This is a genomic window from Streptomyces sp. NPDC090045 (assembly GCF_044747975.1).
Classification (GTDB): Bacteria; Actinomycetota; Actinomycetes; order Streptomycetales; family Streptomycetaceae; genus Streptomyces.
Genome location: NZ_JBIVFA010000004.1, coordinates 56,065 through 110,707, shown reverse-complemented (window position 1 = coordinate 110,707; position 54,643 = coordinate 56,065). Strand labels below are relative to the sequence as shown.

The 54,643-nt window shown below is 74.1% G+C and carries 55 protein-coding genes (2 of these 55 running past the window's edge); 28 read left to right on the top strand and 27 right to left on the bottom strand.

Features of this window, described 5'->3' with window-relative positions:
• From ACIPYQ_RS12750 to ACIPYQ_RS12730, 5 genes are all read right to left on the bottom strand, one after another.
• On the bottom strand, positions 1-150 hold the 5' end (the start) of the coding sequence (locus tag ACIPYQ_RS12750) for a zinc-binding dehydrogenase (RefSeq protein ID WP_401249623.1). It extends 921 nt beyond the left edge of the window; 150 of the gene's 1,071 nt are visible here — the first part of the coding sequence; its start codon is at positions 148-150; the stop codon falls past the left edge of the window.
• Entirely contained in the window at positions 147-1,322 is a 1,176-nt protein-coding gene (locus tag ACIPYQ_RS12745; protein ID WP_401249621.1) for an LLM class flavin-dependent oxidoreductase, read from the bottom strand. The genes ACIPYQ_RS12750 and ACIPYQ_RS12745 overlap by 4 nt, the downstream gene beginning before the upstream one ends.
• A 123-nt stretch (positions 1,323-1,445) precedes the next feature.
• Complete coding sequence (locus tag ACIPYQ_RS12740; protein WP_401249618.1) at positions 1,446-1,973, bottom strand: hypothetical protein; 528 nt, start codon at positions 1,971-1,973, stop codon at positions 1,446-1,448.
• A 29-nt stretch (positions 1,974-2,002) separates the two neighbouring features.
• Positions 2,003-2,839: a ketose-bisphosphate aldolase gene (locus ACIPYQ_RS12735; RefSeq protein ID WP_401249615.1), complete on the bottom strand. Its 837-nt coding sequence runs from the start codon at positions 2,837-2,839 to the stop codon at positions 2,003-2,005.
• Entirely contained in the window at positions 2,836-3,738 is a 903-nt protein-coding gene (locus tag ACIPYQ_RS12730; protein ID WP_401249612.1) for an SIS domain-containing protein, read from the bottom strand. Before ACIPYQ_RS12730 ends, ACIPYQ_RS12735 begins: the two co-directional genes overlap by 4 nt.
• A gap of 190 nt (positions 3,739-3,928) precedes the next feature.
• On the opposite strand from ACIPYQ_RS12730, the gene ACIPYQ_RS12725 reads away from it, so the two are divergent.
• Positions 3,929-4,708, top strand: coding sequence for a DeoR/GlpR family DNA-binding transcription regulator (locus tag ACIPYQ_RS12725; RefSeq protein WP_401249609.1), 780 nt, complete (start codon positions 3,929-3,931; stop codon positions 4,706-4,708).
• Between the two features lie 89 nt (positions 4,709-4,797).
• The gene (locus ACIPYQ_RS12720; protein ID WP_401249606.1) at positions 4,798-5,574 is read left to right on the top strand and encodes an MBL fold metallo-hydrolase; all 777 of its coding nucleotides are present in this window, start codon (positions 4,798-4,800) and stop codon (positions 5,572-5,574) included.
• A 49-nt stretch (positions 5,575-5,623) separates the two neighbouring features.
• On the opposite strand, the gene ACIPYQ_RS12715 is transcribed toward ACIPYQ_RS12720, so the two are convergent.
• The 3 genes from ACIPYQ_RS12715 to tdh form a co-directional block, all read right to left on the bottom strand.
• Positions 5,624-6,538 carry a LysR substrate-binding domain-containing protein gene (locus tag ACIPYQ_RS12715; protein WP_401249603.1) on the bottom strand — a complete coding sequence of 305 codons (915 nt, stop codon included), beginning with the start codon at positions 6,536-6,538 and terminating at the stop codon, positions 5,624-5,626.
• 134 nt (positions 6,539-6,672) lie between these two features.
• Positions 6,673-7,881: a glycine C-acetyltransferase gene (locus tag ACIPYQ_RS12710; RefSeq protein WP_361762112.1), complete on the bottom strand. Its 1,209-nt coding sequence runs from the start codon at positions 7,879-7,881 to the stop codon at positions 6,673-6,675.
• A 132-nt stretch (positions 7,882-8,013) separates the two neighbouring features.
• Positions 8,014-9,042: an L-threonine 3-dehydrogenase gene (tdh, locus tag ACIPYQ_RS12705; protein ID WP_401249599.1), complete on the bottom strand. Its 1,029-nt coding sequence runs from the start codon at positions 9,040-9,042 to the stop codon at positions 8,014-8,016.
• 211 nt (positions 9,043-9,253) lie between these two features.
• Between tdh and ACIPYQ_RS12700 the strand changes: the two genes are divergently transcribed.
• The gene (locus ACIPYQ_RS12700) at positions 9,254-10,162 is read left to right on the top strand and encodes an alpha/beta hydrolase (RefSeq protein ID WP_362232190.1); all 909 of its coding nucleotides are present in this window, start codon (positions 9,254-9,256) and stop codon (positions 10,160-10,162) included.
• Positions 10,163-10,188: 26 nt separating this feature from the next.
• Here the strand turns inward: ACIPYQ_RS12700 and ACIPYQ_RS12695 are convergent, their stop codons facing one another.
• Together ACIPYQ_RS12695 and ACIPYQ_RS12690 are read right to left on the bottom strand one after the other, a co-directional pair.
• Entirely contained in the window at positions 10,189-10,926 is a 738-nt protein-coding gene (locus ACIPYQ_RS12695; RefSeq protein ID WP_361762121.1) for a class I SAM-dependent methyltransferase, read from the bottom strand.
• A gap of 113 nt (positions 10,927-11,039) precedes the next feature.
• Positions 11,040-11,969, bottom strand: coding sequence for a LysR family transcriptional regulator (locus ACIPYQ_RS12690; protein WP_401249595.1), 930 nt, complete (start codon positions 11,967-11,969; stop codon positions 11,040-11,042).
• A gap of 163 nt (positions 11,970-12,132) precedes the next feature.
• On the opposite strand from ACIPYQ_RS12690, the gene ACIPYQ_RS12685 reads away from it, so the two are divergent.
• Together ACIPYQ_RS12685 and ACIPYQ_RS12680 are read left to right on the top strand one after the other, a co-directional pair.
• Positions 12,133-13,599: an MFS transporter gene (locus ACIPYQ_RS12685; RefSeq protein WP_401249592.1), complete on the top strand. Its 1,467-nt coding sequence runs from the start codon at positions 12,133-12,135 to the stop codon at positions 13,597-13,599.
• A complete protein-coding gene (locus tag ACIPYQ_RS12680) occupies positions 13,568-15,751 on the top strand; it encodes a SpoIIE family protein phosphatase (protein ID WP_401249589.1) in 2,184 nt (727 codons plus the stop codon). Before ACIPYQ_RS12685 ends, ACIPYQ_RS12680 begins: the two co-directional genes overlap by 32 nt.
• A gap of 6 nt (positions 15,752-15,757) precedes the next feature.
• Here ACIPYQ_RS12680 and ACIPYQ_RS12675 read toward each other — a convergent pair whose 3' ends face one another.
• Complete coding sequence (locus tag ACIPYQ_RS12675; protein ID WP_401249586.1) at positions 15,758-17,572, bottom strand: glycoside hydrolase family 15 protein; 1,815 nt, start codon at positions 17,570-17,572, stop codon at positions 15,758-15,760.
• Positions 17,573-17,660: 88 nt separating this feature from the next.
• Positions 17,661-18,224 carry a DoxX family protein gene (locus ACIPYQ_RS12670; RefSeq protein WP_401249583.1) on the bottom strand — a complete coding sequence of 188 codons (564 nt, stop codon included), beginning with the start codon at positions 18,222-18,224 and terminating at the stop codon, positions 17,661-17,663.
• A 119-nt stretch (positions 18,225-18,343) separates the two neighbouring features.
• Here ACIPYQ_RS12670 and ACIPYQ_RS12665 point away from each other — a divergent pair, with 119 nt between their 5' ends.
• Entirely contained in the window at positions 18,344-18,808 is a 465-nt protein-coding gene (locus tag ACIPYQ_RS12665) for a MarR family transcriptional regulator (protein ID WP_361762135.1), read from the top strand.
• A 55-nt stretch (positions 18,809-18,863) separates the two neighbouring features.
• Entirely contained in the window at positions 18,864-19,160 is a 297-nt protein-coding gene (locus ACIPYQ_RS12660; RefSeq protein ID WP_361762138.1) for a YkvA family protein, read from the top strand.
• Between the two features lie 33 nt (positions 19,161-19,193).
• Here ACIPYQ_RS12660 and ACIPYQ_RS12655 read toward each other — a convergent pair whose 3' ends face one another.
• The 4 genes from ACIPYQ_RS12655 to ACIPYQ_RS12640 form a co-directional block, all read right to left on the bottom strand.
• Complete coding sequence (locus ACIPYQ_RS12655) at positions 19,194-19,565, bottom strand: VOC family protein (RefSeq protein WP_362232200.1); 372 nt, start codon at positions 19,563-19,565, stop codon at positions 19,194-19,196.
• Positions 19,566-19,629: 64 nt separating this feature from the next.
• On the bottom strand, positions 19,630-20,265 hold the full coding sequence (locus tag ACIPYQ_RS12650; RefSeq protein ID WP_361762144.1) for an alpha-ketoglutarate-dependent dioxygenase AlkB: 636 nt from the start codon (positions 20,263-20,265) through the stop codon (positions 19,630-19,632).
• Between the two features lie 75 nt (positions 20,266-20,340).
• The gene (locus ACIPYQ_RS12645; protein WP_362232203.1) at positions 20,341-20,706 is read right to left on the bottom strand and encodes a VOC family protein; all 366 of its coding nucleotides are present in this window, start codon (positions 20,704-20,706) and stop codon (positions 20,341-20,343) included.
• Positions 20,707-20,859: 153 nt separating this feature from the next.
• Positions 20,860-22,032, bottom strand: coding sequence for an MFS transporter (locus tag ACIPYQ_RS12640; protein WP_401249577.1), 1,173 nt, complete (start codon positions 22,030-22,032; stop codon positions 20,860-20,862).
• Positions 22,033-22,470: 438 nt separating this feature from the next.
• Between ACIPYQ_RS12640 and ACIPYQ_RS12635 the strand changes: the two genes are divergently transcribed.
• The 7 genes from ACIPYQ_RS12635 to ACIPYQ_RS12605 all read left to right on the top strand — a co-directional run bounded on the left by ACIPYQ_RS12635 (position 22,471) and on the right by ACIPYQ_RS12605 (position 29,682).
• Entirely contained in the window at positions 22,471-22,698 is a 228-nt protein-coding gene (locus ACIPYQ_RS12635) for a CbtB-domain containing protein (protein WP_030384356.1), read from the top strand.
• Between the two features lie 12 nt (positions 22,699-22,710).
• Positions 22,711-23,544, top strand: coding sequence for a CbtA family protein (locus tag ACIPYQ_RS12630; RefSeq protein ID WP_401249574.1), 834 nt, complete (start codon positions 22,711-22,713; stop codon positions 23,542-23,544).
• Between the two features lie 115 nt (positions 23,545-23,659).
• Positions 23,660-24,010 (top strand): metalloregulator ArsR/SmtB family transcription factor, encoded by a 351-nt coding sequence (locus ACIPYQ_RS12625; RefSeq protein WP_361762156.1) that lies wholly within the window; start codon positions 23,660-23,662, stop codon positions 24,008-24,010.
• A 114-nt stretch (positions 24,011-24,124) separates the two neighbouring features.
• Positions 24,125-25,462: an MFS transporter gene (locus ACIPYQ_RS12620; RefSeq protein WP_401250825.1), complete on the top strand. Its 1,338-nt coding sequence runs from the start codon at positions 24,125-24,127 to the stop codon at positions 25,460-25,462.
• Positions 25,463-25,581: 119 nt separating this feature from the next.
• Complete coding sequence (locus tag ACIPYQ_RS12615; RefSeq protein ID WP_401249571.1) at positions 25,582-27,006, top strand: hypothetical protein; 1,425 nt, start codon at positions 25,582-25,584, stop codon at positions 27,004-27,006.
• A gap of 76 nt (positions 27,007-27,082) precedes the next feature.
• The gene (locus ACIPYQ_RS12610; RefSeq protein WP_401249568.1) at positions 27,083-28,387 is read left to right on the top strand and encodes an AAA family ATPase; all 1,305 of its coding nucleotides are present in this window, start codon (positions 27,083-27,085) and stop codon (positions 28,385-28,387) included.
• The gene (locus ACIPYQ_RS12605) at positions 28,384-29,682 is read left to right on the top strand and encodes a VWA-like domain-containing protein (RefSeq protein ID WP_401249566.1); all 1,299 of its coding nucleotides are present in this window, start codon (positions 28,384-28,386) and stop codon (positions 29,680-29,682) included. The genes ACIPYQ_RS12610 and ACIPYQ_RS12605 overlap by 4 nt, the downstream gene beginning before the upstream one ends.
• Here ACIPYQ_RS12605 and ACIPYQ_RS12600 read toward each other — a convergent pair.
• Positions 29,628-30,533, bottom strand: a complete 906-nt coding sequence (locus ACIPYQ_RS12600; RefSeq protein ID WP_401249563.1) for an alpha/beta fold hydrolase — start codon at positions 30,531-30,533, stop codon at positions 29,628-29,630. The two genes, ACIPYQ_RS12605 and ACIPYQ_RS12600, sit on opposite strands and share 55 nt — an antisense overlap.
• 77 nt (positions 30,534-30,610) lie before the next feature.
• Here ACIPYQ_RS12600 and ACIPYQ_RS12595 point away from each other — a divergent pair, with 77 nt between their 5' ends.
• Positions 30,611-31,264, top strand: coding sequence for a sigma-70 family RNA polymerase sigma factor (locus ACIPYQ_RS12595; protein ID WP_401249560.1), 654 nt, complete (start codon positions 30,611-30,613; stop codon positions 31,262-31,264).
• On the opposite strand, the gene ACIPYQ_RS12590 is transcribed toward ACIPYQ_RS12595, so the two are convergent.
• A complete protein-coding gene (locus ACIPYQ_RS12590) occupies positions 31,261-31,806 on the bottom strand; it encodes a DM13 domain-containing protein (RefSeq protein WP_361762174.1) in 546 nt (181 codons plus the stop codon). The two genes, ACIPYQ_RS12595 and ACIPYQ_RS12590, sit on opposite strands and share 4 nt — an antisense overlap.
• Before the next feature lie 117 nt (positions 31,807-31,923).
• Positions 31,924-32,517, bottom strand: coding sequence for a GNAT family N-acetyltransferase (locus ACIPYQ_RS12585; protein ID WP_401249556.1), 594 nt, complete (start codon positions 32,515-32,517; stop codon positions 31,924-31,926).
• A gap of 191 nt (positions 32,518-32,708) precedes the next feature.
• On the opposite strand from ACIPYQ_RS12585, the gene ACIPYQ_RS12580 reads away from it, so the two are divergent.
• From ACIPYQ_RS12580 to ACIPYQ_RS12560, 5 genes are all read left to right on the top strand, one after another.
• Positions 32,709-33,341, top strand: coding sequence for a molybdopterin-dependent oxidoreductase (locus tag ACIPYQ_RS12580; RefSeq protein WP_401249553.1), 633 nt, complete (start codon positions 32,709-32,711; stop codon positions 33,339-33,341).
• Positions 33,328-34,584 (top strand): Dyp-type peroxidase, encoded by a 1,257-nt coding sequence (locus ACIPYQ_RS12575; protein ID WP_401249551.1) that lies wholly within the window; start codon positions 33,328-33,330, stop codon positions 34,582-34,584. The genes ACIPYQ_RS12580 and ACIPYQ_RS12575 overlap by 14 nt, the downstream gene beginning before the upstream one ends.
• A 75-nt stretch (positions 34,585-34,659) precedes the next feature.
• Positions 34,660-35,400 (top strand): ArsR/SmtB family transcription factor, encoded by a 741-nt coding sequence (locus tag ACIPYQ_RS12570; protein ID WP_401249548.1) that lies wholly within the window; start codon positions 34,660-34,662, stop codon positions 35,398-35,400.
• An 86-nt stretch (positions 35,401-35,486) separates the two neighbouring features.
• Positions 35,487-36,461 (top strand): DMT family transporter, encoded by a 975-nt coding sequence (locus tag ACIPYQ_RS12565; protein ID WP_401249545.1) that lies wholly within the window; start codon positions 35,487-35,489, stop codon positions 36,459-36,461.
• 114 nt (positions 36,462-36,575) lie between these two features.
• Positions 36,576-37,802: a cytochrome P450 gene (locus ACIPYQ_RS12560; RefSeq protein ID WP_401249542.1), complete on the top strand. Its 1,227-nt coding sequence runs from the start codon at positions 36,576-36,578 to the stop codon at positions 37,800-37,802.
• Between the two features lie 33 nt (positions 37,803-37,835).
• Here the strand turns inward: ACIPYQ_RS12560 and ACIPYQ_RS12555 are convergent, their stop codons facing one another.
• Positions 37,836-38,756 (bottom strand): SigB/SigF/SigG family RNA polymerase sigma factor, encoded by a 921-nt coding sequence (locus ACIPYQ_RS12555; RefSeq protein ID WP_401249539.1) that lies wholly within the window; start codon positions 38,754-38,756, stop codon positions 37,836-37,838.
• A 173-nt stretch (positions 38,757-38,929) separates the two neighbouring features.
• Between ACIPYQ_RS12555 and ACIPYQ_RS12550 the strand changes: the two genes are divergently transcribed.
• Positions 38,930-39,283, top strand: coding sequence for a helix-turn-helix domain-containing protein (locus ACIPYQ_RS12550; RefSeq protein WP_361762198.1), 354 nt, complete (start codon positions 38,930-38,932; stop codon positions 39,281-39,283).
• Between the two features lie 55 nt (positions 39,284-39,338).
• A complete protein-coding gene (locus ACIPYQ_RS12545) occupies positions 39,339-39,605 on the top strand; it encodes a DUF6296 family protein (RefSeq protein WP_401249536.1) in 267 nt (88 codons plus the stop codon).
• Positions 39,606-39,630: 25 nt separating this feature from the next.
• Here the strand turns inward: ACIPYQ_RS12545 and ACIPYQ_RS12540 are convergent, their stop codons facing one another.
• The 3 genes from ACIPYQ_RS12540 to ACIPYQ_RS12530 all read right to left on the bottom strand — a co-directional run bounded on the left by ACIPYQ_RS12540 (position 39,631) and on the right by ACIPYQ_RS12530 (position 46,573).
• Positions 39,631-42,084, bottom strand: coding sequence for a SpoIIE family protein phosphatase (locus ACIPYQ_RS12540; RefSeq protein ID WP_401249533.1), 2,454 nt, complete (start codon positions 42,082-42,084; stop codon positions 39,631-39,633).
• The gene (locus ACIPYQ_RS12535) at positions 42,081-46,100 is read right to left on the bottom strand and encodes a HAMP domain-containing protein (protein ID WP_401249530.1); all 4,020 of its coding nucleotides are present in this window, start codon (positions 46,098-46,100) and stop codon (positions 42,081-42,083) included. Before ACIPYQ_RS12535 ends, ACIPYQ_RS12540 begins: the two co-directional genes overlap by 4 nt.
• A 128-nt stretch (positions 46,101-46,228) precedes the next feature.
• Positions 46,229-46,573, bottom strand: a complete 345-nt coding sequence (locus ACIPYQ_RS12530; RefSeq protein ID WP_401249527.1) for an STAS domain-containing protein — start codon at positions 46,571-46,573, stop codon at positions 46,229-46,231.
• Positions 46,574-46,786: 213 nt separating this feature from the next.
• On the opposite strand from ACIPYQ_RS12530, the gene ACIPYQ_RS12525 reads away from it, so the two are divergent.
• The 6 genes from ACIPYQ_RS12525 to ACIPYQ_RS12500 all read left to right on the top strand — a co-directional run bounded on the left by ACIPYQ_RS12525 (position 46,787) and on the right by ACIPYQ_RS12500 (position 50,592).
• On the top strand, positions 46,787-47,713 hold the full coding sequence (locus ACIPYQ_RS12525) for a SigB/SigF/SigG family RNA polymerase sigma factor (protein WP_401249524.1): 927 nt from the start codon (positions 46,787-46,789) through the stop codon (positions 47,711-47,713).
• A 9-nt stretch (positions 47,714-47,722) separates the two neighbouring features.
• Positions 47,723-48,070 (top strand): STAS domain-containing protein, encoded by a 348-nt coding sequence (locus tag ACIPYQ_RS12520; RefSeq protein ID WP_401249521.1) that lies wholly within the window; start codon positions 47,723-47,725, stop codon positions 48,068-48,070.
• On the top strand, positions 48,067-49,023 hold the full coding sequence (locus tag ACIPYQ_RS12515; protein ID WP_401249518.1) for an anti-sigma factor RsbA family regulatory protein: 957 nt from the start codon (positions 48,067-48,069) through the stop codon (positions 49,021-49,023). The genes ACIPYQ_RS12520 and ACIPYQ_RS12515 overlap by 4 nt, the downstream gene beginning before the upstream one ends.
• 109 nt (positions 49,024-49,132) lie before the next feature.
• The gene (locus ACIPYQ_RS12510; RefSeq protein WP_362237217.1) at positions 49,133-49,564 is read left to right on the top strand and encodes an ATP-binding protein; all 432 of its coding nucleotides are present in this window, start codon (positions 49,133-49,135) and stop codon (positions 49,562-49,564) included.
• A gap of 88 nt (positions 49,565-49,652) precedes the next feature.
• Positions 49,653-49,775, top strand: coding sequence for a hypothetical protein (locus ACIPYQ_RS12505; protein WP_361762225.1), 123 nt, complete (start codon positions 49,653-49,655; stop codon positions 49,773-49,775).
• Between the two features lie 208 nt (positions 49,776-49,983).
• Entirely contained in the window at positions 49,984-50,592 is a 609-nt protein-coding gene (locus ACIPYQ_RS12500; protein ID WP_361762228.1) for a response regulator transcription factor, read from the top strand.
• Positions 50,593-50,647: 55 nt separating this feature from the next.
• Here the strand turns inward: ACIPYQ_RS12500 and ACIPYQ_RS12495 are convergent, their stop codons facing one another.
• From ACIPYQ_RS12495 to lanKC, 4 genes are all read right to left on the bottom strand, one after another.
• Positions 50,648-52,438, bottom strand: coding sequence for an ATP-binding cassette domain-containing protein (locus ACIPYQ_RS12495; protein WP_401249513.1), 1,791 nt, complete (start codon positions 52,436-52,438; stop codon positions 50,648-50,650).
• Entirely contained in the window at positions 52,435-54,243 is a 1,809-nt protein-coding gene (locus tag ACIPYQ_RS12490; RefSeq protein ID WP_401249510.1) for an ATP-binding cassette domain-containing protein, read from the bottom strand. The genes ACIPYQ_RS12495 and ACIPYQ_RS12490 overlap by 4 nt, the downstream gene beginning before the upstream one ends.
• Before the next feature lie 68 nt (positions 54,244-54,311).
• Positions 54,312-54,449 (bottom strand): SapB/AmfS family lanthipeptide, encoded by a 138-nt coding sequence (locus ACIPYQ_RS12485; RefSeq protein WP_401249506.1) that lies wholly within the window; start codon positions 54,447-54,449, stop codon positions 54,312-54,314.
• Positions 54,446-54,643, bottom strand: the final stretch of a protein-coding gene (gene lanKC, locus ACIPYQ_RS12480) for a class III lanthionine synthetase LanKC (protein WP_401249503.1). It continues 2,439 nt past the right edge of the window; the window shows 198 of its 2,637 coding nt (coding positions 2,440-2,637); its start codon lies beyond the right edge, outside the window; it ends in the stop codon at positions 54,446-54,448. Before lanKC ends, ACIPYQ_RS12485 begins: the two co-directional genes overlap by 4 nt.

Sequence of the window (54,643 nt, the reverse complement as noted above, 5' to 3'; positions counted from 1 at the left end):
GAGGAAGTCCTCGGTGTGGGCGACCGCGCTGAGGTCGGATCCGCAGATCCCGCAGGCCGCCGTCTCCACGAGCGCCTGGCCGGGCCCGGGCACGGGATCCGGGTGCTCGCGCACGAGGAACCGGCCGCCCTCCAGTACCGCCGCCCTCAACGGACCTCTCCCTTGCGGGCGATGGCCTCCAGGGTGGAGCGGCGTACGGCGGAGACGAAGCGCTCGCTGTTGCGGCCGGCCCATTCGAGACTGGCGCGGCGGGCGTCGGTGGCACCGGTGAGGCGGGGGACGACCCGCTCGGCGAAGAGCTCCAGGCTGCGCAGGCCGGCCGCGGGCTCGGCGATGTCCAGCTGGAGGATCAGGAAGGTGCCGAAACCGCCGCTCCGTTCGGCCAGTTGGGCGATGCGCTCGACGGCGTCCTCGGGACTTCCGATGACGGCGCGGCCGAAGGTGGGCAGCCCTTCCGTGGTCCACCGTTCGACGGCTCCGGCGGCCGTGCCGCACCCGTCCAGCCGGGTCCCGCCGAGCGTCTCGATGTACGCCACCAGATCAGCAGCGCCGAACTCGGCTTCTTTCAGGGCCTGTTCGCGGGTCTCGGCGAGGTGCACCGGGGTAACCAGCCGCCACCCGGACCGGTCCGCGGGCCGGCCCGCCTCGGCGCAGGACCGTTCGTACGCCGCCCAGTTGGTGTCGAGGGCGGCGAAGCCGGCCGGGTCGGCGGCGGCCAGCGACAGCATCCCCACCCCGTGCCGGCCGGCCAGCACGGCCCCGGTGGGCGAGACCGCCGAGGCCACGGCCACCTCCAACTCCCTACCCCGGTACGGTCCCAGTTGGAGCCGGGCCTCCTCCAGGGCGAACCAGTCGGTGGCGGCCGTCACGGTCTCCCCGCGCAGCAGCCGCAGGATCGCGTCCAGCGAGTCGGACATCATCTCGCGCGAACGCAGCGGATCGACACCCATCATGAAGGCGTCCGAGGGCAGTTGCCCCGGTCCGGCCCCGAGCATGGCCCGGCCGCGGGACTGCTGGTCGAGCTGGCAGATCCGGTCGGCGAGGATCAGCGGCTGGTGGTACGGGAGGGAGTTGACCCCGGTGCCGAGCCTGATCCGGCCGGTCCGCTCGGCGGCCGCCGCGAGGAACACCTCGGGCGAGGCGATGATCTCGTACCCGGCGGAGTGGTGCTCCCCCACCCACACCTCCTCGTACCCGAGCCGGTCGAGCGCGGCGACGAGGTCGAGGTCCCGGCGCAGCTGCAGCGCCGGGTCGCGGTCGGGCCGGTGGTAGGGGGCGAGGAACGCCCCGAACCGGGTGGGGAGATACGGCTGCACAGGCATCGGCGAAGGGCCCTTCCGTCGTACGGCACGGCACGTCTGCCGTACGACGAAACACGGTGCGCGGCGCACCTTCAACAGCGCCGCCGGCGTCCTCCCGCTGAGTGGGACGTCCGCCCCCGGACGTCAGGTGTAGAGGTAGAGGAGGTCGAAGTGGACGAGGTCCCGGGCCTCGTCGAGGTGGTACGCGCCCGAGGGGTGGCCGTCCGACTGCGGGCGGTTCACGTACGCGTCGAACTGCGGGCTGTGCTGCCAGGCGGCGTCGGCGGGCGAGTACTTCTCCAGCGGGGCCGGCAGCGCGGACGCGGGGACGGCGGGCGTGAAGGCGTACTCGGCGTTGCGCACGATCGCGGCCGCGCCGCCGGCCGCGAGGCGGGCGACACCGACCAGGCGGATCCGGGAGTCCGGGCTGGGGATGGTCCGGTCCCCAGGGCTCTCGTCGATGTCGTAGCCCACCCAGTGCGCCTCGGTCAGCTCGCCCACGTACGTCCCGAAGCGGGACTCCAACGGCTTGAGGTCGGTGCGGACCCGGACCTTGGACCGGTCCGGCTCCGGCCACGCGGCGTACGCCGTGAGGCCGCCCGCGGCCAGCAGCGGGAGGCCGGCGATCAGCAGGAACCTGCGCCGACTCGTACGTCCCGGCTGCGCTTCCACGACCGCCCCGCCCCCCGCCCCGATGCCCGTCAGTTCAAGGCGCTGATCATAGCCGCCGCGGTCGCCGTCATCGCCGTACGGGCGGCCGTCAGGTACGGCCGGGGGTCCGCCGGGGTCAGGTGGGTGCGGATGGCCTCGGTCATGGCCAGGTTCAGCGCGGTGCCGATGTTGACCTTGCGGATGCCGCCGGCGACGGCCGCCGCGAGCTCGGCGTCCGGCAGCCCGGAGGAGCCGTGGAGGACGAGCGGCACGTCCACCGTCTTGGCCAGCCGGGCCAGCAGCACGTGGTCCAGGGCCGCGGTCCGGCTGGTCATCGCGTGGCTGCTGCCGATGGCGACGGCCAGCGCGTCCACGCCCGAGTCGGCGACGAACCGGCGTGCCTCGTCGGGGTCGGTACGGGCGCCGGGCGCGTGCGGATCCAGCGGGGCGGCGCCGTTCTTGCCGCCGACCTCGCCCAGCTCGGCCTCGATCCACAGACCGTTGGCGTGCGCCCACTCGGCGGCGGAGCCCGTCGCCTCCACGTTCTCCGCGTAGGGGAGGTGCGCGGCGTCGTACATCACCGAGCTGTACCCGGCGTCGCAGGCCTGCCGGAGCAGATCCGCGCTCTTGACGTGGTCCAGGTGCAGGCCGACGGGGACCCCGGCGGCCTCCGCGCAGGCGGCGGCCGCGCGGGAGATGGGCAGCAGCCGCCCGCCGCGGAACTTCACGGCGTTCTCGCTCAGTTGCAGGATGACGGGCAGCCCGGTGGCCTCGGCCCCGGCCACGACGGCTTCGGCGTGCTCCAGGGTGATGATGTTGAAGGCGGCGACGGCGCGGCCCGCGCGGGCCGCTTCCAGGACGAGGGGGCCCGCGGGTACGAGGCTCATCGGACCGCCTCCTCGCCGGTGGTGAGGATCACCGAGCGGGTGAGGTGGCGCGGCGCGTCCGGATCCAGCTGCTGGTGGGCGGCGACGGCGAGGGCGAGGCGGTGCACGCGGACCAGTTCGGCGAGCGGGTCGAGCCGTCCGGCCACCCACTGGGCGCCGGTGGCCCGTACCTGCGCGGCGAGCCCCTCGGGGGCCTCGTCGAGCGACCAGGTGGCGGTGCCGGGTCCGGAGACGCTGATCGGCCCGTGCCGGTACTCCATCGCCGGGTAGGACTCCGCCCAGGACAGCGAGGCCTCCCGCATCTTCAGCGCGGCCTCGTTGGCCAGCCCGACGCTCCACCCGCGGCCGAGGAAGGTGAACTGCCCCCGGCTCGCCAGCTCGGTGGGCAGCGGCTCGGTGAGGGCGGTACGGGCGTCCGCGACCACGGCAGAGATGTGTAGCCCGACGTGGGCGCGCAGCAGGGTGAGGGCGGTGGTCGCGAAGCGGGTCTGCACGACGGACTGTTCGTCGGCGAAGTCGAGGACGACGAGCTCGTCCGCGAGGGTCATCACCGGGGTCGCGGGATCGCCGATGACCGCGGTCGTGGGCACGCCCGCGTCGCGGAGCGCGCCCAGCAGGTCCAGCACCTCGGTAGTGGTGCCGGATCTGGTCAGGGCGACGACCCGGTCGTAGCGGCGGTGGCGGGGGAACTCCGAGGCGGGGAAGGCGTCGGTCTCGCCCTGCCCGGCCTCCTCGCGCAGCACGGCAGCCGCCTGGGCCATGAAGTACGAGGTCCCGCACCCGACGATCGCGGTACGCTCCCCCGGCTGCGGCAGCACCGCCCGCCGGGCCGGGGCCAGTTCGGCGGCCCTCTCCCAGCATGCGGGCTGCGTGCCCAACTCGTACGCGACGTGACTCATACGGGCTCCCTCGTGCGACAGGCCGGTCTGAATGCGTGTTCCTGCAAGGTATCGGGCAGTTTCACGCAACTTCAAGCATCCACGGGGTGATCGACTGAGTTAGTGTCGCGGGGTGGGCCGGACGAGGCCGGGGGAAACGCACCGGCGAGCGCCGTGGAACGAATGTCGCAGTACACCGGAGGGGCGGACGATGACGCGCAAGGAGCGCTGGCAGGCACTGCTGGACCTGCTCGTGGAGCGGGGTGAGCTGGAGGTGGAGCCGGCCGCGGAGGCCCTCGGCGTGTCGGCCGCGACCATTCGCCGCGACCTCGACCAGCTCGCCGAACAGCAGCTGCTGGTCCGCACCCGCGGCGGGGCGGTCCTGCACGGGGTCTCGTACGAACTCCCGCTGCGCTACCGGACCTCGCGCCGCGCCGCCGAGAAGCGCCGGATCAGCGAGGCGGTGGCGGCCCTGGTCGCCCCGGGCGAGGTGATCGGCCTGACGGGCGGCACCACGACCACCGAGGTGGCGAGGGCCCTGGCCGGCCGCCCGGACCTGGCCCAGGGCTCGCCGGCGCTCACCGTGGTGACGAACGCCCTCAACATCGCGGGCGAGCTGGTGATCCGGCCGCAGTTCAAGATCGTGCTGACGGGGGGCGTCGCCCGCCCCCAGTCGTACGAGCTGACGGGGCCCCTCGCCGAGCAGGTGCTCGGTCAACTCGCCGTGGACACCGCGGTGCTCGGCGTGGACGGCTTCGACCCGGCGGACGGCGCGGCGACCCGCCACGAGGACGAGGCCTCGGTCAACCGCCTGCTGTGCGAGCGGGCCCGCCGGGTGGTGGTCGCGGCCGACTCCAGCAAGCTGGGCGTGCGCGCCTTCGCCCGGATCTGCGCCACCTCGTCGGTGGACGTGCTGGTGACGGACACGGGCCTGGCGGCGGGGGTGGCCCGGGAGTTCGAGGCCGCGGGCGTGCAGGTGGTACGGGTATGAGCCGCGGCCCCGGGCAGCCGTCGGGACCGGCGCGACCGTCGGGACCGGGTGGTTCACCGTCCGGTCCGCCGCCTGCCTGGACTCCCCGGGTGGACAGCCGACCCCTGAGCCTCACCGTCCTCGGCAGCGCCACTCCGTATCCGGCCCCGGACAACCCCTGTTCCGGCTACCTGGTGTCCGGCGGCGGCACGCGCGTCTGGATGGACGCCGGCACGGGGACGCTCGGACCGCTCCAGCGGTACGTCGGGCTGGCCGAGCTGGACGCGGTCTGGATCTCGCACCTGCACGCCGACCACAGCGCGGACCTCCTCACCGCGTACTACGGCCTGCTCTTCGCCGACGTCGAACGGACGGCGCCGCTACCGCTGTTCGGCCCGCCGGGCATCGTGGACCGGCTGGCCGGCTTCCTCACCAACGGCGCCGCGCGCAGCCCCGTCGAGTCCGCCTTCGCCGTCCACGAACTGCACGACGGACACCGGGCCCGGATCGGGTCCCTCGCGCTCACGAGCAGCGCCGTCGCGCACGGGATGCCGGCCTTCGCGGTCCGCGTCGAGGCCGGCGGCCGGTCGCTCGTCTACTCCGGGGACACCGCGCCGTGCACCGCGCTGACGGCCCTCGCCGAGGGGTGCGACCTGCTGCTGTGCGAGGCGGAGAGCGCCCGCCGGCCTTCGCCCGACGAGGGCGAACACCTCCACCACACGCCCGAGGAGGCCGGTACGACGGCGGCCGCCGCACGCGCCGGCCGGCTGGTCGTCACGCACGTGGGCCGCGGCCTCACCCCGGACGAGGCGGTGTCCCGCGCTGCGGCGCACTACGCCGGGCCGGTCGCCCACGCGGCGCCCGGGACCGTCTTCACGCTCGGCTGACCCGCCCGGACCGCCCGGCGCGCTGCGGTCGGCGTACGGCGTACCGCGCTCAGTGGGCCGGCAGCCGCTCGGACTCCCGGACCAGGGCGGCCAGTACGGGGGCGATCAGGGGATGGGTCTCAGCGCCGCGGCGGGTGGCGGCGAAGACCCGGCGGGTGGCGGCCGCGCCGGTGACCGGTCGGACCTGGACCTCCTTGAGGTCCATGCCCCGCAGCGCCGAGCGCGGTACGAGGGCCACCCCGGCCCCGGCACCCACCAGCGCCGTCACGGCGCGGAAGTCGTCGGAGGAGTGGACGAACCGGGGCTGGAAGCCCGCCAGTTCGCAGGCGAGCAGCGTCACGTCGTGGCACGGGTTGCCGGGGTACTGGCCCACCCAGTCCGAGTCGGACAGATCGGCCAGCGACACCGCGGGTGCGTCGGCCAGCGGGTGCCCCGAGGGCAGCACCGCGTCGAAGGGCTCCGCGTACAGCGGGAGGACCGACAGCCGGGCGTCGTCCGCCCCGGGCCCGCCCCGGTACTCGACCGCGAGGGCCACGTCCGCCTCGCCGTCCAGGAGCAGCGGCAGGCTCTGGTCGCCCTCCGCGTCCCGGACCCGCAGCCGGATGCCCGGCTGCTCCAGTGCGAGCCGGGCGATCGCCGGGGCCAGGACCTCCGCGATCCCCGTCGCGAAGGCGGCCACGGTGACCTCGCCCGCCGAGCCGCCCGCGTACGCGGCGAGTTCGGCCTCCGCCCGCTCCAACTGCGCCAGCACCTGGTGGGCGTGGCCGAGGAGGATCTCACCGGCCGCGGTGAGCCGTACACCGCGGCCGCTGCGGGTGAGCAGCGCGTGGCCCGTCTCCTGTTCCAGCGCCGCGAGCTGCTGGGAGACGGCCGAGGGGGTGAGGTACAGGGCTGCGGCCGCGGCGGTCACCGTACGGTGGTCCGCCACGGCCCGCAGGATGCGCAGCCGGCGGGGGTCGATCACCCCTCCATTGTCGCAGGCCACGTGGGTCCCTCCGGCCGCGGAGGTCGCTCTCGCCACCCCCGCGGCCCTGGCCACGCGGAGCGCTCCGACCCCTCAGGCCACTCGGGCCCGGGCCGTCAGGCCGGTCGGGCCGGTCAGGCCTTCTCGGCCGCCAGCGCCGCACGGGCGTCGACGAAGGCGGCCACCGCGCGCTCGACGTCGGCCGTCGAGTGGGCCGCCGAGAGCTGCACGCGGATGCGCGCCGCACCCATCGGCACCACCGGGTAGGAGAAGCCGATCACGTAGACCCCGCGCTCCAGGAGCAGCTCCGCCATCCGGGCCGCCTCCGCCGCGTCGCCGATCATCACGGGGGCGATGGCGTGGTCGCCGGGGAGGATCTCGAAGCCCGCCCCGGTCATCTTCGTGCGGAAGAGCGCGGTGTTGGCGGCGAGCTGCTCGCGCAGGTCACCGGCGGACTCCAGCAGGTCGAGGACCTTGAGGGAGGCCGCGGCGATGACCGGGGCGAGGGAGTTGGAGAAGAGGTACGGGCGCGAGCGCTGGCGCAGCAGCTCCACGATCTCGGCGCGCGCCGCGACGTAACCGCCGGAGGCGCCGCCGAGGGCCTTGCCGAGGGTGCCGGTGATGATGTCGACGCGGTCCATGACCCCGTGCAGTTCCGGGGTGCCGCGGCCGCCGGGGCCGACGAAGCCGACGGCGTGCGAGTCGTCGACCATGACCATGGCGTCGTAGCGCTCGGCCAGGTCGCAGATCTCGGCGAGCGGGGCGACGTAGCCGTCCATGGAGAAGACGCCGTCGGTGACGATCAGCTTGCGGCGGGCGCCTCCCTCGGTGGCCTCCTTCAGACGGGCTTCGAGCTCGGCCATGTCGCGGTTGGCGTAGCGGAAGCGCTTGGCCTTGCTCAGCCGGATGCCGTCGATGATCGAGGCGTGGTTGAGGGCGTCGGAGATGACCGCGTCCTCGGCGCCGAGGAGGGTCTCGAAGACTCCGCCGTTGGCGTCGAAGCAGGAGGAGTAGAGGATCGTGTCCTCCTGGCCGAGGAAGGCCGACAGCCGCGCCTCCAGCTCCTTGTGCACCTCCTGGGTGCCGCAGATGAAGCGGACGGAGGCCATGCCGTAGCCCCAGCGGTCCAGTGCGTCCTTCGCGGCGGCGACGACCTCGGGGTGGTCGGCCAGCCCCAGGTAGTTGTTGGCGCAGAAGTTGAGCACCTCTCCCGCCGTGCCGCCCGCGGTGACGGCGACGGCCGCGTTCTGCGGGGTGCCGATGACGCGCTCGGGCTTGTGCAGGCCGGCGGCGCGGATCTCGTCGAGGGTGGTGCGCAGGTCGTCGCGGACGGACTCGAACATGGGTGCGTTCTCCTTGTGCGGCGGAGTCGGACGAAGAGGAGTCGAAGGAAGAGGAGGGGGGCCGGGCCCCGCGGAGGGGGGGTGGGCGGGGCCCGGCCGGAGGGAGATGGTTCAGCAGGTCCGGTCCGGCGGTTACGCCGTCCAGTCCAGGATGATCTTGCCGCTGCGGGCGGTCGACGCCTCGTCGAAGGCGGCCTCGAAGTCGCGGTGCGAGTAGCGTCCGGTGATCACGGGGCTGAGGTCGAGCCCGCCCTCCAGCAGCACGGTCATCGCGTACCAGGTCTCGAACATCTCGCGGCCGTAGATGCCCTTGATGGTGATCATCGAGGTGACGACCTTCGCCCAGTCCACCGGGAACTCCTGCGCCGGCAGGCCCAGCATGGCGATCTTGCCGCCGTGCGTCATGTTGTCGATCATGTCGCGCATGGCCTCGGCGCGGCCGGACATCTCCAGGCCGACGTCGAAGCCCTCGCGCAGGCCGAGCCGCGTCTGCGCCTCGGCGATCGAGGACTCGGCGACGTTCACCGCGAGCGTGGCGCCCGCCTTGCGGGCGATCTCCAGCCGCTCGGGGCTGACGTCGGTGATGACGACGTTGCGGGCACCGGCGTGCTTGGCCACGGCCGCCGCCATGATCCCGATCGGGCCGGCGCCGGTGATCAGCACGTCCTCGCCGACCAGCGGGAAGGACAGGGCGGTGTGCACGGCGTTGCCGAAGGGGTCGAAGATCGCGGCGACGTCCAGGTTCACGGTGGTGCGGTGCACCCAGACGTTCTGCGCGGGCAGCACCACGTACTCGGCGAAGGCGCCGTTCCGGCCGACGCCGAGCCCGATCGTGCTGCGGCACAGGTGGCGGCGGCCGGCCAGGCAGTTGCGGCACTTGCCGCACACCAGGTGGCCCTCGCCGCTGACCAGCGCGCCGATCTCGATGTCCTGGACGTCCGCGCCGAGCGCCGCGACCTCGCCGACGAACTCGTGGCCGAGGACGAGCGGGGTCTTGACCGCGCCCTGCGCCCAGCCGTCCCAGGCCCGGATGTGGAGGTCGGTTCCGCAGATGCCGGTGCGCAGCACCTTGATCAGCACATCGCCGGGGCCGTACTCGGGCTCGGGGACGTCCATGAGCCACAGTCCGGGCTCGGCCTTGTGCTTGACGAGTGCCTTCATGGGGTGGCTCCAGGCATGCGGAAGGGGGCGCCGCGGGCGTGCGGGCCCGGACGGCGTCGGTGACGGGCACCAATCTGCCGATCGGCGCGGTGATCAGTCCATCGAGACTTTCTTAAGCGGGTCGACAGCGCAGCTTCACGCCTATGCTCCTCAGGTGATGGGGAAGGGTCCCGTGCCGGTGGCGGCGCGGGGAAAAGGGGAGGTGAGGGGCGTGCCGAGTCTGCGCAGCAGGGCGCTGTCGGCGGCGCTGATGGCGGCGGGACGGCGAAGACGGTTCGCGAGCGCCGAGGCGGTACGGACCCGGGTGGCGGAGTCCGCCCGCCGGCCCGCCTCCCATCTGCCGCCGCGTTCGCTGGGCCGGGTCGCGGACATCTCGCGGACCTTCGTCGGAGCCTGGCCCGTGTACGACGTCTCCCCGCTCGGGAGGGAGCCCGCCGCCCAGGTGCTGTACGTGCACGGCGGCGGGTACATCAACGAACTGGTCCGCCCGCACTGGGCGCTGATCCGGACCCTGGTCACGCAGGCCCGGGCGCGGGTCGTCGTGCCGGCGTACATCCTCGCCCCGCGCGGTACCGCCGACCGGAACGTGCCGGTCGCCGCCGATCTGCTGAGCGGCCTGATCGCGGGCGGCGGTGGCGGCGGAACGGTGCTCATCGGGGACTCGGCGGGGGCCGGGCTGGCGCTGGCGGCCGCGCAGCGGCTGCGCGACCGCACCGGGGCGCAGCCCTCCAGGATCGTGCTGATCTCGCCCTGGCTGGACGTGACCATGAGCCATCCGGACCAGGCGGCCATCGAGGCGGCCGATCCGATGCTGGCCCGTCCGGGGCTGCGGGAGGCCGGCCGGCTGTACGCGGGGACCCTGGCCGCCGAGGATCCCCGGGTGAGCCCTCTGCACGGGAGTTTCGCGGGGCTGGCGCCGCTGACGGTGTTCACCGGGACCCGGGACGTGCTGATCACGGACAGCAGGGAGCTGCTGCGCCGGGCCCGTGCGGACGGGGTCGAGGTGGAGTTCCACGAGGCGGCGGGGCTGCCGCACGCGTACCCGCTGCTGCCGGTGCCGGAGGGGCGCGCGGCGCGCGACCGGATCGTCGAGCTGATCGGGGCGACGGCGGAGCTGTGAGGCCACGGCGGTGACGGCGGCGGCCGCTATGCCGTGCAGGTCATCAGGGAGCTGATCGGCCAGGCCCGGTACGCCGTCCAGTACGCCTCGTCGCGTACGGCGTCGGCGGGCGGGGTCCGGTTCGGCTGCCAGCCGATGGTGGCGAAGCCCGCTTCGACGGCCGCCTCGGCGAGGTCGGCGTGGGCCCACTCGCGGAACTCGAAGGGCACCGGCGGCTCGGTCAGGAAGTGCGCCTTCAGCAGCGGTGCGTCGCCGTCGGGGATCCGGTCGAGGATGCGGACCCCGTACGGCGACCAGTCCACACGGGGGAACGCGCCCGCGTTGGGCACGATCGCCAGCAGCCGCCCGCCGGCGCGCAGGTTGGCGCGGACGGACCGGAACATCGCGTGCAGGGACCTGCGGTCGGGCGCGTAGCTGAAGACGTACGCGGCGGTGGCGAGGTCGAAGGGGCCGAGGTGGGGAAGGCCGGCGGCGTCGGCGACGTGGTACTCGACGTCCGGCCGGTCCTTCGTGGCCTCGTGCTCGCGGGCCAGCCGGATCATCTCCTCCGAGACGTCCACGCCGACGGTCCGGCGGGCCCCGCCGCGGGCCAGCAGCCGGGTGTTGTAGCCGTATCCGCAGGCCAGGTCGAGGGCGTCGAGCCCGCGTACCCCGCCGAGCGCGTCGAGGGCTCCGTGCAGTGTGTAGGTGTCGGCCGCCGAGAAGGCCGCCGTGGTCTTGGACTCCGCGTAACGCTCGCCGATGGTGTCGTACTGGAACCGCATGCTCTGCCTTCCGGGGGCCTGCCGGGGGTGGGACGCGTGCGTATGGTGCCCCGCGGCGCGACCCGGGGCGGCCCGTACACCCGTACGTCCCCCGGACGAGGGAGGCGGTCGGCCTATCGCGGGCGCTCGGGCCCCTCCTGACCGGTCGGGATCAGCTCGCGGGCGCAGGCGCGCAGCCAGGCGTGCGCCGGGTCGGCGTCGTGGCGCGGGTGCCAGGCCATGCCGAAGGGCAGGGGCGGCAGGGCGAGCGGGATCTCGAAGGTCTCCAGCCCCAGCGCGGCGGCGAGCGGCGCGACCTGGGTGGTCAGCAGTCCGACGAGGTCGCTCTCGCGCAGGACGAACAGGGAGGCGGGGAAGGTGCCCACGCTGCCCACCACGCGCCGGGACAGCCCCTGTCCGGCGAGGGCGGCGTCGACCGGGCCCTCCAGGCGGCCGCGCCGGGAGGCGATCAGGTGCTCGGCCGCGGCGAACCGGCGCGGCGTGAGGCGGCCGCGGAGCAGCGGGTGCCCGCGGCGTGCGACGCCCAGCATGCGCTCCTCTGACAGGTGCTCGACGCGCACTTCGGGGGAACGGGTGTCGACGACGCCGAGTTCCAGGTCGGCGACGCCTTCGCGGAGCGCGGGGACGTCCACGTGGCTCTCCGGGAGGAAGCGCAGCCGCACCCCCGGTGCCTCGCGGGTCACCCGGGTGAAGAGCGTGGCCCCGTAGACGGCGGTGAAGGCGTCGTTGGCCAGCACGGTGAAGGTGCGGGTGAGGGTGGGCAGGTCCACCTCCGCGCCGGTGAGGAAGAGGGCGCGGGCCCGTTCCACGACCGCGCGGACCTCGCCCTGTACGGCGAGCGCGTGCGGGGTGGGCACCATGACCCGGCCGGCCCGAACCAGGACGGGGTCGCCGAGGGCCTTGCGGATCCGGCCGAGGGTGCGGCTCATGGCGGGCTCGGACAGGTGCATGCGGGCTGCCGCCCGGGACACGCTCGCCTCCTCCAGGAGGACGTCCAGAGCGACGAGGAGATTCAGGTCGAGCCCGGATTGCGTCACACGCATGGATCCCTTGCAGAAGTTGCACTGGAAAGCAGGTCGGTCCAACTCTACGGTGATCCAAGGGTGATGGCCGCTGCCGGCCTTCCCGTCCCCTTCTGCGTTCCTCTCCTTCCTTTTCCTTCCTTCTTTCCTTTCGCCGTACCGCCACCGACTCCGAGGAGGAGCCGTGCTCCGCCATGCCGTCGCGCAGGGTCCCACCGTCCCCGCGCCCTCCCTCACCCGGCCCGCCCTGCTCGCCCTGTGCGCCTGCGTGCTGGTCGCCCAGGGGATGGTCGCCGCCGTCAACCTGCTGATCCCCCAGCTCGCCGCGTCCGACCTGCATCCGGATCCCGGCGAGCTGCTGTGGTCGGTGGACGCGTACGTCATCGTGTTCGCCGCGCTGCTGATCCCCGCCGGGGCGCTCGGCGACCGGTACGGCCGCAAGGGCGCCCTCCTCGCCGGGCTCGGCCTGTTCGCCGTGGGCGGGGCGGCCAGCGCGCTCGCCGAGGCCCCGGCCGTGCTCATCGCCGGCCGCGGTGTGTGCGGGGCGGGCGCGGCCCTGATCATGCCCGCCACCATGTCCGTCCTGGTCCACCTGAGTCCGCCCGAGCGCCGGGGCCGCGCCTTGGCCACCTGGACGCTGTCCGCGGGCCTCGGGGGCCTGGCGGGCAATGTCGGCGGCGGCCTGGCCGGGGAGTACCTGACCTGGCGGGCCCTGTTCTGGGCCGTGGTCCCGCTCGCCGCCCTGCTCGCGCTCGCGGTCGCCCGCGCGGTCCCCCGTACTCCCTCGCAGCCCGCCGCCGCCGTCGACCCCTTCGGAGCGGCGCTGCTCGCGGGTGCGCTGCTCGCGGTGGTCTACGGGATCATCGAGGGGCCCGCGTACGGCTGGGCCTCGGTGCAGGTGCTGACCGCCTTCGGCGCGGGTGCGGGGCTGCTCGCCGCGTTCACCGGCCATGCGCTGCGCGCCGCCCGGCCCCTGCTCGACCCGCGCATCTTCGCCTCGCGCAAGTTGCGTGCCGGGACGCTCGGCATCGGGACCGGCTTCTTCGGGCTCTTCGCCCTGTTCTTCGTCAACGCCCAGTACCTCCAGTACGCGAAGGGCTTCTCCCCCGCCGAGACCGGGTTCGCGATCGTCCCGCTGACCGTCGGCATGGCCCTGGTGCCCAGGTTCGGCGCCCGGCTCCAGGAGCGCACGGGGCCCCGGCTGCCGGTCGGCGCCGGGCTGGGCCTGATCGGGGCGGGGCTGCTGCTGGTCTCCACCGTCGACGCGGCCACCCCGTACCCCCTGTACGCGCTCTACCTGCTGGTGCTGTCCGTGGGTACGGGCCTGTCCGCGCCCTCGCTGACCCTGACGGTGGTCGCGGAGCTGCCCTCCCACCAGGCCGGGCTCGGCTCGGGGCTGAACACCGCGGCCCGGGAGATCGGCGCCGCCCTCGGGGTGGCGGTGGTCGGCACCCTGCTGGCCTCGCGCTTCCACGGGAACCCGCAGGATCCGGCCCAGGTCGCCGCCTTCACCGACGCGATGGGGGCCGCGTTGCGCACGGTGGCCGTGGCGCTGCTGTGCGCGTCGGCCGCGGTGGTAACCGGGTACCGGGGCGCGGGGCGGCGCGGGCGCAGCCGGGATGCAGTGGCCGCCGCCGAGGGCGCATCCTGACTGTGTGATCGCGAGAGCGGACGGCGGCGGCGTCCCGGCCCCTGATGCCCTGACCCAGGCGCTCGCCCGGGCGACCACGGGCGCCGTGAAGGCCGTGGGTGGGTACGCGGGCGGGGTGTACATGCGCTCGCCCACCGCCGGCCTGCTGCTGCTGGCCGTGTTCATGGGACTGCCGCTGCCGCTGTTCCGCCCGTGGTGGCGGATCCAGGTGAACCGCCCGTACCCGCCCGCCGAGGCCTACCGCACCGGGCAGGCCGTGCATCTGGCCGACGCGGAATCGGCCGTGGGCCGCTTCCCGCAGCTCGTGGCCAGCCTGCCGTTCCCGTTCGCCTCGCTGTACGAGCCGGTGACCGCCGGGACGCAGCGGTTCGGCGTGCTGCTGGTGCTGCGCCCGGCGACCCCCGGCATCCCGGTCGGGGCCGTGGACCGGGAACGGTTGCGGGAGGCCGCGGACCGGCTGGCCGGGGACCTCGCAGGGCTCGCGGCGGCCGGGGCGCCCGTCGTGTGGGAGGGAGACCCCGTGGCGGTGGCGACGCCGCCGCCCGACACCGGGTCCGCGGGTGCCCGCGCGGCCCTCGACCGGATCGCGCTGGCGGTGCTCTCCCTGGACCGGCAGGGCCGGATCGGTTTCGTCAACAAGGCGGCCGAGGAGCGGCTCGGCCTCACCGGCCCGCAGCTGTACGGGAAGGTGCTGTGGGAGGCTCTGCCCTGGTTGGGCCACCACGCCTACGACGACCACTTCCGGGCCGTCTTCATGTCCGGCGAGCCGGCGCGCTTCCCGGCCCGTCGCGGCCGCCACCCGCCCGGGGAGTGGCTGTCGGTGGACCTGCACCCCGCCCCCGACGGCGTGACCCTGACGATCGACAGCACCGAGAAGCCCGCCTACGCACCCGCGTCGGTGGTCCAGCCGGGCGCGGGCCTGGGTCTGCCCTCCGACCAGGCCTCCGCGCTGTACCGGCCGGTGGCCCTCGCCATCGCGCTGTCGGAGGCGGTCACGGCCCGGCAGGTGTCGGCGGTGGTCACCGAGGAGCTGCTGCCGGCCTTCGGCGGCCGCCAGCTGGCCATCTACCTCCTCGACGAGCGGCACCTGTACCTCGCCTGGGAGACCGGTTTCCCGCAGGGCTTCCTCAACCGGTTCGACGGAGTGTCGCTCGATGTGCGGCTGCCGGGCGTGGAGACGCTGACCACGGGCCGGCCGATGTTCTTCGAGTCGATGGAGCATCTCGCCGCCGCCTATCCGGGCATTCCGCTGGACGCCCACGTCGGTGCCCGCGCCTTCCTGCCGCTGATCGCCTCCGGCCGGCCGGTCGGCTCGTGCATCCTGGGCTTCGACGCGCCCCGGGGCTTCAGCGCGGAGGAGCGTACGGTCCTCACGGCGCTGGCCGGCCTGATCGCGCAGGCCCTGGCGCGGGCCCGGCGCTACGACAGCGAGGCGGCCCTCGCCCGCGGGCTGCAGTCGGCCCTGCTGCCGCACCGGCTGCCGGTGCGCGAGAACGTGGACACGGTCGGCCGTTATCTCGCGGGCACCGCGGGCATGGACGTCGGCGGCGACTGGTACGACGTCATCGAGACGGGGCGCGGCCTGCTGGCCCTCGTCATCGGGGACGTCCAGGGCCACGGTGTGGCGGCTGCGGCGACCATGGGTCAACTCCGCAGCGCCGTACGGGCCTTCGCGCTCAGCGGCAGTACGCCGGAGCAGGTGATGAGGGGCACCAACCAGCTGCTCATCGACCTGGATCCGGGCCAGTTCGCCAGCTGCTGCTACGTGTTGCTCGACCCGGCGTCGGGCGCCGTCCGGGCCGTCCGGGCCGGTCACCCCCAGCCGCTCCTGCGCCACCCCGACGGCCGGACCGAGGTGCTGGACCTGGCGGGCGGGGTGGTGCTCGGCATCGACCCGGACGCCTCGTACCCGGTCACGGAACTGCGGCTGGAGACGGGCGCGGTGCTCGCCCTCTACACGGACGGGCTGGTGGAGACGCCGGGCATCGACATCGACGACGGGGTCGAGCGGCTGCGGGTGACCCTGGCGGCGGCCCGGCCGTCCCCGCTGACCGAGACCGCCGACCGGCTGGTCGGCGAGGCGGACGCCACCACCGACCGGCCGGACGACATCGCCCTGTTGCTGGCGTCCCGCAGGGGCGGGGACGCGTAGGAGCCGTCAGCCGGCGGTCGCGGACCGGCCCGGGCCGACCGCGCCTCCCCCCAGGATCAGCGCGGTGTTGACCAGGCCGACGTGGCTGAACGCCTGGGGGAAGTTGCCGAGTTGGCGGCCGGCGAGCGGGTCGTACTCCTCCGCGAGCAGTCCCACGTCGTTGCGCACGGCCAGCAGCCGCTCGAACAGGTCGCGGGCCTCTTTCTCCCGGCCCGTCAGGCACAGGGCGTCGGCGAGCCAGAACGAGCAGGCCAGGAAGGCTCCTTCATCGCCCGGCAATCCGTCGACGGAGGGGCCTTCGGTGGTGTAGCGGCGGACCAGTCCGCTGCGGCCGAGCTCCTCCCGGACCGCGTCGACCGTCCCGACGACGCGCGCGTCGTCCGGCGGCAGGAAGCCGACCCGCGGGATGAGCAGGGTGGCGGCGTCGAGCTCGCTGGAGCCGTAGTACTGGGTGAAGGTGCCCCGCTCGGGGTCGTAACCGTGCTCGCACACGTCGCGGTGCACCTCGTCGCGCATGGTCCGCCAGCGCTCCACGTCGCCGGGCATCGAGGAGTCGCTCTCCAGGGCGCGCACGGCCCGGTCGGCGGCGACCCACGCCATCACCTTGGAGTGCACGAAGTGCCGGCGCGGTCCGCGCACCTCCCACAGTCCCTCGTCGGGGCGGCGCCAGTTGCGTTCCAGGAAGTCGAGGAGGGCGAGCTGGATCCGCCAGGCGTGGTGTTCGGAGGGCAGCCCGGAGGACCGAGCCAGGTGCAGGGAGTCGATGACCTCGCCGTACACGTCGAGCTGGAGCTGGTCGACGGCGGCGTTGCCGACCCGGACCGGGGCGGAGGAGGCGTAGCCGCTCAGCCACGGCAGCTCGCTCTCGGGGATCCGGCGCTCGCCGGCGATCCCGTACATGATCTGGAGGTCGGCGGGGTCGCCCGCGACCGCGCGCAGCAGCCACTCGCGCCAGGCGCGGGCCTCGTCGAGGAAGCCGGTGGACAGGAGCGAGCCGAGGGTGAGGGTGGAGTCCCGGAGCCAGCAGTAGCGGTAGTCCCAGTTGCGGACGCCGCCGAGCTCCTCGGGGAGGGAGGTGGTGGAGGCGGCGACGATGCCGCCGGTCGGGGCGTAGGTGAGGGCCTTGAGGGTGATCAGGGAGCGGGTCACGGCCTCCTCGTAGGGGCCCTCGTAGCGGCACTGCGCGCTCCATTCGCGCCAGTCCGCGAGGCCCTGCTCCAGTGCCTCGAAGGGGTCGCCGGGCTCGGGGCGCGGCTCGTGCGAGGGGTGCCAGGTGAGGACGAAGGCGACGCGCCGGCCGGCGGTGACCGGGAACTGGGAGCGGGTGCTGTTGGCCTCGCCCCAGGTGCGGACCGGGGGGACGCTGCGGAACCACGCGGAGTCGGGCCCGGCGACGGCGACCCGGTCCTCCTCCACGCGGCGCACCCAGGGGACGACGTGGCCGTAGTCGAAGCGCAGGCGCAGGATGCTGTGCATCCGCACGGTGCCGCTGATGCCCTCGACGATGCGGACCACGTCGGGGGCCCCGTCGCGCTGCGGCATGAAGTCGATGACCTTGGCGGTGCCGGAGTCGGTCACCCAGTACGACTCCAGGACGAGCGTGCCGTCCACGTAGGCGCGGCGGGTGCACGGCTCTCCGTCGGCGGCGTCGACGGGGGCGATGCACCAGTGGCCGTTCTCCTCGTCGCCGAGGAGTTTGGCGAAGCAGGCGGCCGAGTCGAAGCGGGGCAGGCACAGCCAGTCGATGGACCCGTCACGGCCGACCAGTCCGCTCGTCATGAGGTCGCCGATGAGTGCGTAGTCTTCGATGGGTTGTGTCATTGGTGCGCTCTTCCCGCGAATGCCCGGGGCCAATCAGCTCGGGCCCCGGACACCCCCGTGCGCGCTACGTCAGGCTCTGGGGACGGCTCTAGCTGCGCACGAGGAGCAGCACCGCGGCGAGCACCACGCCGAGGGCGACGGCGAGGGCGCCGTGCGCCAGGCGGTGGCCGCGCAGGACGGGCAGGAAGCGGTCGACGGCGTACCGGCCGGGGCCGGTGAGGGCGAGGACCGCGGCGCCCGCGGTCAGCAGCAGTTCGTACTCGATGCCCTTGGGGGCGAAGAAGGCGCCGGCGCCGTGGACGGCGATCGCGTTGATGAGGGTGCCGACGATCGCGGCGCCGGCGAGCGGGGTGAGCAGTCCGAGGGCGAGGCCGAGGCCGCCCAGGGTCTCGGTCAGCCCGGCGAGGACGGCCATGGCGTCACCGGCGGGGTAGCCGCTGGCGGTGAAGAACTGGCCGGTGCCGCTGATGCCGCCGCCGTCGAACCAGCCGAAGAGCTTCTGGGTGCCGTGGGCGGCCATGGTGAGGCCGAGGACGAGGCGCAGGAGGAGCAGGCCGGTGTCGTGGCCCGGGGTGGAGAGGGCGGTGGGTTCGGGGCGTACGGCCGGTGCGGCGGCCTGCGGCTTCGTCGTGGTGACGGAGGGGCTGGTCATGGGGGGTCCTTCCGGTCGGGCGGCCCGGTGGAGGTGGCAGGGAGTTGTTCAAATTCGAACCGCTGATCGTCGACCCTAACCATTGATTCAAATTGGAACAACCCGTGTAGGCTGGAGCCATGTCTGAACCGAGATGGCTGGACGACCGCGAGATGCGGGCCTGGAGCGGCTTCCTGGCCGCATCGGCCCTGGTGAACCGCCGTCTCGACCAACAGCTCAAGGACGAGGCCGGGCTCTCGCACCCCCAGTACGAGATCCTCGTACGACTCGCCGCGGCGCCCGGGCGCGAGCTGCGGATGACCGAGCTCGCCAACGGCCTGATCAACTCCAAGAGCGGGCTGACCTATCAGGTCACGCAGATGGAGAAGGCCGGACTGGTCCGCCGCCGCAGCTGCCCCTCCGACGTCCGCGGTGTCTTCGCCGTCCTCACCGACGCCGGGAGCGCCAAGCTGGACGAGGCCGCGCCGGGGCACGTGGCGACGGTCCGGGAGATCCTCGTCGACGTCCTGACCCCCGGACAGCTCGACGCGCTCGCCGAGGGGCTGGGCGAGGTCGGCCGCAGGCTGCGCGAGCAGGGTGCCTGAGTGGATCCGGCCGCCGATCGGGTAGCGCGTGCCGGTTTCGGGGTATAGGGGCGGCATGGACGGAAAGGTCTGGCTCACCTTGCTCACGGTCGTCGCGGTGGGGCTCGCGATCGCCGCGGCCGTGCTGTTCGTACGGGTCTTCAAGGCGCGGCGGCTGCTGCTCGACGCGGGGATCCCGCTGCGCGACAAGGCCCTGTTCTGGGTTGCGGTGATCTACACCGTTTCGCCGGTGGACCTGATTCCGGACCCGGTGTACCTGGACGACATCGGCATGCTGCTGCTGGCGCTGCGCTCGCTGCACGCGGCGGCCGGGGCCGTCCGCCCGGCGAAGGAGCCGGACCCCGTCGCGTGAGGCCGCGGCGGTACGGTTCGGCGCCGTACGGGCTCAGCGGTGCTGGTCGACGAGGACCGGATTGCCGTCCGGGTCGAGGACGAGGAAGCTGCCCGGACCGGAGCCGGACTCGTCGGCCTCCGTCACGAACTCCACGCCGCCCGCCTTCAGCTCCCGCTGCAGCTCGCGGACGTCGGTGAACGAGTCGAGCGGCTGCGCGTCCGCGTCCCAGCCCGGGTTGAAGGTCAGCATGTTCTTTTCGAACATGCCCTGGAAGAGCCCGATCACGTGGTCGCCGTTCTTGAGGATCAGCCAGTTCTGCGCGGGGTCCCCGCCGAAGGCGGTGAAGCCGAGCTTCTCGTAGAACGCCCTGGAGGCCTCGATGTCGCGCACGGCCAGACTCACGGAGAACGCACCCAGATCCATGCCCATCAGCCTGGACGGGCCCCGGTGGGGCCGCAACTCCGGGTGCGGGGCCCGGAGCCGGAGGTCAGCGGACGCCGCGGGTCCGGAACTGCACGCTGATGCGGGGCCCGACCGCCCGCACCGACTTGGGCACCGCGTGCTCCATGGTGCGCTGGCAGGAGCCGCCCATGACGACGAGATCGCCGTGGCCCAAGGGCAGGCGCAGCAGGGTGGCCCCGCCGTCGCGGGGACGGAGGGCGAGGTCGCGCGGGTCGCCGACGGAGACGATGGCGACCATGGTGTCCTCGGTCGAGGAACGGCCGGTCCGGTCCCCGTGCCAGGCGACGCTGTCCCGGCCGTCGCGGTAGAGGCACAGGCCGGCGGTGGTGAACGGTTCGCCGAGCTCGGCGGCGTAGTGGCGGGTCAGCGCCTCGCGGGCCTCGGTGAGCGAGGGGTGCGGCAGGGCCTCGCCCTCCCCGTAGAAGGCGAGCAGCCTGGGCACCTCCACCTCCCGCTCGTACATCTGCCGCCGCTCGGCGTGCCAGGGGACGTCGGCGGCCAGCCGCTCGAAGAGCGCGTCGGCGCCGCTCAGCCAGCCGGGCAGGTGGTCGACCCAGGCCCCGGCGCCGAGCTCGGTGCGCCGCATGCCGCCCAGGGGGCCGAGCCCGATCTCGTCACCCTGGTCGAAGAGGGAGCCCTGAAGGCCCTGGACTGCGTACATGACTCCAGCCTAACCCCGTGAACCGAACACTTGCACGAATAGAGGGGCGGGGCCGGCCCCCGACGGCCGGGCGGCTCATCGGCCGGCCGGGGGCTGGTGCAGGCCGAAGGGGGTGCCCTGGTCGTCGTGGCAGAGCTGGAAGCGGCCGAACCGGGCGACCGACTCCTCACCGCTCCCCAGGTCGGTGTCGTCGACGGAGCCGCCGAGCCCGCGGACCCGTTCGAGCGCCGCCTCCATGTCGTCGACCGCGAAGAAGAGGTACGGACTGGCGCCGGGGTCACCGCCGTGCAGTCCGCCGGGGACGTTGGGCGTCCGGATCGCGAACCCGCCGCCCTCGGCCGGACCCGGCTCGAAGGTCCAGCCGAAGAGTCCGCCGAAGAAGGTACGGGCCTGCTCGCTGTCGCCCGCGCCCAGCTCGAAGAAGGAAAGCTCACCGGCCATGGCCGACTCCCGTCACCCGATTCCGTCACGCATCACACGGCACGTGCGAGCCGTGCCCGGACCGTCCTCCCACCGTAGGTCCGGCCCCGCCCCGCCGCACCCGCCCGCCCGCCCGTCCGGGCAGCGGCGGGGCCACGGCTCCGGCGTGCCCGCTCAACTGCCACCCGCGCGGCCGACGTACGGCCGGGAGAGGACGGTGACGGCGACGGAGAGGGCCGCGGCGAGGGCGATCGCCGCGCCGGGGGCGAGGAACTGGGCCAGACCGCCGGCGAGCGCGGCGCCGAGGCCCTGCCAGGTCATCCGGCCGGCCGACTCGACTCCCTGGACCTGGCCGCGGACCCCTTCGGGGGTCAGCTCCAGGAGCTGCTCCTGGAGGGGCAGGGTCGCCGCGAACCCCGCACTGGCGAGGAACACCGCGGCCACCACGACCGGCAGGGGCGGGTGGAACGCGAACAGCAGGAAGGGGACGGCGAGCAGCAGCCGCAGGGCGAAGGCGTGGCGCCGGCGCCGCTCGGCGCTCAGCAGCCGGCCGACGGCCAGGTCCCCGAGGAGCATGCCGGCCGATCCGGCGGCCAGCAGTGCGCCGGCACGGCCGGGATCGTAGGAGATGAACAGGGCCTCGCAGCCGACGATCAGGCCGTTGGGGACCCACAGGTTCAGCAGCAGCGCCCGCCGGCCGGGGTGGGAGAAGAGCTCGGCGTTCGTCGTCCAGGTCCGGCGCAGCCCGGGGCGGCGGGTGAGCCGGATCGAGCGTTCGCGGACGGTGGCCGCCACCACGGCGAGTCCGAGGGCGGTCAGGGCGGCGGCCACGAGGAAGACCCCGTGCGGGCTCAGGTACGACAGCAGGACGGCGCCGGCGGCGTAGCCGAGGATCGCCGTACCGCCCGCGGTGACGTTCATGAGCGAACGCGCGGGTGCGTAGGCGGTGTTCGGCACGATCTCGGCGAGCAGCCCCAGCCGGGTGCCGGTCCCGAGGGACTGGAAGAAGCCCAGCATCAGGAGCAGACCGAACCGGGCGGCGAGCGGCAGCCCCGGTACGGCCTGGGCGCAGACAGCGGCCAGCGAGGCGAACTGGAGCGCGACGAGGGTCCGGCGCGGCCGGTTGCCGTCCGCGACCGACATCAGCGTCAGCGCGCCGAGCACCGTCGCGAACGTGGCGCCGTACATGCTCACGGCCGTCAGGAAGGGGGAACGGGTCTGCTGGTCGACGAGGGTGCCGAGGGCGAAGCCCGACAGGGTGCTCGCGGCGACGGTCAGGGTGAAGCCGGCGTAGAGACCGGTGAACTCCCGGTTGCGGAGCAGGTCGCGGTAGCCGGTGACGGGCACGGGGTCCGGCTCGGAGGAGGGAGGGCGAGGAGAGGAAGGAAGGGAGGAGGGAAGGGCGGAAGGCATGAAAAAAGCCTCCGGGCATGTGCACGGGGCACGCACGCCGAAGGCCAACACCGGGATTTTAGCAGTCTTTTCCGTACCACTCCTTGGACACTCCCGGCCCCTGGCCTGGGCCCGGGGGCGGAATCTTCCCCGCAGCCGCGTGTGATCAGAGACTCAGGCACTTGGCCGCAGGCCCGCCGCACGGTAGCGTCACCGCGACATTTGCACATAGCGACGACGGCGAGACGGAAGCCCGGTGTGAATCCGGCATGGTCGCGCCACTGTGTGCTGCGGTGACGTCCCCTCCGGGGGAGGCGCCGCGGCGAGTCAGACCCGAGGACCGTCGTCCTGCACCACCGTATGGGACGCGTTGTTCCCCGAGGAGGTTCCATCATGGCCGAGGCTGTCGCTTCCGCTGCCATATCCACCCCCGCCGGCTCCCTGTCGGCTCCGCTGCCCGTGCGCGCGGTCCTGCCCTGGGCGCTCTTCGTCGGTCTCCTGATGCTCGTCGCCCTGTACTTCGTCGGTGCCGAGCAGGGCGCCACGGCCGTGTTCGCCGGCGAGGGCGTGCACGAGTGGGTCCACGACGGGCGTCATCTGCTCGGCTTCCCCTGCCACTGAGAGGCCACGCACATGTACGCCTCCACTGTCAGAGGTCTGTTGGTCCGCGGCATGCTCGCGGGCCTGATCGCCGGGCTGTTCGCCTTCGCCGTCGCCTACGTGGTGGGTGAGCCCCCGGTCCGGGGTTCCATCGCCGTGGAGGAGGCCGCGGCCGCCAAGGACGCGGCGGCCGCCCCGAGCGCCCACGCCGGGCACGGCGGCGGCGACGCCGCACCGGCCGAAGCCGCCGAAGAGGAGGAGGAACTGGTCAGCCGGCCGGTGCAGTCCACCTTCGGTCTGGCCACCGGCGTCCTGGTCTACGGGGTCGCGCTGGGCGGCATCGCCTCGCTCGCGTTCTCGTTCGCCCTCGGCCGCGTCGGCGGGTTCAGCCCGCGGGCGACGGCGGCGCTCACCGCGGCCGGTGCCTTCGCCACCGTCTACCTGGTGCCGTTCCTCAAGTACCCGGCCACCCCGCCGGCGGTGGGCAATCCGGACACCATCGGACAGCGCACCACGCTGTTCTTCCTGATGATCCTGCTGAGCGTGCTGCTCGGCGTCGGCGCGATCATCCTCGGACGACGGCTCGCGCCGCGTCTGGGCAACTGGAACGCGACGCTGGCCGCGAGCGGTGCCTTCGTGGTCGCCGCCGCCCTGGCGTTCGTGTTCCTGCCGGACAACAGCGACGCGGTCCAGCCCGGTTTCCCCGCCGCCCTGCTGTGGGAGTTCCGGGTCGCCTCGCTGGCCGTCCAGTTGGTGCTGTGGGCGGTGTTCGCCGTCGTCTTCGGCGTCCTGGCCCAGCGGCTCCTGGCCTCGCGCGCGGACGGCACGGAGGCGGCGGCCCAGCAGACGGCTCCGGCCCTCGGCTGATCCCATCCGCCCTGCCTGCACAACGGGCCCCGTCACCCCCGGCCGGGGGCGGCGGGGCCCGTGGCATTGCACGGTGGCCCGTGGCATGGCACCGCGGCCGCCCTACGATGGGCGCATGAGCGCAGGCACGGATCTGGCAGGTGCACAGGTTTCGCAGGAGCGGGGGGACCGGCTGGAGGTCGCCGCGTCCGTGCTGGCCCTGCTCGCGGACCGCACCCGCCTGGCGCTGATGGAGCGGCTCGCCCGCGGCGAGGCCGATGTCACCACGCTCACGGAGGCGTGCGGGGCGGCCCGGCCCTCGGTCAGCCAGCACCTCGCCAAGCTCCGCCTCGCCGGGCTGGTCACCACCCGCAAGGACGGCCGCCGGGTGGTCTACGCCGTGCGCCACGGGCATCTGCGGCGACTGGTGGACGAGGCCCTGAACGCCGCCGACCACGCGCTCGGTTCCCTGCCCCCGCACGACTGAGCCGGCGACCGGCCGGAGCCGCCGCACGTCTGCCGGATCCATACGTGCACAGGTGCGCACATGTTGGCTACGCTGACGTGGAGTCATCGATCCGCCGACCGGACGGGGCCGCCCGTGCTGTCCGTACTGCGCAACGGCACCTACCGCCGCCTGTTCACCGCCCAGGTCGTCGCCCTGGTCGGAACCGGTCTCGCCACCGTGGCGCTGAGCCTGCTCGCCTACGACCTCGCGGGCGCCGACGCCTCGGCGGTCCTCGGCACCGCGCTCGCGATCAAGATGATCGCCTACGTCGGCATCGCCCCGCTGATCGGAGCGGTCGCCGGCCGGATCCCCCGCCGCACCCTCATGGCGGCGATGGACCTCACCCGCGCCGGCGTCGCCTCGGCCCTTCCGTTCGTCACCGAGGTCTGGCAGATCCACGTCCTGATCTTCCTGCTCCAGGCGGCCTCGGCCGCCTTCACGCCGACGTTCCAGGCCACCGTCCCCGAGGTCCTTCCCGCCGAACGCGACTACACCCGGGCCCTGTCGATGACCCGGCTCGCCTACGACCTGGAGAGCCTCTTCAGTCCGGTGCTGGCCACGGCCCTGCTGACGCTGGTCTCCTACGACTGGCTGTTCGCCGGCACCGCCCTCGGCTTCCTCGCCTCCGCCGCCCTCGTCCTCGCCACCGTGCTGCCCCGGCCCGCCCCCGCCGAACCGGCCGGGGGCCTGCGCACCCGGGCCGCCTTCGGCATCCGTCTCCTCCTGGCCACTCCCCGGCTGCGCGCCCTGCTCGCCCTCGACCTCGCCGTCGCCGCCGCCGGCGCCCTCGTCTTCGTCGGCACCGTCGCCCTGGTCCGCGGCCACTTCGGCCGCGCGGCCGGCGCCGTCCCGCTCGCGCTCGGCGCGTACGGCGCCGGCTCCATGCTGGCCGCGCTGGTCCTGCCCCGGCTCCTGCAGCGCGCCGCCGACCGTACGGTGATGCTCCGCGCCGCCTTCGCCCTCCCGGCGCTCCTGGCCGCCGCGGCGGCCGTCACCTCGACCGCCCCGGGCTCCTGGTCCTGGCCCGCGCTCCTCGCGGTCTGGGCGGCGCTCGGCGCCGCCTGCTCCGCCGTCCTGACCCCGGGGGGCCGCCTGATCCGCCGCTCCACCGCCGACGCGGACCTGCCCGCCGCCTTCGCCGCCCGGTTCTCCCTCTCCCACGGCTGCTGGCTGCTCACCTACCCGCTGGCCGGGTGGCTCGGCGCGGGAGCGGGCCTGGCGCCGACCGCCCTGGTCCTGGCGGCCGTCGCCCTCGCCTCCACCACGGCCGCGGCCGTGATCTGGCCCGCCCGCGACCCGTACCGGCTGGAACACGTCCACCCGGACCTGCCACCCGGCCACCCCCACCTCGCCGACGCCCGCCCGTCCCGCGGCGGCTGGCGCCACGACCACCACTACGTCATCGACCGGCACCACCACCGCTGGCCCTGACGGATCCGCAGGCGAGCCGAAAACCGCTGGTCGGTCGTTGCCTAGGGGGTTACGATCACCGCGATGACCACTCATTCCGCTCACAGATCGGGGGTCCCGTCCGCGCAAGGTGAGTGCTGATGCTCACTCAGACCGCGTATGGGGATTCCCGCCTTTCGTTCTGGCTGCGCGTACGCGAGTACGCCGTGCCGCCGTCCATGATCGAGACCGCGACCGCCCGCCGTTCCGTCGGGGACTGGGCCGGTGCCTGCGCCGCCGCGGGTTTCGACGTCGATCTCGATCTGCGTTCCGTGGCGCGCTCGTACGGCCACGACCTCACCGCCCGGATCCGCGCCGATCTCCGCCATCTGGCGCCCGACCTGCTGCGCTGGCACATGCCGCGCATCGCTCCCGACGGGCTGCTGCGCCCGGACCTGACCCTCTCCCTGGCCCGGTACGAGGTCGCGGAGCGGGACGGGCCGCGCTCAAGGCCACGTCCGGTCCACCTCGTCGCCCGGACCGCTCCGGCCTGGGCGGACGCCGGTCAGCGGATCAGCCTCGCACTGTGGGACGGATCCGGCGCCTTCGGTGATCCGCGCCCCCGCGCCCGTCCCGCACGGCGGTTCCGCCTCGACCTGCACCACCACTTGTGGGACGCCCGCCGGACCGGCGAGCTGAGCGCCCGGTCCGGGGCCGAACGGCCGCACGCCGACGGGTGCCCGCAGGAGCCGGAGCTACGGGGGCTGCTCCCACCGGGCCACCACTGCGCCGTGGACCGGTGGACCGACGAGGCACGGATCCTGCTCCGCGCCGAGGGGCGGCCCTCCGGGGCCGTCACCGTACGGTTCGGTGCCCGGCGACGCCTGGTCCTCGACCTGGTCGCGGGCGGGGACGGGGACCGGGACGGTGACGGGGACGACGGGCCCCTGGCCCTGCGGGTCGGGGCGGCGCCCGCCGACGGCAGCGTCTCCGCGCTGCCGGTCCTGCCCGACGCGGCGGTCCGGGTGCTGCCCGACCTGGACCTGCTCCGCGCCGGTGCGCTCGATGCCGGGCGGCTGCACCCCCTGGTCGCCGCCGCCCTCGTACCGGGCCACGCGCCGGCCGGTGCATCCCGGATCCCCGACCCGGCGGGGCAACCGCGCCTCGTCGAGTGCCGGGGAGCCCGGCACCGGATCGGTCTGGTCGACGGGGTGCTGGTCCCACTGGACCACGACCCGGCGGAGATCCGCCGGGAGGAACTGCTGGCCGCGCTGACCGGCACTCCGCTCCCCTGCCTGCAGGCCGTCGACGCGGCGCACCGTCATCCGGACTGCCTCACCGGCGTGCGCGAACGCCTGGACCACGGTGACACCGCCGGTGCGCTGGCCGTCGTCGAGGGCCTGCTGGGCCCCGGCGCACTGCTGCGCGCCGGCGCCCTGCGGGATGCCCTGGAGGCGGCCGCCCTGCGGCGGATCACCTACGGGCTGTTCCGGGCCGGCCTGGCCGGACCCGGACCCGGCCGCACCGGCCGGGGGGTCCGCCGCCCCCGGCAGTACCGCGCGCACCCGCGCCAAGCCCTGCGCTGACCGGGGGACTTCCCTCCCCCGCACCCGTTGCGCCCCCACGAACCCACGAACCCACGAACCCACAAGGTGATCGCACATGCCCGTACCCACCCCGTCCGCCGCGACCGGCCTCGCCGACGCCCCCTCCTCCCAGGCCACTTCACCCGCCGGCCCGATCGGCGGCTCCCAGCTCGACATCGCCAACGAGCTGCTCTCGCTGCTCCGCGACACCACCACCGAACCGCGCCCCGACGCACAACTGGAGGCGCTGACCCTGGCCGTGGCCGCCGACCTGCCCGTACTCCTGTGGGGCGAGCCGGGGATCGGAAAGACGGCGGCCCTGACCCAGCTCGCGCAGTCGCTGGACCTTCCGCTGACCACGGTCATCGCCAGCGTCCACGAACCGTCCGACTTCTCCGGGCTGCCCGTCCTGGGCGACGACCCCGCGGAACAGGGCGTACCGATGGCCCCGCCGGACTGGGCCGTCCGGCTCGTACGGGCCGGCCGGGGACTGCTGTTCCTGGACGAGCTGTCCACCGCGCCGCCGGCCGTCCAGGCCGCCCTGCTGCGCCTCGTACTCGAACGGCGGATCGGGGCCCTGCACCTGCCGGCCGGGGTCCGGATCGTGGCGGCCGCCAACCCGCGCTCCTCGGCTGCCGACGGATGGGAGCTGAGCCCGCCCCTGGCCAACCGGTTCGTCCATCTCCAGTGGACCCACGACCACGAGGTCGTGGTGCGCGGGCTGGGCGGGACGTGGCCCCGGGCGAGCCTGCCGCGCCTCGACGCACAGGCGCTGCCGGCGGCCGTGGACCACGCCCGCCGCGCGGTGTGCGGGTTCCTCTCCGCCCGGCCCACGCTCGTACACCGGCTGCCCAGCAGCGAGACCCGGCGGGGCGGGCCCTGGCCGTCGCCGCGCAGCTGGGACATGACCCTGAGTCTGATCGCCTTCGCGACCGCCGCCGGCTCCTCCAGGGAGGTGCTCTCCCTGCTGGTCCGGGGCACCGTGGGGGACGGTCCGGCGCTGGAGCTGCTGGCGGGCCTGGACCGGATGGACCTCCCCGACCCCGAGGATCTGCTCGCCGACCCGGCGGGTGCCGTCCTGCCCGAGCGGGGAGATCTGCGGCAGGCCGTGCTCGACGCGGTGGTGGCGGCCGTCCGCTCACGTCCGGAGAAGTCCCGCTGGGACGCCGCGTGGGCGCTGCTGGTCCGGGCGCTGGAGACCGGGGCCCCGGACCTGCTGGTCGTCCCCGCGACGACGCTCGCCACGCTGCGCCAGGAGGACTGGGACGTTCCGGCATCGATCGAGCGGCTCGCCGGGGTGGTGACCCTGTCCCGGCGGGCGGACCGGGCGGCTGACCGGGCCGCGGCGCGGACCGCGGTCCCCGTGCAGGCCGGCCGGTGAGCCCGGACGCACCGGGGGCGGCGGGCGCATCGGGGGCGGAGGCACCGGGGACACAGTGCCTCGCTCTCCCCCTCACCGTCGACTTCGACAAGCTCTTCGCCGCCCGGCTGCAGGCCGCCCGGGTCCGGCCGTACCTGGCGACGGCCCTGTTCGCCCTGCACGCCGTGGAGTCGCGGCGGGTGCCGACGATGGCCGTCGACCGGCACTGGCGGTGCTACGTCTCTCCCTCCTTCGTGCACCGGACGCCGGTGGAGGAGCTCGCCGGGGTCTGGGTGCACGAGGTGTCGCACCTCCTGCGCGACCATCACGGGCGCAGTGACCGGTACGCACGGGCACACGGACTGACCGGCCCGGCGGAGCGGCTGCGGATGAACATCGCCGCGGACTGCGAGATCAACGACGACGCCTTCGGCGACGGTCTGGTCGGGCCCGAGGACGCCGTGACGCCGGAGGCCCTGGGGCTGCCCGCCGGTCGGCTGATGGAGGAGTACCTGGGCCTGTTCCGGCTCTCGGCGCGGACGGAGGGCCTGGCCTGGCTGGACTGCGGCAGCGGCGCCGACGGCCTGGACCGGGAGTGGGACCTGGGCCCGGACGGCGCCCACGGGCTCAGCGCGCAGGAACGCGACGCGGTCCGGTTCCGGGTGGCCCAGGGCATCAACGGCCGCCCGGGGAACGCCCCGAAGGGATGGCAGCGGTGGGCGGACGAGGCCTTCCATCCGCCGCAGCCGTGGCGCGACCTGCTGGGGGCGGCGATCCGGTCGGCGACCTCCGGCTCGGGCGCCGGCGAGGACTACAGCTACGGCCGGCCTTCCCGGCGTTCGGCCGGGCTGCCGGGGGCGGTTCTGCCGAGCCTGCGGCGCAGGCCGCCCCGGGTCACGGTGGTCATCGACACCTCGGGGTCGGTCAGCGACGCCGAACTGGGCAGTGCGCTCCTGGAGGTCGCCGCGATCTCCCGCGCCGTGGGCGGCCGGCGCGATCTGGTCACCGTGGTGCCGTGCGACGCGGCGGCCCGCATCGTGCACCCGCTGTGCCGCGGCGAGGGCATCCCGCTGCTGGGCGGTGGGGGCACGAACCTGCGCGAGGGGTTCGCCAAAGCGCTCCGGACGGGGCCGAAGCCGGACGTGATCGTGGTCCTGACCGACGGCCAGACCCCCTGGCCGGACACCCGGCCGCCGTGCCGGACGGTGGTGGGGCTCTTCCCCCGCGGGCGGTCGGCCCAGTGGGACGAGGAGGATCCCGACTACGTGCCGAAATCGCCGCCCGAATGGGCCCGCGTGGTGACCATCGGATCGTGAGGGCGGGCCGGTCCCGGTCGGTCCAGGAACGCCGTGGTGGTCGCGACGAACCGGTCGGCGTCGTCGATCCACGGGTAGTGGCCCGCTCCGGGCTGTACGACGAGGGTGGCGTCGGGGAACAGCTCCGCGAGCCGGGTCACCGTCCGGGGAGGGCTGTTCAGGTCGAACTCCCCGGCGAGGAGCAGTACGGGCGCCCCGAGAGCGGCGAGCGCCGCGCGCGTGGACTCCGGGTCGAAGGCGCCGTCGGCCGCGAAACCGGCGACGGCCTCGCCGTTGGCCGGCTGGCCGGCCGCGTGGTGCCGCTGCGCCGAGGCGTCCCACCGGCCGCAGAAGAAGGGCGCGACGGCCTCCCAGTCGCCTCCGGTGCCGGCGCCTCCGGTGATCGCCTCCAGTGCGGCGAAGGCCACCGGGAACCACGGCTCGTTCCTCCTGAGCAGCGCGAGTTCGCGGCGCGTCTTCGCGGTGACGGTGATGCCGACGGCCCGGACGCCGGGGCCGATCAGGGCGAGCCTGCGGATCTTCGCCGGGTACCGGGCCGCGTACTGCGCCGCGAGGTTCGCGCCGCCCGAGTGGGCCAGCAGGTCGATCCGGGAGAGCCCGAGGTGCTCGCGCAGGGCCTCGACGTCGTCGACCAGGCGGTCGCAGCGGTAGGAGGCCGTGTCCTCGGGAACCGCGGACCGGCCGGTGCCGCGAAGGTCCAGGGCGATGAGCAGGCGGTGCGCGGACAGGCCGCCGAGGTCGCCGAGGTAGCGGGAGTCCGAGGGGCCCCCGGGCAGGCAGACGAGCGGCTCGCCGTCCCCGGTCACGCGGTAGGCGAGCCGGGTTCCGTCGGCTGCGGAGAAGGTGGGCATGCCGCGGATCCTGCCATTAATAACCTGGTTGTACAACTGGGTTATGGCGGGACGGCCCGGGGGTATATAACCGAGTCATGACAGGGGAAGAGGACACGCGCAGCGCGCCCGGGGCATTGACCGAGGAGCAGGCCGAGCGGATGTTCGCCGCCATGAACGAGGTCATCCGCGCCGGAGAGGAGATGCGCGAGCTGCGCACCGGGATGATCCAGGTGCTGGCCGGGCTGGGCTGGACCCAGGACCGGATCGCCCGGCTCGCCGGCATGAGCCAGCCCGCCGTGTCCAAGCAGGCGGCGAAGCACCGTACGGACGAGCCGCCGGCGCCGATGGCGCTCTCGCTCGACCAGCACGACGCGCCCTGGCTCGAAGGACGCCTGTGGGGCCTGGCCGAGGCGATCTCGGAGACCCTGGGCGACGCCGCCCGCTGCTCCCGTTACGTCGACGCCGTCGCCCGGGGAAGGAAGCGCTTCACGCCCCGGAGCGTCGACGAGCTGCGGCGCCTGGTCGAAGAGGACCTGATGCTGCACCGGGACGCAATGCCCGCCGGCTACCGGAAGGCGTACGACCGGATCAGCCGCGGCCTCGACGTCCCGCGGGAGACCGCCGCCTCCGCCACCGGCACGACCACCGCGTCGGCCTCGGTACGGCGCGCCCTCGCCCACCGGATCCAGCGCGACCACCTCGGCGCCGGCACGAACACCGACTCGAACGCCGGCTCGGAAGCCGACTAGACGGGCTTGAGGGCGGCGGCACCGAAGGAGACGTCGAAGCGGTCGCACCAGATGGCGAGGCTGCTGTAGTCGGCCAGGTTCACCTCGGCCGGAACGGTGTAGTTCTGGTCGCCCTTGTTGCCCTTGAGGGCACCGAGGCTGACGTGCTTGCCGTCGTCGAAGACCCGCCAGCCGGCGACGCCCTCGACGACCGGGGCGTCGGTCAGCCAGACCCTCAGGTCGGGGCCGTTGCTCGTGTCCAGGTCCTCCACGCGCAGGACGTGCGAGCCGTCGGCGAGGCGGAGGAGTTTGACGGTGCCGGTGGTGGCGTGCTCGTGGCTGATCAGCGTGCCCTGGGCCACCGTCCGCGGTGCGGCGGGCGGGTTCGCCGACGCGCTGGCGTTCGGGGCGGCCGAAACGGAGGGGAGGGCCTCGTCGACCGTCTCCTCCACCCACAACTTCCAGGGCTCGAACCAGTACAGGCCGACGGCCAGCCCGGCCGCCGCCACCACCGCGCCGCCGATCAGCAGGGGCTTGCGCCGCCGCCCACGCTCAAGTACCACGCCCGGTCCTCCGTCATGCCGCTGTGCAGCGCCGCCCGTTGTGGTGGCGGCACGCCGGGGGATGCGCCCGCCCGGTCCGGTCATCAAACCATGCCCCGGCCGGGCGGGCGGCGGCCGTCAGCGGTCCCAGGACCTCGGGCGTGCCTGCGCCTCCCACTCCGCACGGAGCAGGGAGAGGACGGCGACGTCGAGGCGGCGCCCCCGGTGCAGACAGGCCGAGCGCCGCACTCCCTCCTGGACGAACCCCGCCTTCGCGAGGACGGTGAGCGCGGCCGTGTTGCCGGTGTGGGTGACGGCCTGGACGCGCTGCATGGGCAGTTCGCCGAAGGCGAGATCGGTCAGTGCGTCCAGGGCATCGGAGCCGTGGCTCCGGCCCCGGTGCCGCGGATCCATCATCAGGTGGACTTCCGCCGTGCCGTCGACCATGTCCTGGTCGACCAGGGCGATGTGGCCGATCGGCGTGCCGTCCGGGAGCAGCACGAGGAAGTCGTCCCGGTCGTGGTCGTCCCGGTCCCGCTCCAGGCGCTCGCGGAGCGAGGTGAGGGAACGCGGCCAGAAGCCGATCTCGTAGGCGGCCACGGGGTCGGACCGCCACGCGTGCATCAGCTCGGCGTCGCCGGCGTCGAGCGGCGCGAGAGCGACCGTCCGGCCACGCCAGCACGGCACTCGTTCGGTCGCCGGGGGCGCGTCGTCCCACTCGTTCTCGGTCACGGCCGGATGCTACGGGCGGCCGGTGGGGGACGACGAGCGATTTACGCCGCACCCACCCCGTCTCACCGTCCGGAACTTGATCCCCGCATTTGCCATCTGTCATGTATGTTTCACCCGGCATTTGCGCTGCATCGACATCGTCAACCACGCACCTGCGGGGCAGTTGATCAGTCGCCAGGAGGGATACGCCCATGCCTCAGCACCTCAGCCTCCGCACGCTGGCCTGGGGAGCTTCGCTCGCCGTCAGCGGACTGCTCCTGACCGGTTGCGGAGGATCCGCCGACTCCAAGGCCGAGCCGGCCGCGGCGGCTTCCGCTTCCGCTTCCCCGTCGTCCGCCTCGTCCTCCCCGTCCGCCGCCGCTCCGTTGAAGCCGGGCGAGGTCCGGGTCGCGGGCCAGGTCGACAAGCCGTACACCGTCACCCTGGCCGACCTGCGCGCCCTGCCGCAGACCTCGGTCTCCGTGGAGTTCACCAGCGCCAAGGGGCCGCAGAAGCACACGTACAAGGGTGTCCTGCTGCACGAGGTGCTCAAGAACGCCCAGCCGCGCTTCGACGCGTCGAAGAAGAACGGACAGCTGCGGGGCGTCGCCGTGGCGACGGGCGGCGGGGACTACCGCGCCGTGTTCGCCTGGGCCGAGATCGACCCGGGCTTCGCCAAGTCCCAGGTGCTCCTGGCGGTTTCCGAGGACGACGTCCCCTTCGAGGACACGTCCGGTCCGCGTCTGGTCGCGCCCCAGGACACGAAGGGCGGCCGCTACGTGTCCGAGCTCAATCAGCTGTGGGTCGGTGTCGTCGATCCGGTGGTCGACGGTGGACAGCACTGACACCGAACCGGACCGGGCCGATCGCCGCCTCGGCCGGCGGGCCCTGCTCGGTGCCGCCGGCCTCGGCGTCATCGGCGCCGGGACGGCGGCCGTGGCCGGACTGCGCACGGGCGGGGCGGAGCCGGTCCGTGCGCGGACCGTGGCCTTCCACGGACGGCACCAGGCCGGCATCCTGCATCCCCGTCAGGCGCACGCCCGGCTGGCCGCCTTCGACTTCGGGGCCCGGACCGACCGCGGCCGGGCCGCCGCCCTGCTCCTGCGCTGGAGCACCGCCGCCGAACGGCTGACCCGGGGCGAGCCGGTCGGCGAGGAGCTCTCCCCGCCCGGTTCGCGCGCCGCCGACACCGGCGCCGCACTCGGCGCGGGGCCCGCCAACCTCACCCTCACCTTCGGCCTGGGCGCGAGCTTCTTCGACCGGGTCGCCATGGCCCCGGCACGCCCCGAGGCCCTCGCTCCCCTGCCGGCCTTCCCCGACGACCAGCTCGACCCGGCCCGCAGCGGCGGCGACCTGTTCGTGCAGATCGCCGCGGACGACGCGCTCGTCACCGTGCACGCCCTGCGGACGCTCCAGCGCCTCGCCCACGGCGAAGCCGCGGTCCGCTGGACGATGGCCGGCTTCACCTCCGCCCCCGAGGGAGCCTCGGCCGGCGGCGCCCACCGCAACCTCATGGGCCACCTCGACGGAACCGCCAACCCCGACCCGGCCGACCCCGCCCGGCTGGCACGGATCGTCGTCTCGGACCCGGCCGCCCCCGCCTGGCTGGCCGGCGGCTCCTACCTCGTCGTCCGCCGCATCCGCATGCTCCTCGACCACTGGGACACCCTCCCCCGGGACCACCGCGACCAGGCCATCGGCCGCCGCACCGCCGACGGCACCTCCCTGTCCGGCGGTACGGAGACCACCCCGGCCGACCTCGGCGCGGCCCGGCCCGACGGCGTCCCCGTCATCGCCACCAACGCCCACATCCGCCTCGCCTCCCCCGCCACCACGGGCGGTGCGACCATGCTGCGCCGCGGCTGGTCCTACCACGACGGCCTGCGCCCGGACGGCGCCCCGGACGCCGGAATGCTCTTCCTCGCCTGGCAGTCGGACCCCCGCACCGGCTTCGTGCCGGTCCAGCACCGCCTCGCCCGCGGCGACGCCCTCGCGCGCTACGTCGTCCACGAGGCGTCGTCCCTCTTCGCGGTCCCGGGCGGCGCCGCCCCGGGTACGTACGTCGGTCAGGCACTGCTGGAGGGCTGACATGCCCTTCCCCGGGAGGACACGCGTGCGGCGAACCGTTCGCTGTTTGCCGAAATCATCGGGCATGCTGGAGGCATGAACACCTCGCACGCCGGGACGCCGCCGTCGTCGGACCAGCCGGCGCCCGCGGCCCGTCTCGCCGCCTTCGCCGCGGCCCTGGCCGACGAAACCCGGGCCGCCATCTGCATGACGCTGCTGGAGGGGCGCGCCTGGACCGCGGGCGAGCTGGCCCGGATCACCGCGGTGGCGCCGTCCACCGTGAGCGGCCATCTGTCCCGGCTGCTCGACGCGGGCATCTGCGTGACCGAACGGCAGGGCCGCCACAGCTACGTGCGCATCGCCGACGCCGCGACCGCCCGCCTCGTCGACGAGCTCGCCTCGTACGCGATTCCCGACCGGGACGCGGCGCACGCGGTCCCCGTGGTCGCCGCACCGGACCCGCTGGCGCGCGCCCGGACCTGCTACGACCACTTCGCCGGACGGCTCGGCATGGCGGTGACCGACGCGATGGGGCAGCGCGGACTGCTGCGCACGGAGGGCGTCTTCGAGCTGACCGAGGACGGCCGGGCCTGGTGCGCGGGGGCCGGCGTCGACCTCGCCCACGAAGGGCGCAGGCCGCTCACGAGTTCCTGCCTGGACTGGACCGAGCGGCGCCGCCACCTGGGCGGAGTCACCGGGTCACGGCTGTGCGCGCACGCGTTGCTCGAGGAATGGGTGGTACGCCCGCCCGGCGGCGGGCGGGCCCTGGAGGTGACCCCGACCGGGGAACAGGCCTTCGGCGACCTGCTGGGCATCACTCCGCAGGCGTGGATCTGAGCCCTGAGGGCCGCCGCGCACTCCGAGAAAGATGGGGAATCAATATTTCGGTCGACAGCGAAATGTTGCGGTCGTAGGGTGGTGGCATGACGTTCCGCACGGGTCGCATCCCTCCCCACGTGCTCACGATCGGCGCCGTCTCCTTCACGGTGTTCGCCTGGGCCTCCGCCTTCGTCTCCATCCGCAGCGCGGGCGCCGCCTACTCCCCCGGGGCCCTGGCCCTCGGCAGGCTGATCGCCGCCTCGCTCGTGCTCGGCATCCTGCTGCTGGTCCGCCGCCAAGGGCTGCCGCCGCGCGAGGCCCGGCGCGGGATCCTGGTGTCGGGTCTGGTGTGGTTCGGCGGCTACACGGTCGCGCTGAACTGGGGTGAGCGTCTGGTCGACGCGGGGACTGCGTCCCTGCTCGTGAACACCGGACCCATCCTCATGGCCCTCCTCGCGGTCCGCCTCCTCGGCGAGGCGCTGCCGCCGCGGCTGCTGGCGGGCATGGGCGTCTCGTTCGCCGGAGCGGTGGTCGTGGGTCTGTCCATGTCGTCCGGCGAGGGCGGCTCCACCTCGGTGCTCGGCGTCGTGCTCTGCCTGCTCGCGGCGGTGGCCTACGCGACCGGGGTCGTCGCCCAGAAGCCCGCGCTCTCCTACGGAACACCCCTGCAGATCACCGCCTTCAGCTGCCTGACGGGAACCGTGGCCTGCCTGCCCTTCGCCGGGCAGCTGGCTTCGGAACTGCCGCACGCACCGCTGTCGGCGACGCTGAACATGGTCTACCTGGGCGTGGTGCCCACCGCCCTGGCCTTCACCACCTGGACGTACGCCCTGGCGCGCATGCCCGCCGGCAAGCTGGGCGCGACGACCTACGCCGTCCCGGCCATCGTCGTCCTGCTGAGCTGGGCCCTGCTGGGCGAAGTCCCCGCATGGCTGACCCTCCTCGGCGGCGCGCTCTGCCTCTCCGGGGTCGCGGTGTCCCGGTACGGACCGCGCGCCCCACGGACTCCCGGCCAGGACGGCCGACTTCCCGCAGGCGCACCTGAGCCGGCCGGATCCCGCGAAAGGAACTCCGCCTGAGGGGGAAGGGCGCCCTACCGGCCGGGGCGGGGTTCGGGCAGGATGACCCGGCGCACCGGAGGCCGCCCGCGGCGGTGGCCCCCGCCCGGCCCCGACCGTGATCCGGAGGTCCCCGTGACGTCGTACGACGACCAGGCGCGGCGTGACGAGCTGTACCGCGACCCGTACCCGCTCTACGACCGCGCCCGCCGGGCCGAAGGACTGACGTACGTACCCGAGTTCGACGCGTGGCTGGTGGCGCGCGACCGGGACGTACGGGAGGTGCTGCTGCGCGCGGAGGACTTCTCCTCGGCCAACTCCCTGCTGCCGGACGTCGCGCTGTCGGAGGCGGCGCTCGGCGTCCTGCCGCGGGGGTTCGGCCCCCGGCCGACCGTCGTGTCCTCCGACGGAGCGGCCCACCGGCGCCACCGCGCCCCGCTGAACCGGGGGCTGTCCGCCGGCCGGGTGGCGGCGCTGGTGCCGTACGCGCGCGCCTGTGCGCAGGAGCTGGTGGACGGTTTCGCGGCGGACGGGTCGGCGGAGCTGGTGGAGGCGTACGCGCGGCGGCTGCCCGGGATGGTGGTGGGGCGGCTGATCGGGCTGGACCCGGCCGACGTGCCCGCGGCCGTGCACGGCGGCTACCGGGCCGAGGAACTGCTGTTCCGGCCGCTGTCGCCACAGGAGCAGGTGGCTGCCGCCGAGGAGGTGGTGGCGCTCCAGCACCTGCTGGACGGGTACGTCCGCGACCGGCGCGCACGGCCCCGGGACGACATGTGCTCGGCCATGGTGGCCGCCCTCGCCCCCGGTGACGCCGAGCTCACCCTCGAACAGCGCCACGAACTGGTGACGAGCCTGCAGAACCTGCTGATCGCCGGATTCCTCACCACCAGCGCACTCATCGGCACCACGCTGCTGCACCTGCTCGGCGACCGGCGGCAGTGGCGGATGCTCCGCGCCGATCCGTCCCTCGTCCCGGCGGCGGTGGAGGAGGCCGCCCGCCACGACACCGCCATCCAGGCCTTCCGGCGGATCACCACCGGGCCGGTGACCCTCGCGGGGACGAAACTGCCGGCGGGGGCCACCGTCCTGGTGGCGTTCGGTGCGGCCAACCGCGACGGGGAACGGTACGAGCGGCCCGACGAGTTCGACATCACCCGCCCCGGGAACCGGCACCACCTCGCCTTCGGGCACGGTCCGCACGGCTGCCCCGGTTCCCGTCTGGCGCGCGAGCAACTGCGCCTCACGCTGGAACTGTTCACGGGCCGCCTGCCGGAGCTGCGGCTCGACGAGGACCGTCCGCCTCCGCGGATGCGGCCCACGCTGATCCACCGCTCACCGCAGGACCTGTACGTCACCTGGTGACCGGGGGCCCTGCGCCACGGCGCCCCGCCGGACTCAGTCGTGCAGCAGCTCCGCGCGCAGGGTGCCCAGCGTGCGGGAGAGCAGCCGGGAGACCTGCATCTGGGAGAGGCCGAGCTCCGCGCCGATCTCCGCCTGCGTCAGCTCCTGGCCGAAGCGCAGCTGCAGGATGCGGGTGGAGCGTTCGTCCAGGTCGGCGAGGAGGGGCGCCAGGGCGTGCCGGTCCTCGACCGCCTCCAGCGCGGGGTCGGTGTCGCCCAGGGTCTCGGCGAGGCTGCGCCCGGCCGGTCCGGCCGCGGGCGCCTGCGCGCCGCCGGCGGTGGGCTGCTGGGGCGCGTCGAGGGACTGGGTGGAGTAGCCGTTGGCCGCGACCAGGCCTTGGCGGACCTCGTCCTCGGTCAGGCCCAGGTGCGCGGCGAGTTCCGCCGGGGTGGGCGCGTGCTCCGACACGGAGGTCAGCTCCTCCGTGGCCTTCGCCAGCTCCACGCGCAGCTCCTGCAGCCGGCGCGGCACCCGCACGGACCACGTGGTGTCACGGAAGTGGCGCTTGATCTCGCCGGTGATGTACGGCACGGCGAGCGTGGCGAACTGCGTGTTGCGGTCGGGGTCGTAACGGTCGATGGCCTTGATCAGGCCGATGATGCCGACCTGTACGACGTCCTCGTTCTCGGGGCCGCCGGGGCGGTCCCGGAAGGGGCGGGCGGCGAAGTGCACCAGTGAGATGTTCATCTCGATCAGCGTGTTGCGCACGTACTGGTACGCACGGGTGCCCTCTTCGAGGCTCCGCAGCCGTTCGAAGAACACCCGGGTCAGCTGCCGGGCGTCGCCGGTCGGCACGTCCCTCGGGCTGGGCACGTACGGCAGCCCGCCGAGGGCGGGAACGGATCCGCCGGTGGAGGCGGGGGCCGTGGGGGGCGTGGCCGGGGTCGCGGCCCCGGCTGTGGCCGTGGGGGTCATCGTCGTCGCTCCTTGGGCACGGGTGCTTGCGGCGCGTTGCGCGATTGCTCAGGTCATGCGGAAGTCCGCTTCCGCTCACCTGCACCCTGCCGGGGCCACGGACACACGTCAAGTTATACCGGAAAAGCATTTCCGGATTTGATTTTCGCGAGTTGCCGTTCCAAGATGTCCGCGTGGAGAACGAGCACGCCGGGTCCCGCCGGAACCACTGGACCTTCCTGACGAACCACGCCCGGGTTCTGATCGCGATCGCGCGCGACCCGGGCGTCCGGCTGCGCGATCTCGCGGCGATCTGCGACCTCACCGAGCGCACCGTGCAGACGATCGTCACGGACCTGGAGGCGGACGGGTACCTCACCCGGACGCGGGACGGCCGGCGCAACCGCTACGCCATCGCCCCCGGCGCGCGCTTCCGCCATCCGGCGGAGGCCGGCCGGGAGATCGCCGGCCTGCTGTCCTACCTCGCCGCCCCGCTGAGCGCGCCGACGGCGCCTCCCGGTCAGGACAGAGCAGCGGGTGGGGCCTAGCGTGGCTGGTGGGGGGAGTCGCCCCGGGCGCACGCCCACGGCAGGAGGGTCCGCCATGAGCACAGGCCACGAAACTGAAGCCCCGCACGAGGACCGGCAGGCGGAAGCCTACGAGGTGGTCTTCGCGACCACGGACCAGCCCGGGGAGGACGTGGTCCGGATGACCCGCACCGACGCGGCGGGGCCCGGCGGCCACCCCGTCTACGAGGACGCCACCGGAATCCTCCGGGCGGAGATCAGCAGCGGGGGCGAGGTCCGCGTCCTGGCGACCGGAGGCGGCCAGGAACCGGCCCGCGTGCTGCGGGCCCGCGCAGTGACCTGACGCCCGCACCGTGACGGACGGGGCCTCAGCCGACCTGGATGCCGATCACGCACGTGTCGTCGTCGGTGTCGGACCGGCTCTCGGCGAGGAGGCGGTCCAGCCGCCCGTCCAGGTCCCCGGCTCCGGCGGCCGCCGCGGTCACGAGATGGCCGAGCGAGTCCTGGACCGAGGAGTCCCGCCGTTCCACCAGCCCGTCCGTGAACATCAGCAGGGTGTCGTCCGGTTCGAGCCGCACCTCCCGCTCGACGTAGGTGACGTCGGGCATCGCCCCCAGGAGCAGGCCCTCGATGAGCGGGAAGGCCTCGGCCTCACCCGCACGGACCAGTACGGGCGGCAGGTGTCCCGCACGCGCCCAGCGCATCACCCTGGTGCTCGGGTCGAAGAGCCCGCAGACGGCGGTGGCCGTCAGGTGCTTGGCCAGGTGGTGGGTGACCGTGTTGAGCCAGGACAGCAGCTGGGCGGGGCCCGCGCCCGTGACGGCGAGGCCGCGCAGGGCGTTGCGCAGCACGACCATGCCGGTGGCGGCCTCGATGCCGTGACCTGCGACGTCACCCACGGACAGCATGATCAGCCCGGAGGGCAGGACCACGGTGTCGTACCAGTCGCCGCCGACGAGCGACTCGGTCTCCGCCGGCCGGTAGCGGACGGCGACCCGCAGGCCCGGGGCCTCGATGGCGGGCGGCGTGGGGGGCATGATGGCGTGCTGGAGCTGGAGGGCCAGCCGGTTGCGTTCGGCGGACTCGGCCTCGGTGTGGGCGAGTTGGTCCCTGGTCGCGGCCAGGGCGACCTCGGTCCAGTGCTGGGCGGAGATGTCCTGGTAGGCGCCGCGTACGGCGTGCAGCCGCTGGTCCGCGTCGAGTACGGGCTCGGCGACGACCCGGATGTGGCGGGTGATCCCGTCGGACCTCTGGAGGCGGAAGTCGACGGATGCGGGCCGGCGGTGGCGGAGCACCGCCCGCAGGAAGCGGTCGAGGGCGGCCGAGTCGTCCGGATGGGCGTGTCCGGGCAGTTCCCGCAGCCGTACCGGGGGCGCGCTGGCCGGGAGTCCGTGCAGGGCGTAGAGCTGCGCGTTCCAGGTGGTGACCCCGGTCGCGAGGTTCTCCTCGAAACCGCCGATGCGGCCCAGGCGCTGGGCGTGCTGGAGGAGGTTGGCCAGCCGGGCCCGCTCGTCCTCGATCCGCCAGATCAGCAGGACGGCGGAACCGTGCCGGCTGACGCTGATGTCCGCGACCGAGGTCAACGGGATCTGGTCGACGAGCGCGGTCAGGCTCATGCGTTCGGCCCGGAACGGCTCGCCCGTCGCGTGCACGCGCTCGATGATGTCGAACAGCCCGCTCTCGCCGGCGGCCATCGGATAGGCCTCCAGCAGGAGCGCACCGTTGACATCGCCGCGCGGCCGGCCCACCGGGTCGACGAACCGGCTGCCGGCGTGCCGGATCCGGAAGTCGCCGAGCCGGCCCTCGGCGTCGAGGACCGGGGTGAGCACCACGGCCGGGTCCTGCAGTCCCTCGGCGAGGTCGATGAGCTCCGCGACGTCCGGGAGCACCCCCTCGGTGGCCGCGACGTCGCACGGGGGCGAGGCGTCCATGGTGCGGGCGCACAGCTCGGCGAGGGCCTCGACCTGGCGCTCGATCTGCGGCGGCTGCGGCGCCAGGGGCTGCGGCCAGCAGATTTCGAGGACGCCGTGGATCCGTCCGCCCGTCCCCGTCGGTACGGCCATCCGGCCGCCGTCGGGCCAATCGAGGTGCCCGATCGAGGGCAGCCCTTCGCGCTTGAGGCGGGCGAGGGTGACCAGGCGGCGCTCGCGCAGTGCGAGGCGGGCGACGGTGGAGACGCCCGGGGGTACGTGGCGCCAGCGGGCGGCCTCCCTGGGCGGGAAACCGGCGTGGCCGGCGAGGGCCAGCGAGCCGTCGGGCACCGCGGTCCACACGGCGACGGCGACCGCTCCGAGGGGGCCCAGGGCGTTCGTCAGGAGGGACTCGGCCACCGCCTGGGTGTCGGCGTCGGCGGCCAGCATGCCGCTCTCGGCGGTGCGCAGCCGGACCGACACCGTGGAGGGCCGCTCGGCCGGGTCGTCGGCCGTGGAGGGCCTCCCCGCCGGGTCGTCGGCCGTGCCGGTGCGCTCGACGAACGCGGCGGCGATCTCGCTGACGTGGTCGCGGGAGGCCTGGTTGACGATGTCGGCGGCGAGCTCGAGCGGGGAGGTCCCGCTCTCGCGGCACAGCACGTCGAGCTGGCGCGCGGCCGCGGCCGGCGTGCAGTGCAACTGCCCGATCAGGATGCCCTTGGCCAGTTCGACCAGGGCCCGGCCGTCCGCGGCCGCCTGTGCCTCCAGGACCTCGCGGCGCAGCCGTTCGACGGTGGCGACGAGGCGTCCCACCGTGGTCGGTGCCTGGTGCGGGACGGCCCGCGCGGCCCCGCCGGCGGCCGGCGCCGGCTGCGGGCGCCCGTTCTCGTGCCGCTGCGTGTGCCCGGTCATCGCGTGAGCCAGTACCGGACGCGGGCGATGAGGTCGTCGGCGTCCACCGGTTTGGTCACGTAGTCGCTGGCGCCCGCGGCGAGGCTCTTCTCCCGGTCGCCGGGCATCGCCTTGGCGGTGACCGCGATGATGGGCAGGCCCGCGTACGCCGGCATCCGGCGGATCTCGGCGGTGGCGGCGTAACCGTCCAGTTCGGGCATCATCACGTCCATCAGGATGAGGTCGACACCCGCGTGGTGGGTGAGGGCGTCGATGCCCTTGCGGCCGTCCTCGGCGTGGAGCACACGCATGCCGTGGAGTTCCAGGACCCCGCTGAGGGCGAAGAGGTTGCGTGCGTCGTCGTCGACGACGAGGACGGTGCGTCCGGCCAGGTCGCCGTCGAGCACGTGGGCGGACTGCCGGCGCTGTGCGTCGCCCGGTTCGAGTGGCAGCACGTCCCCCGGCTGTTCGGCCGACAGGTGGAGCGCGATGCGTTCGCGCAACTCGTCCAGGCTGGACAGCAGTTCCACGTGACCTGACGCGGGCCGCTCCCGCACGGCCTCCTCCAGACCGGTCCGGACCCGGGGGTTGTTGTGGGCGAGGACCGGGAGCGAGGCGAGGGCCGGGTCTCCGTCGAGCGCGTCGAGGAAGCGCAGCGCTTCGCCGTCGGGCATGTCCAGTTCCAGGACGACGCAGTGGAAGGAGTCGGTCGCCAGGGCGGCGGCGGCTTCGCGCGAGCTGGTGGCGTTGACCACGTGGATGCCGCCGTGGTCTCCCGGCGCCTGATGGCCGGGGGCGAAGTCGCGGCCGGCGCTCTCGGCGACGAGGGAGAGCAGGCCGCCCGGCCGTTCCTCGATGACGAGCAGGCGGCGGGCCCGCCGCTGCGCCGGGAGCACGGGCGTGCCGGGACGGGCCGGACGGCCCTGCCCGGACGCCTGCACGGCCGACGGCTCCGCCGGGGCGTCGGGGCCGGGTGCGTCCTCGTAGTCCGCGCGGCTGACCGGCAGGTAGAGGGTGAAGGTGCTGCCCTGGCCGGGTGTGCTCTCCGCGGTGACGGCCCCGCCGAGGAGCTGGGCGATCTCACGGCTGATGGAGAGCCCGAGGCCGGTGCCCCCGTACTTGCGGCTGGTGGTGCCGTCGGCCTGCTGGAAGGCTCCGAAGACGGACTCCAGCTGCTGCGCGGGGATGCCGATGCCCGTGTCCCGTACCCGGAAGGCCAGCATGGGCCCGCGCCGGGGAAGCCCGGCGGGAACCTCGGAGGCCGTCGCCGGTTCGATCCGGAGCTCTACGCCGCCGCGCTCGGTGAACTTGACGGCGTTGGACAGCAGGTTGCGCAGGATCTGGCGCAGCCGCGAGTCGTCGGTGAGCAGGTCGGCGGGGGCGCCCGGGGCGGTGGTGACGGTGAAGTCGAGGCTCTTCTGCGTGGTCATCGGCCGGAAGGTGGCGTCGGCGTAGTCGAGCAGCTGGGTCAGGTCGACCCGCTCGGGGTTGATGTCCATCTTGCCGGCCTCGACCTTGGACAGGTCGAGGATGTCGTTGATCAGCTGGAGCAGGTCCGAGCCGGCCGAGTGGATGATGCCCGCGTACTCGACCTGCTTGGGGGTGAGGTTGCGGGCGGGGTTCTGGGCGAGCAACTGGGCGAGGATGAGCAGGCTGTTGAGCGGGGTGCGCAGCTCGTGGCTCATGTTGGCCAGGAAGTCGGACTTGTAGGTGGAGGCCAGCGACAACTGCTGTGCGCGGGTCTCCAGTTCCTGCCGGGCCTGCTCGATCTCCAGGTTCTTGGCCTCGATGTCGCTGTTCTGGCTGGCGAGGAGGGCGGCCTTCTCCTCCAGCTCGGCGTTGGAGCGCTGGAGTTCCTCCTGCTGGACCTGGAGCTCCTCCGAGCGGGCCCGGAGTTCGCCGGCCAGCCGCTGGGACTCGCCGAGGAGCTCGTCGGTCCGGGCGTTGGCGACGATCGTGTTGACGTTGGCGCCGATGGTCTCCATCAGCTGGGCCAGGAAGTCGCGGTGGACGGGGGTGAAGGCGCTGAAGGAGGCGAGTTCGATCACGCCGAGGACCTGGTCGTCCACCACGATCGGCAGGATGATCAGGCTGCCCGGAGTGGTGTGGCCGAGCCCGGAGGCGATGACGTAGCCGCCGGGGACCTGGTCGGTGGCGATGATCCGGCGGCTGCGGGCCGCCTGGCCCACGAGGGACTCGCCGAGGGCGAACGCGACGCCCTCCTCGGCCGCCGCGGACCGGCCGTAGGAGCCGACGAGGGTGAGCACGGTGCCGCCGGGGCGGTCCTCGGCGAGGTAGAAGGCCCCGTACTGGGCGGAGACGAGCGGCGTCAGTTCGTCCATGACGAGTTCGGCGACGGCGGCGAGACCCCGGTGGCCCTGCATCAGGTCGGAGATGCGGGCCAGGTTGGACTTGAGCCAGTCCTGCTCCTGGTTGGCCCGGGTGCTCTCGCGCAGCGAGCCGACCATGGAGTTGATGTTGTCCTTGAGTTCGGCGACCTCGCCCGAGGCGTCGACCGTGATCGAGCGCGTCAGGTCGCCCTCGGCGACCGCGCTGGCGACCTCGGCGATGGCCCGGACCTGGCGGGTCAGGTTGCCGGCCAGTTCGTTGACGTTCTCGGTGAGGCGCTTCCAGGTGCCGGAGACGCCCTCGACCTCGGCCTGGCCGCCGAGCCGTCCCTCGCTGCCGACCTCGCGGGCGACCCGGGTGACCTCGGCGGCGAAGGCGGAGAGCTGGTCGACCATCGTGTTGATGGTCGTCTTCAGCTCCAGGATCTCCCCGCGGGCGTGCACGTCGATCTTCTTGGACAGATCGCCGTTGGCGACGGCCGTCGTGACGAGGGCGATGTTGCGGACCTGGCCCGTGAGGTTGTCCGCCATGGAGTTGACGTTGTCGGTGAGGTCCTTCCAGGTGCCCGCCACGTTGGGCACCTGCGCCTGGCCGCCGAGCCGGCCCTCGGTGCCCACCTCGCGGGCCACCCGCGTCACCTCGTCGGCGAACGCGGACAGGGTGTCGACCATCGTGTTGATGACCCCGGCCAGCGCGGCGACCTCGCCCTTCGCCTCGACCACGATCTTCTGCGAGAGGTCGCCGCGGGCGACGGCGGTGGCCACCTGGGCGATGGAGCGCACCTGGCCGGTCAGGTTGGACGCCATGACGTTGACGTTGTCGGTGAGGTCCTTCCAGGTGCCGGAGACCCCGCGGACCGTGGCCTGGCCGCCCAGGTTGCCCTCGGTCCCGACGTCGCGGGCCACGCGCGTCACCTCGTCGGCGAACGCGGACAGCTGGTCGACCATCGTGTTGATGGTCTCCTTCAGCTCCAGGATCTCCCCGCGCGCGTCCACCCGGATCTTCTGCGTCAGATCGCCCTGGGCCACGGCGGTGGTGACCTCGGCGATCGAGCGCACCTGGGCGGTCAGGTTGTCGGCCATGACGTTGACCGATTCCGTCAGGTCCTTCCACGTGCCGGAGACGCCCATGACGTCCGCCTGGCCGCCGAGCCGGCCCTCCGTGCCCACCTCGCGGGCCACCCGCGTGACCTCCCCGGCGAACCCGGAGAGCTGGTCGACCATCGTGTTGATGGTCTCCTTCAGCTCCAGGATCTCCCCGCGCGCCGTGACGTTGATCTTCTGCGAGAGGTCGCCCTGGGCCACGGCGGTCGCGACCTGGGCGATGGAGCGCACCTGCGCCGTGAGGTTTCCGGCCATGAAGTTGACCGAATCCGTGAGGTCCAGCCAGGCGCCCCCGACTCCCGGCACGTCGGCCTGACCGCCCAGTGTCCCCTCGGTGCCCACCTCGCGGGCCACCCGTGTCACCTCGGAGGTGAACAGCGACAGCTGGTCGGCCATCCCGTTGAAGACGGTGGCGATCTCCCCGAGCAGCCCGTCCGCCGTATCGGGCAGCCGGGTGCGGAAGTCCCCGTCGCGTACGGCGGTCAGCCCGGCCAGCAACCGGCGCAGCTCCGGCTCGCCGATCCCGCCCTCACCCGGAAGCGGTGGCACCCCGCTCAGTGAATCCGTGCCCGCCCGCTCGGCCATCCGCCAACCTCACTCTCGACAACAACCGCACCGAGCCACAGTCGATCACACCGGAAGCAGTACCTCCGGCTCCGGGGCATGACGCCCTCGGCCGGCGCGTGCCCCGGCCGGCCCGCCGGAGCGGGGATTCACGCCCCGAGGGCGTCCTCGACGCTCGCGTGCAAGGAGAGCACGGTATCGGCCCCGGTCACGGCGAACAGCCGTCGCAACTGCTCGCCGGGGGCGGCGATGCGCAGGACGGTGAGGTGGTGCAGCCGCAGGAGCAGGTTCAGGAAGGAGGAGTCCCCGAAGGTGATGGCGCCGGCGTCCAGCACCACCAGCGGGTACCGGTCGGCGGCGGAGAGGAGGGCCTCCTCCAGAGGCGTCAGCGTGTCCTGGTCGAGCTCCCCACGGGCCGTCACCACCCACCCGGCCCCTGCCGGTCGGCCGTCCCCGACCACGCCCTGCCGGTACGCGTCCCCTGTTCCGGTCATGTCCGCCTCCCCGGATCGCCACCTGTACGTCCTGCTCAAGGGAGTATGCCTGCTCGCCCCGCCGACGGGGCCGTCCCGCGTCCGCGGTGGCTCCCGTCGGACCGCGCGGGGCGACCCGAAGAGCAAAGCATGGCAAGGGAGGTGCGTAGAACCGCGAAGCCTGGGCAGAAGGGCCCCCGGCAGCCGTCAGTCGATCGGGAGGGAGCGGCCACCATGTCTCGCTCGTCCACCGCCACAGGCCCCATTCGTGCAACAGACGCGCAAGTCCCTGCTTGTGACCGGAGCACCGCGGGAGCGCCAACGCAGGACGAGGACCCGTTCCATGTGGAGAACGCCCGTGAGATGGCGCCCGCCGACGCACGGGAACTGTCGCGGCTCTTCTTCGCGAGGCTGCGCACCCTGGAGGAGGGGACGCGCGAGCACCAGTACACGCGCAACACCCTGATCGAGATGAATCTCTCCCTCGTCCAGTTCGCCGCGCGGCGTTTCCGCTCCCGGGCGACCGGCGGCGGTCTCGACATGGACGACATCGTCCAGGTGGGGATCATCGGCCTCATCAAGGCCATCGACCGCTACGACCTGGAGCGCGAGGTCGAGTTCTCCACCCTCGCCCTCCCCTACATCACCGGTGAGATCAAGCGCTACTTCCGCGACACCACCTGGGCCGTGCACGTCCCGCGGCGCCTGCAGGAACTGCGCATGGAACTCGCCAGGGCCCAGGAGAACCTGACCGACGTCCTGGGCAGGGCGCCGACGGTCAGGGAGGTCGCCCAGCACCTGAAGCTGTCCGAGGACGAGGTCATCGACGGGCTGGTGGCCGCGAACGGCTACACGAGCGGTTCCCTCGACGCCGCCGGCGCGGAGAGCGACGCTCAGTCCACGACGGGCCCGGCGACCCGGCCGCTGGCGGAACGCCTCGGCGAGGTCGACCCCGCCATGGAGCTCTTCGAAGAGTTCCACACCCTCGCGCCGCTGCTGGAGCAACTGGACGAACGCGACCGGCGCATCCTGCGGATGCGCTTCGGCGAGGAGAAGACCCAGGCCGAGATCGGCGCCGAACTGGGCGTCTCGCAGATGCAGGTCTCCCGCATCCTGTCCCGGACCCTGGCCCGCCTGCGCGCCGGCATGCTCACGGGGTAGGCGCGGGCCATGACCTCCCTGCGGACGGGAACGGGCGCGGGCACGAGCGCTCCGCTGACCGCCCTGCCCTTGCAGGACCTCCCCGGCGCACGCCTGTGCGGCAGCTGCGACCTCGACACCCGGCAGGCCCTGTCCGTCGCGCTCGGCGTCGTGACCGGCATGCCCGGCCCCGTGGTCCATCTCGACCTTTCCGCCGTGGCCTTTCTCGACCCGGCCGCGGTCGCCGCCCTGGTGCGGGCGTCGGCCGCCCTCAACGGCGAGGGGCGGCGCCTGCTGCTCCACCACCCGCCATACTCGCTCCGCAAAGTAGTGGAGATGTTCCCGGACGAATGCGCCGCGCTGGAGGTCGCAGCATGATCACTGTTCCAGCGCCCGCCGGGCCCCGGGCCTTCGTCCACCCCGCCCTCTTCTACCGGGACCTCGGCGAGTACCTCACCGGGGTCGGCGGTTTCGTACGGGCCGCCCTGTCGGCCGGCGAACCGGTCCTCGTCGCCGTACCGGGCCCGCACCTCGACGCCCTGCGCGACAGCCTCGGCACGGGCGGGACCGGGATCACCTGGGCCGACATGACGGAACTGGGCCGCAATCCCGGCCGCATCCTGGCCTCCCTGCAGGACTTCGCCGACCGGCACGCGGGCCGGGCGGCCCGCATCGTCGGCGAGCCGATCTGGCCCGGCCGCTCCCCCGCCGCGGTGCGGGAGGCAACCCGCCACGAGGCCCTCATCAACACGGCCTTCGCCGGCCGGCCGGCCACCGTCCTGTGCCCGTACGACGTACGGGCACTGTCGCCCGCGGTGGTGACCGATGCCCGGCGCACGCACCCCACGCTGATCGAGGACGGCCGGGACCAGGCGAGCCCGGCCTACACCGACGCCGCGAGGGTCTGCGCGGACAGCGATCTGCCCCTGCCCGAGCACGACGGCGAGGTGTCCCGGCTCGCCTACTCCCACGGCGGACTGGCCGAGGTGCGCGCACACACCGAGAACTGGGCGCGCGCCACGGCCCTGTCCCCGGCGCGGCGGAGCGACCTCGTCCTGGCCGTCAGCGAGGCGGCGGCCAACTCCCTCTCCCACGGAGGCGGGAAGGGCACCCTCCGGCTGTGGGCCACCGCCGGACCCGGAACGGAAGTCGTCGCCGAGATCCACGACGGCGGCCACCTCGCCGACCCCCTGGCCGGGCGCCGCCGCCCCTCCCTGGTGTCGGCCGAGGGCGGCCGCGGACTGTGGATGATCCACCAGCTCTGCGATCTGGTCGAGGTCCGCGCCACGGAGAGAGGCCTCACGCTGCGCCTCCACATGGCCACACCCTGAGACCGGCGGTCCCCTAGACTGTCCCGGCAGGTCCCGAGAGCAGAAACCAGCGTCGACGTGGGGGTGAAAGACCACAGTGGAGACCATCGGTCCGGAAACGGGCGATACCGTGAGCGCCGCCGCTCCCGTCCGCGGGCAGCGCCGTCGGCTCGCCCTGACGGGCGTCCGCGGCTCCGTGGCCAAGGGCCGCGACTTCACGCGCCAGGCCCTGCGGGACTGGGGCTGGGACGGGACCGAGACCTCCGAGGACACCCTGCTCCTCGTGTCCGAGCTGCTGACCAACGCGTCGCTGCACGCGGGCGGTTGTCACGAGCTCGTCCTCACGGCCGGGGAGTGCCTGCGCATCGAGGTGTGCGACGGCACGACGACCCTGCCCTACCCCCACCCGGCCCCGCAGCGCGGCCTCCCGGGGGGCCACGGTCTGCACATCGTGGAGCGTCTGTCCGACCGCTGGGGCGCCCACGCGCACGATCACGGGAAGGCCGTCTGGGCCGAGGTCGAGGCCGCCCGGCTGGTGTCCGGCAGGCCCACGGGGCGCTGACCGCCGGTCGCACCCCGCCGGACCGGCCGTGCGCCTTCCCGCCCCGGGCCCGGGGCGTCGACCGGGCCGCCGCGGGCAGACGCGCAGCATGACCTCATCGCAGCTCACCCCCCTGTCCCTGGCCCCGGCACCCGGGCCCGTCTGGGTGCACCTGCTCGTCACCGCCTTCGCACTGATCGTCCTCGTACACACCCTCGCCAGGCACCGGTAGCGGTGGCGGCGGGACGGGCAGGGCGGGGCGCGGACGGGGTGGTATCCGCCAGGTGTTCAAGGGGGTTACCCGCCTAACGCGAACGGAGACCCCGGGCATCTCGGCCAAGTTGGCCGTACGCCCCTGCACGCCCCCCGCAGTGACGTTCCATCACCCCTGTACGGGGGCACCCGTGGTGCCGTTGGTTCGTCTACCGAGGAGAGCACAGATGACGAAGGTCCTCGTCCTGCACAGCGTCAGCCTGGTCAGGTCGGCACTGGCCGCCCTGCTGAGATCGGAAGGGCGCTTCGAGGTCACGTCGGCGGGCTGGCGGACCGCGGTGCGCCAGGCCGAGTCCTTACGACCAGACGTGACGGTCGTCGACCTCGACTGTCCGGGGACCACGGCCGTCCTGGCCGACGAGGGACGCGCGGACCGCCAGGTCCTCGCCTCCCCGTCCCCGGTCCTGGTCCTCGCGTCGACCGGCGCGCCCGGATCACTGCACCGGGCCTTCCGGGCCGAGGCCCTCGGCTACGTGGACAAGGACGGCTCGCCGGGACGGCTCGTACGGGCCGTCCGGAAGGTCGCCGCGGGGGAACGGTTCATCGACGCCTCGCTGGCCTCGGCCTTCATGGAGGCCGACCCCGTGCCGCTGAGCCCGCGGGAACTGAGCGTGCTGGCGCGGGCCGCGGAGGGCGATTCCATCGCCGAGATCGCCCGCACGCTGCATCTGGCGAGCGGGACGGTGCGCAACTACATGGCCGCGGCGACCCGCAAGACCGGAGCGCGCAACCTCATCGACGCGATCCGCATCTCCCGGCGGGCCGGCTGGGTCTGATCCGCGGCCGCCGCGGACGGGCGCGGCAGGGGGCCGCGCGGCGGCGGCAGCCGCGTCACCCGTCCGTCCCGTTCCACCTCCCCACCAGATCGCGGTACAGGGGCGACCTGTCCGGGAGTTCCGCGTGCGTGCCGCACACGGCGCGGGTCCCGTCGAGGACGAGGACCCGGTCGGCGCGGGCCGCGGACGAGACCCGGTGGGCCACGACGACGAGGGTGCCGGGACGGGCCGCGAGGGCCCGTTCGGCACGCTCCTCGGTACGCGGGTCCAGGTGGCAGGTGGCCTCGTCGAGCAGCAGCAACGGGGCCGGCGAGAGGTAGGCGGCGGCGAGCGCCAGGTGCTGGCACTCCCCCCGCGACAGCTGCCGGGGGGACACCTCGGCGTCCAGGCCGCCCAGTCGCTCCACCAGGCCTTCCAGCCCCAGGACGCGGACGGCGTGCCGCACCCGGGCGTCCCCGGGCCCGGGGACGCCCGGGTGCGCGGACAGGTGGGTCAGGTTCTCCCGCACGGTGCCGGTGAACACGTAGGCCTGCTGCGGCAGCAGGGTCCGCCGCGGGTCCGGTCCCGGGGCGGCCGGATCCCGGCGGGCGGCGGCGCCGGCGACGAGGACCGTCCCGGAGTCGGGCGACAGCATCCCGGCGAGCAGTGCGGTGAGCGTCGACTTGCCGATGCCGCTCGGCCCGACCACGGCGAGGTGCTCCCCCGGCGTCACCACCAGGTCGAGGGCGTCGAGTACGGGAGCCGCCCCCGGGCCGTACGCGAAGGTGGCGCCCCGGAGCTCGGCCGCGGCGACGGCCGGGGCGGCGGCCGCGGCGGCGGTCCGCCGGCCGGCGGGGACGCGCTCCTGCGGCTCCGCCGCGCGGTGGCCGTCCGGGTCCCCCGGCGGTGGATCACAGAACCGTTCGAGGACCACCACCAGGCGGGTGCCGGCCGAACCCAGTGCGGTCATCAGCGAGTTGAGGGCCGGCAGCAGCGCCTGCACCACGTACGTGAGGCCGCCGGCCAGTGTCCCGGCGGTGATCCCCTGCCCGAGCAGCCAGGGGGTCGCGGCGAGCAGGGCGATCACCGGCAGCCGGCCCGCCGTGGCCAGGGCCAGGGTGCGCACGGCCGCCCAGCGCGCGAGCGTCCGCGCCAGCCGCTCCTGGGCGGCGATCAGCGGCTCCACCCGGGCCCGCGCCGCCTCCTGCCCGCCGCAGGCGACGACGTCCCGCAGGCCCTCCCCGAGCACCCCCACCCGGTCCGCCAGCGCCTCGTCGGTGTCCAGGGACCGGCGTTGGGCGGCCGCCATGGGGCGGAGCGTGGCCAGGAAGGCGGCCACGCCGAGCAGCAGCGGTGGCACCACGACCAGCAGCAGCACCGGAGCCAGGGCCGCCATGCCCGCGAGGACGCCCACGGCGGTGAACACGAAGGAACGCACCGTCAGGACCAGCCCCGCGAAGGAGTCCCGGGCCATTTCCGTCTGCTGGGTGAGCCGGGACACCGCGCCGGTGCCGGGAGCGCGCACCGGGTCGGCGACCGCCCGGTCCAGTGCCTGCCGCACCGCCCGGCGGACCAGGCCGTCCCGCAGCGGCTCCACGAGGTCCGCGAGTCCGGCGAACACGCCGCGCAGCGCGAACCCGCCGAGCAGGGCTCCGGCTCCGGCGGCGGCCAGCCAGGCGAGACCGGTGCCGGTGCGGCCGGCGAGGAAGCCGTCGTCGAGGGCGCGGGCCACGCCGTAGCCGCCGAGGAACGTGTGCGCGGACTCGACGAGCGACCATGCCGCGAGCCGTCCCACAGCGCCCCTGCGGCCGTGCAGGAACCGCCGGCCCTCGGGCGCCACCCGGGCCCAGGCCTCGCCCTCGGTCACCGCGCCGCCTCCGCCGTCGCCTCCGTCGTCGTTTCCGTCGCCGGTTCCCCTTCCGCGCCGGCCGTCCCGTCGGTGGCGAACACCGCCCGGTAGGCGGGCTCGTGCTGCCACAGCTCGCCGTGGGTGCCCACGGCCCGCATCCGCCCGTCCTCCAGCCATACGACGAGGTCGGCGCGGACGGCGGACGAGAGGCGGTGCGCGACCACGATCCGGGTGCCGGGCCGGATCCGGTGGGCGAGCGCCCGCTCGACCTCCCGGGCCGTGACGGTGTCGAGGCTGGAGGTGGCGTCGTCCAGGACGAGGAGCCGGCCCGCGTGGCAGAACGCCCTGGCCAGCCCGAGGCGTTGGACCTCACCGCCGGACATCGGGGCGTCGGTGAGTCGTGTGCCGTACCCGTGGGGCAGGCGCCGTACGAACGGGTCGGCGCCCGCGGCGCGGGCCGCGGCGCGGACCGCTTCGGGGCCGGGGGCCGGACCGGCGCCGAACCCGATCGCGTCGCCGACCGTGTCCCCGAAGAGCACGGGCCGGTCGAAGGCGTGCCCGACCTCGCGGCGCAGCGCTCCCGCGGTCAGCTCCCGCAGGCGAACTCCGTCCAGGAGCACCTCGCCCGCGTCGGGGTCGGTGAGCCGGCCGGCCACGGCCGCGAACAGCGTCTTGCCGGCGCCGGACCTGCCCACCACCGCCACCGTGGAGCCCCCGGGGATCACCAGGCTGATGGCGTCCAGGACCGTCGAACCTCCGCGCACGACCCGGACCCCGCGCAGTTCCAGGGTGCCGGGGCCGTCCGCCGGCAGTTCCGCCCGGCCGTGGTCGAGTACGGGCAGCTCCAGGAGGGCCGTGGTGCGCCGGGCGGCGGCCCGGCCGCGGACCACGGCCGCCAGCCCGCCGGTCACGGCGCCGACACCGGCCGCGAGGCCGGCGTACCGCAGGGCGGCGAGGAGGTCGCCGACCCCGATGGCCCCGGCCGACAGGCGGATGCCGCCGACGGCGAGGACCGCGTACAGCAGCATCGGCATGAGGGCCGCGGACCGGGCCGTCGTTCCGCCGAAGACCTGCCACATGCGCCTGCCCTCGGTGCCGAGCTCGGGCAACTGCGCCAGGATCCGCGCGCGTTCGCGTTCCGCGGTACCGGCTGCGGCGATCGTGCGCGCCCCCGCCAGTGCCTCGACGAGGCGGCCGGCGGTCGCGAGCTGGACCTGCTGGTAGCGGGCGATGCTGGTACGGGTGTCACGGGTGAAGGCCCGCAGCAGGAGCACCAGCAGCGGAACGCCCGCGAGGAAGGCGAGCGCCGTCCACACGTCGATGAGGAGGAGTGCGACCACCGCGCCGACCGGTGGCAGCAGGGCGGCGACGGCGTGCGCGACGGCGGCCGGGACCTTGCCGGCCTCGGTGGCGTGTGCGGTCAGCCGCGCGGCGGTTTCGCCGGGCGCGTGGCGGGCCGCGTGGTGCGGGGCCGTCCGCAGCAGCCCGGCGAGCCCGAGCCTGCGCAGCCGGGCGGTGGAACGGCCGTCCACCTCGCCGGTCAGCCGTGCCGCGGCGGCGTCCAGTGCCACTTCGGCCGCGATGACCGCGGCGCACAGCAGCGTCCAGGCGGGGCCCGACGGGTCTCGGCGGAGCAGCAGGTCGAGGGTGTGGCCGAGGACGGCGGGTTCGGCGAGTGCCGCCACGGCGGCCGCCACGGCGCATCCGAGGACGGCGGCGGTGCGCCCACCACTGTGCCGGGCCGCTGCCACGAGCGCCCGGTCGGCGCTGCGGCCCGCGGCCGGCTCCTGCGCCGTGTCGAGCGCCTCGTCAGGGGGGCTCATCGGCGAATGCCTCCAGGAATGTGGTGCGGGCCCGGGCGGTGAACCGCCCGGGCCCGAGGTGACCTGGGTCAGTTACAGGTCGTGAGGCTCAGGCTGCTGTCGCCGCAGAGCAGCAGGCTGGCCCGGCTGCCGCCACCGCCGCCGTGCATCGCCTCGGTGGTCTCTTCCTTCGGGGTCTCCATCGACTGCAGGTCAAGAAGCGTCATGTCAGGTTCCTCTTCTTCTCTGTGGTGGTGCGATGGGTCACGGCCCCGGGTGGGACCGGCTTGGGGGCCGCCGCGCGCTCGCGCAGCGGCGGGAGGAACGGCAGGTGCGCGCGCCCGCCGGGCGCGGCGCTGCCGAGGGCGAGGAGAGCGCCGGCCGTGCCCGTGGCGAGGTCCATGGACAGCCGCATCATCTG

Excerpts from the sequence above, each read along its gene's own strand:
- ACIPYQ_RS12745 (WP_401249621.1), bottom strand. The coding sequence starts at position 1,322 with ATGCCTGTGCAGCCGTATCTCCCCACCCGGTTCGGGGCGTTCCTCGCC.
- ACIPYQ_RS12735 (WP_401249615.1), bottom strand. The coding sequence starts at position 2,839 with ATGAGCCTCGTACCCGCGGGCCCCCTCGTCCTGGAAGCGGCCCGCGCG.
- ACIPYQ_RS12730 (WP_401249612.1), bottom strand. The coding sequence starts at position 3,738 with ATGAGTCACGTCGCGTACGAGTTGGGCACGCAGCCCGCATGCTGGGAG.
- ACIPYQ_RS12725 (WP_401249609.1), top strand. The coding sequence starts at position 3,929 with ATGACGCGCAAGGAGCGCTGGCAGGCACTGCTGGACCTGCTCGTGGAG.
- ACIPYQ_RS12710 (WP_361762112.1), bottom strand. The coding sequence starts at position 7,881 with ATGTTCGAGTCCGTCCGCGACGACCTGCGCACCACCCTCGACGAGATC.
- tdh (WP_401249599.1), bottom strand. The coding sequence starts at position 9,042 with ATGAAGGCACTCGTCAAGCACAAGGCCGAGCCCGGACTGTGGCTCATG.
- ACIPYQ_RS12695 (WP_361762121.1), bottom strand. The coding sequence starts at position 10,926 with ATGCGGTTCCAGTACGACACCATCGGCGAGCGTTACGCGGAGTCCAAG.
- ACIPYQ_RS12690 (WP_401249595.1), bottom strand. The coding sequence starts at position 11,969 with ATGCGTGTGACGCAATCCGGGCTCGACCTGAATCTCCTCGTCGCTCTG.
- ACIPYQ_RS12680 (WP_401249589.1), top strand. The coding sequence starts at position 13,568 with ATGCAGTGGCCGCCGCCGAGGGCGCATCCTGACTGTGTGATCGCGAGA.
- ACIPYQ_RS12675 (WP_401249586.1), bottom strand. The coding sequence starts at position 17,572 with ATGACACAACCCATCGAAGACTACGCACTCATCGGCGACCTCATGACG.
- ACIPYQ_RS12670 (WP_401249583.1), bottom strand. The coding sequence starts at position 18,224 with ATGACCAGCCCCTCCGTCACCACGACGAAGCCGCAGGCCGCCGCACCG.
- ACIPYQ_RS12665 (WP_361762135.1), top strand. The coding sequence starts at position 18,344 with ATGTCTGAACCGAGATGGCTGGACGACCGCGAGATGCGGGCCTGGAGC.
- ACIPYQ_RS12660 (WP_361762138.1), top strand. The coding sequence starts at position 18,864 with ATGGACGGAAAGGTCTGGCTCACCTTGCTCACGGTCGTCGCGGTGGGG.
- ACIPYQ_RS12655 (WP_362232200.1), bottom strand. The coding sequence starts at position 19,565 with ATGGATCTGGGTGCGTTCTCCGTGAGTCTGGCCGTGCGCGACATCGAG.
- ACIPYQ_RS12650 (WP_361762144.1), bottom strand. The coding sequence starts at position 20,265 with ATGTACGCAGTCCAGGGCCTTCAGGGCTCCCTCTTCGACCAGGGTGAC.
- ACIPYQ_RS12645 (WP_362232203.1), bottom strand. The coding sequence starts at position 20,706 with ATGGCCGGTGAGCTTTCCTTCTTCGAGCTGGGCGCGGGCGACAGCGAG.
- ACIPYQ_RS12635 (WP_030384356.1), top strand. The coding sequence starts at position 22,471 with ATGGCCGAGGCTGTCGCTTCCGCTGCCATATCCACCCCCGCCGGCTCC.
- ACIPYQ_RS12630 (WP_401249574.1), top strand. The coding sequence starts at position 22,711 with ATGTACGCCTCCACTGTCAGAGGTCTGTTGGTCCGCGGCATGCTCGCG.
- ACIPYQ_RS12625 (WP_361762156.1), top strand. The coding sequence starts at position 23,660 with ATGAGCGCAGGCACGGATCTGGCAGGTGCACAGGTTTCGCAGGAGCGG.
- ACIPYQ_RS12615 (WP_401249571.1), top strand. The coding sequence starts at position 25,582 with ATGCTCACTCAGACCGCGTATGGGGATTCCCGCCTTTCGTTCTGGCTG.
- ACIPYQ_RS12610 (WP_401249568.1), top strand. The coding sequence starts at position 27,083 with ATGCCCGTACCCACCCCGTCCGCCGCGACCGGCCTCGCCGACGCCCCC.
- ACIPYQ_RS12600 (WP_401249563.1), bottom strand. The coding sequence starts at position 30,533 with ATGCCCACCTTCTCCGCAGCCGACGGAACCCGGCTCGCCTACCGCGTG.
- ACIPYQ_RS12595 (WP_401249560.1), top strand. The coding sequence starts at position 30,611 with ATGACAGGGGAAGAGGACACGCGCAGCGCGCCCGGGGCATTGACCGAG.
- ACIPYQ_RS12580 (WP_401249553.1), top strand. The coding sequence starts at position 32,709 with ATGCCTCAGCACCTCAGCCTCCGCACGCTGGCCTGGGGAGCTTCGCTC.
- ACIPYQ_RS12570 (WP_401249548.1), top strand. The coding sequence starts at position 34,660 with ATGAACACCTCGCACGCCGGGACGCCGCCGTCGTCGGACCAGCCGGCG.
- ACIPYQ_RS12565 (WP_401249545.1), top strand. The coding sequence starts at position 35,487 with ATGACGTTCCGCACGGGTCGCATCCCTCCCCACGTGCTCACGATCGGC.
- ACIPYQ_RS12555 (WP_401249539.1), bottom strand. The coding sequence starts at position 38,756 with ATGACCCCCACGGCCACAGCCGGGGCCGCGACCCCGGCCACGCCCCCC.
- ACIPYQ_RS12545 (WP_401249536.1), top strand. The coding sequence starts at position 39,339 with ATGAGCACAGGCCACGAAACTGAAGCCCCGCACGAGGACCGGCAGGCG.
- ACIPYQ_RS12540 (WP_401249533.1), bottom strand. The coding sequence starts at position 42,084 with ATGACCGGGCACACGCAGCGGCACGAGAACGGGCGCCCGCAGCCGGCG.
- ACIPYQ_RS12535 (WP_401249530.1), bottom strand. The coding sequence starts at position 46,100 with ATGGCCGAGCGGGCGGGCACGGATTCACTGAGCGGGGTGCCACCGCTT.
- ACIPYQ_RS12530 (WP_401249527.1), bottom strand. The coding sequence starts at position 46,573 with ATGACCGGAACAGGGGACGCGTACCGGCAGGGCGTGGTCGGGGACGGC.
- ACIPYQ_RS12525 (WP_401249524.1), top strand. The coding sequence starts at position 46,787 with ATGTCTCGCTCGTCCACCGCCACAGGCCCCATTCGTGCAACAGACGCG.
- ACIPYQ_RS12520 (WP_401249521.1), top strand. The coding sequence starts at position 47,723 with ATGACCTCCCTGCGGACGGGAACGGGCGCGGGCACGAGCGCTCCGCTG.
- ACIPYQ_RS12515 (WP_401249518.1), top strand. The coding sequence starts at position 48,067 with ATGATCACTGTTCCAGCGCCCGCCGGGCCCCGGGCCTTCGTCCACCCC.
- ACIPYQ_RS12505 (WP_361762225.1), top strand. The coding sequence starts at position 49,653 with ATGACCTCATCGCAGCTCACCCCCCTGTCCCTGGCCCCGGCACCCGGG.
- ACIPYQ_RS12500 (WP_361762228.1), top strand. The coding sequence starts at position 49,984 with ATGACGAAGGTCCTCGTCCTGCACAGCGTCAGCCTGGTCAGGTCGGCA.
- ACIPYQ_RS12490 (WP_401249510.1), bottom strand. The coding sequence starts at position 54,243 with ATGAGCCCCCCTGACGAGGCGCTCGACACGGCGCAGGAGCCGGCCGCG.
- ACIPYQ_RS12485 (WP_401249506.1), bottom strand. The coding sequence starts at position 54,449 with ATGACGCTTCTTGACCTGCAGTCGATGGAGACCCCGAAGGAAGAGACC.